Source organism: Rhodanobacter aciditrophus (assembly GCF_050026795.1).
Taxonomy (GTDB): Bacteria; Pseudomonadota; Gammaproteobacteria; order Xanthomonadales; family Rhodanobacteraceae; genus Rhodanobacter_A.
On sequence record NZ_JALBWP010000009.1, the window covers coordinates 111,567 to 168,875 of the forward strand.

The following is a 57,309-nucleotide window of genomic DNA, read 5'->3' on the forward strand; positions in this document are numbered from 1 at the left end:
TCGCGCCTGTACGCGAAACCGCTGGACGGCAAGGCGAAGGCGCTCACCGACAACCGCCGCTTCGAGGTGAGCATGCCGGCGCTCAGCCCCGATGGCCGCTGGTTCTACCTGCTGGCGAACAAGGTCGCGCCGTACAGCTACGACGTCTACCGCATGCCCGCCGGCGGCGGTTCGTTGACCCGGGTGACGCACTACGAAGGCGTGGACGGCTTCACGCTGTCGCCCGGCGGCAGCCGGCTCGCCGTGCTGCACTCCGCGCCCTACCTGCTCGACCAGCTCGCCGTGCAACCGGCCGCCGGCGGCACGCCGCGCGAACTCACCGACACCATGAAGAGCGCGTACACCGCGCATCACTGGATCCAGCCGCGGTTCGTCGAGGTGCCCTCCTCGCACGGCGCCGGCGTGGTCCATGCCAAGTACTACGGCCCCGCGGGCGAAACCGACGCGCCCGCCTCGCGCCCCGCGGTGATCTTCGTGCACGGCGCCGGCTACCTGCAGGACGTGTCGAAGCAGGAGACGTACTACGTCCGCGAACAGATGTTCCACAACCTGCTGGTGCAGCAGGGCTACGTGGTGCTGGACATGGACTATCGCGGCTCCGCCGGCTACGGCCGCGACTGGCGCGACGCGATCTACCGCGACATGGGCCATCCCGAACTGGAAGACCTGCTCGACGGCAAGGCCTGGCTGGTGAAGCACCACGGCGTCGACCCGAAGCGGGTGGGCATCTATGGCGGCAGCTACGGCGGCTTCATGACCGAGATGGCGCTGCTGCGCGCGCCGGGCCAGTTCGCGGCGGGCGCCGCGCTGCGTCCGCCGGCGGACTGGGCCACCTACAACCACGAATACACCTCGAACATCCTCAACGACCCGCAGCTCGACCCCGGGGCGTACACGACCAGCTCGCCGATCGAATACGCGGAGCACCTGCAGGACCCGCTGCTGATCGAGCACGGCCTGATCGACGACAACGTGATGGCCAGCGACTCGATCCGCCTGTACCAGCGCTTCGTCGAGCTGCACAAGAAGAACTTCTGGATCTCGCTGTACCCGCTGGAGCGCCACGACTTCAAGCACGCCGACGACTGGTACGACGAGTACCGCCGCGTCGACGAGCTGTTCGACACCTACGTGAAGCGGCGCGGGGAGTGACGCCTCAGCCGCGCGGCGGGCGACGCACGGCGCGCAGCCGGCCGCTGCGGCCGCCGCCGCAATAGAAGCGCTCGCCATCTGCATCGAGTCCCGACACGCCCATGCCCGGCGGCATCTCCACGGCCTCCAGCGGCGTGCCGGTGGCGGGATCGATCCGCAGCAGTTCGCTGCCGTCGTCTTCCCAGGTGCCGTGCCACAGCTCGCCGTCGATCCAGGCCACGCCGGTGACGAAGCGGTTGGACTCCAGCGTGCGCAGCACCGCGCCCGTAGCCGGATCGACCTGGTGGATCCTGCGTTCGCGGTACTGGCCCACCCACAGGCTGCCCTCGGCCCAGGCCAGCCCGGAATCACTGCCGCCGCCGGGTGCCGGCAGGGTGGCGAGGATCTCGCCGCTCAGCGGGTCGATCTTCTGGATGCGGTCCTCGGCGATCTGGAACAGGTGACGGCCATCGAACGCGGTGCCGGCATGCGCGGCTACCGCGAGCGACTGCTTCCTCTCGCCGCTGGACGGATCGATGGCGTCGAGGCGGTCGCCGCTGGCGATCCAGAGCTGTTCGCCATCGAAACACACGCCGCCCACGCGGTCGATGTCCGGGTAGGGACCGTATTCGTGGAGGATCTCGGCCTTGCTTCGTTTCATGCGCGCATCCTAGTCGCCCGGCAGCGGCGTGGGGAGTAACAGGGCGGTCGCGAATCCCGGCATCGGCGGCATCGTCCAGCGGCGGGCCCGGCCATGGCCGAGCGGCTGCACCTTGCCGTCCGCCGCCAGTGCGTCGAGTGCACGCTGCACGCTGCGCTGGCTGGTGCCGAGAACCAGCGCCAGTGCCGAGCTGGACCAGGACTCGCCGTCGGCGAGCAGCGCCAGCACCGCCGCATGCGCTTCCTCGACCGGTCGCGCCAGCACCACCACTGCGGCAGCATGGCGCGGCGACAACACGAACCCATGCCGGGTCGCGCGCAATCCGGCAATGTCGCGCAACAGCGCGCGCAGCCGCCCGATCTCGACGCGCAGCCGCGCGCGGTGCGTCTCGTCGGCGTATCGCGTACGGAAGGCGTGCCGGATCAGCACATCCCGCGGTACGTCGTGCGGCCAGGCTTCGCCCAGCCTGCGGGCCAGCGCGAACAGCACCGGCCGCGTGGCGAGCGGCACGGTCGCATCGCCCGCGTGCACGGCATGCCGGCAGGCGTCCACCACCAGCGCGCCGGAGCCCAGCAGGGCTTCCACGTCATGCAGCCGCAGCGGTTGCGCGACACCGTGCTCGATCCGCCGCGCCGCCGGCGCGGCCAGCGCGAGCGCGGCCTGCTCGACTTCCGCGATCAGAGCGGGAATGCCGGCGCGCCGTGCGGCATCCCGGGCGCGGCCGAGCGCCGCCTGGGCGATCCGTGCCTGCACGTGGCGCATGGCGATGCCCGCCTGCAGCAACGCATGGATGGCCTGCAGCGACGGCGGGCTGCGCGCGGGATCGAGCGCGGCGAGCGCGCGAGCGGCGGCGTCGATGCGCCCGAGCAGCAGCAGCCGACGGACGCCCAGGTAACGCGCATGGGCGGCGTTCGCGTGGTCGCCGTGCGCCTCGAGCGTGGCCTGCGCCGTTTCCAGCACGTGCGTCGGCGCACCGAGTTCGCGTGCGGCCAGCGCCACTTCGGCTTCGGCCACCACGCAGCGGGCGCGGGCCACGGCTTCGCTCGGACCGAAGGCACGCGCCGCGCGGCGCAGCAACGCCCTGGCAAGGGCGAAGTCGCCGAGCTGCGCCAGCGCGATGCCGCGCAACGCCAGCGCGGGCGGGTCGTCGCGCAGCGCGACGCGGTTCAGCGCACCCAGCGGATCGCCCGCCGCCAGTGCGCGGGCCGCGGCGGTGATCAGCGAATCCATCGGGACGGGCTCAATCCGCCGCGCCGTGCAGGCATGGAGCAGGCTTTCCGAATCCCGCCACGTTTGTCACTCCCACCCGTCGATGGCCCGGCGGCAGTCTATCCCACGGCCGCCAGGCGCCGGCGCCGGCGACGAACGGCGATGGCACGACACGAACACGAGGAGAAACGGGATGAAGAAGGTCGCTGTGTGGGGCTTCAGCTGGGTACCGCCCTTTGCCCAGGGGCTGGTGCGCGATCTGCGCGTGCGCTGGGCGCTGGAGGAGGCGGGGCTTGCCTACGAAAGCCGGTGGATCGACATCGACGAACGGAATTCCGAGGCCTACCGCAGCAGGCATCCCTTCGGCATGGTGCCCGCGCTCGAGACCGATGGCGGGACCCTGATCGAATCGGGCGCCATCGTCCATGGCATCGCCGAACAGTGCGAAGCGCTGATGCCGCCCAGCCTGCGTACCGAGACGCTGGCCTGGATGTTCGCCGCGCTCAACACCGTCGAGCCGCCGCTGTGGAACCTGTTCGTGCTCGACCAGCTGCACGGCGACGAGGCGTGGACGAAGCTGCGCCGTCCGGGCGCAGTCGAGGAGGCGAAGGCCCGCCTGGCCGCGCTGTCCGGGTGGCTCGACGGCCGCGAGTACCTGCTTGGCCGCTTCACCGCAGCCGACATCCTGATGGCGACCGTACTGCGCTTCATCCGCCACACGGACCTGGTGGCGGAGTTTCCGCCGCTCGACGCCTACCTCAAGCGCTGCGAGGCGCGGCCGGCCTGCCAGGCGGCCCTGCGCAACCAGGCGGACGGCTACCTGCGCAACGCGCCGGTCGCCGCCTGAACGGGTCGAGGATGGTCCACGGCGGTTCGAGGCGCCGGTGACGCCAGCAGGTCATCCAGGCCGGCGCCTGGTGCCGGACACCGCAAGGCATCGGGCGCCGGCCGCGCTTGCGCGGGGAAACCGGCGGCGTCGGGCGCGGCGGCGAGGCCGGACCACGGGGTTTCGCGGTGGTGGAAAACTCAAGCGGACCGCAGTTCGGCAAGCGACGCTCACGGATGCAGGTTGCGCACCAGCATGTACACCGCCACCACCGCGACGGCCAGCGCGAACACGCGGTTGAGCGCGCCCCGCGTGCGCGCCAGCCGCCACGCGAGGCGCGCGCCCAGCCAGCCGCCGCCCACGCCGCCGGCCACGAACAGCGCCGCGGCGCGCCAGTCGACCAGGCCCGAGGCGGCGTAGTTGATCGCGGTGGTGGTCGCGAACGCCCCCACCGCGACCAGCGAACTGCCGATCGCGGCGATGATCTCCATGCCGCTGGCGAACATCAGCCCCGGCACGATCAGGAAGCCGCCGCCGATGCCGAAGAAACCCGACAGCGCGCCGGCGCCGAACCCGGCGGCGCCCAATCGCGGATACAGCCGCGGCTTCGGATAGCGGCTCTCCACCCCGCCATGCCGGCCGCGCAGCATCAGCGCCGCCACCACCAGCATCAGCAACGCGAACAGCGCGAGCAGATGGTGGCCATCCACGCGCTTGCCCAGCGTGGAGCCGGCAAATGCGCCCAGCACGCCGGCCGCCGCGAACGCCAGCGCGGCGGGCCAGCGCACGTGACCGGCGCGCGCGTGCGGCACCAGGTTGGCGAATGCATTGGCGCCCACCGCCACGGCACTGGTGCCGATCGCCAGGTGCGGGTCGGGCAGGCCCACCACGTAGAGCAGCATCGGAACCGCGAGGATGGAGCCACCGCCGCCGATCAGCGCCAGCGAGAAACCCACCAGCGCACCACAGGCCAGCGCCAGCAGATCCGCAGCCGGCATCAGGATGCCCCGCGGCGGCGCAGGGCCGCGGCGTCGAGCGGGTAACCCGCGTCGGCGGCGAGGCGCACGATGCTCCCCGCCTCCAGCGAGTCCGCCATCGCCAGCGCCCACAGGTGGATCGAGCGCGTGCCGCTGCGGCAGAACGCCAGCAGCGGCGCGGGCAGCGTGCGCAGCGCCTCGGCGAACGCAGCCACGTCGGCGTCGCGCCATTGTCCGGAGACGACGGGCAGGTGGCGCCACGCGAGCCCGTGTGCCGCGGCGACCCGGGCGAGTTCGGCGCTGGCGGGTTGATCCGCCGCCTCGCCGTCGGGGCGGTTGCAGACCAGGCTGCGCCAGCCCTGCGCGGCCAGCGCGGCAATGTCGTCCGCCTGCAGCTGCGCGGCCACGCCGAATGCGGGAGTGACGCGGTGTACCGCCGCGCTCATTTCGCCGGCTCGCTGCCGAGCAGGTGGCCGTTCACCGTGGTGCCGTACAGCGACATCGGCGTGTCGTGGTACTTCGCGCGGGTGGCGGCGACGTCGCTGGCATAGCGGGGGTCCTGCGGGCGCTCGTGGGCATCCATGTACATCGCCACGTCCCAGGCGTCCTGGTCGCCGAGCGTACCGCCGCGGCTGAACGGCATGTTGGCCTTGATGAAGGCGGCGGCATTGTCGAGCTGGTGCATGCCTGCGCCCCAGTTGAAGGACTGCGCGCCCCACAGCGGCGGGAACACGTTGCGGCCGTCGACCTGCTGGCCCCGGCCGTCGGCACCGTGGCACAGCGCGCAGTTCTTCGCGTAGACCGCGGCGCCACGCGCGTAGTCGGGCGGCTGCGGCGGCTTGAAGCCCTGCTTGGGATAACCCGCGCCGGCCAGCTTCACGCCCGTCGGCGCGCCCTTCGACAGCCACCACGCGTAGGTTTCCAGCGCCACGATCACGTCGCTGTCCAGCGGCGGCGCCGTGCCGTTCATGCTGAAGCGGAAGCAGCCCTGCAGGCGCTCGCCGAAGCTGTTCACGCGGTTGTTCTTCTTGCGGTATTGCGGATACACGCCCCACGCGCCCCACAGCGGCGCGGAATTCGCCAGGCGGCCCGCGTCGAGGTGGCAGTTGCTGCAGTTCAGGCCGTTGCCCACGTAGGCGCGGGCGTGCCGCGGCGTATCGGTGAAGATCGCGCGGCCCAGCCGGATCTCGTCGCCCAGCGGACCGGCGGGGATCGCCGATTCGGGCGGCGGCGTGAACGCGGGTTCCGCGGCCGGCGTCGGCACGGCCTTGGCGGCTTGCGCCACGCTGGCCGCGGCAGCCGGCGGATTTCTCGTTGCGGCCGGCGCCCCGGGCGTCTGCGCCGAGCAGGCGGCGAGCGTCAGTGCGCCGAGCAGCGCGATGGTCGACGACTTCATGGCGCGCCCTTCCTGGCCGGCAAGGGTTGCGCGGCAAACCAGCCCGCCACGGCATCGACCTCTTGCGGTGTGAGTCGCTTGGCGACGTGCTGCATCAGTTGCAGCGGGTCGTTGCGGCGCGTGCCCTGCTGCCATGCCCGCAACTGCGACGCGATGTAGGCGGCGCCCTGGCCGGCCAGCGGCGGGAAGTTCACGCCCACGCCCACGCCACCGGGGCCGTGGCATTGCACGCAGGCGGGAAGGCCGCGGCTCCAGTCGCCGCTCGTCGCCAGCTTCGCGCCGTCGCCGTCGATGGGCGGCGCAACGGCAGCGTGCGCGGGCAGCGGCAGCGCGCCGTAATACTTCGCCAGGGCCGCGCGCTCGTCCTCGTCGAGCGCGCTCGCGTTCGGCTGCATCACCGGGTTCGCGCGCGTGCCGTTCGCGAAGTCGTCGAGCTGTCGCTGGATGTAGGCGGCATCGAGACCGGCGAGCCGGGGATAGCCGTTGACCGCCATGCCACCGCCAGCGACGCCGTGGCAGGCCATGCAGGGCGCGGCGCCCTTGCCGTTGCCCTGGCGCACGATGGTTGCCGCGTCGATGGCGCCCGCGACGGACGGTGCCACGGCCAGCGGCAGCAGTGCGATCGCGACGTGCAGCGGGCGCATCGTCAGGCGCTCACTTCGGCGGCTGGAAGCCGTACTTGCGGTAGATCGCCTGCGCGGCCGGGCTCTGCATGAAGGCGAGGAAGTCCTTCGCCGCCTGCGGATGGGGCGCGGCTTTCATGCGCGCGGCGGTGTACGTGGCGGTGACGTTCTGGCTGGCGGGAATCGCCACCGTCTCGACCGGGTGATGCAGGATCTGCTGCTGGAAGTAGGCCTCGGTGGACCACACCGGCGCTGCGTCCGACTCGCCCTGCAGCACGCGCAGCGGCGACTGCCGGTGGTGGATGTGGGTGAGGAAGGTGCTGCCGTCCTGCACCTTGCTCACCATGACCGCGTGGTCCAGCGCCTCGCCGCCCGCCTTGCGGTAGCCGGCCTCGATCTGCTTCGCGATGCCTTCCCACGCGGGGTTCGGCATGCTCACGCGCACGTCGGGGCGGCCGAGGTCGCGCAGCCCCTCGATGTGCTTCGGATTGCCCTTGGCCACCAGGATCGCCAGCGGATTGCGCGCGTAGTCGGCGGTGGCGGCGAACCAGCCGTGCTGCTTCTGCAGGCGTTCGATGGAACCCTTGCCCGCGGTGAAGATGTCCGGCTTCAGCGCCAGGCGCAGGTTGCCCATCACCAGCGTGCCGCCCTCGATCTGCTTCGCCAGGATGCCGGGCGGCAGCGTTTCCACGAACACGCGCCTGCACTCGGGGTGCGCCTGCTTGAAAGCGGCGACCAGGTCGTGCACCACCATGAACTGGTTGCCGGCGAAGAACACGGTGAGCTGCGGATCGACCACGTCGCCGTGCAGGTCGGCGATGGCGTCGAACGGCGGCACGCTGAACTGCATGCCTTCCGGCGGCGGGTTCCAGGGGGGCAGGTAGCCGGGTTTGGTCTGGGCGGCGACGTGGGCGGTGGCGCAGAGTGCGCCCAGCGCGATGGCGGCCAGCCACGGTTTTGTTTGCTTCATCGATGTTCCCCAGCGCAACAGCAAAAGCAGGGCAAGAGCGCTTGCCGGATGCTTGAAATGCGCGTCCTGCGCATTTCAAGTTCGCCGAATCCGGCTTGGCAGGACTCGGCTCCGTTCGACCAGGCGCGCGCCGCGCCTGGTCGACGTCGGGCCATCCATGGCCCGGCTGATGCCTCTTACAGGGGCATCAGCGCATAGCCCTGCTGCTGCAGTTCGGTGATCGTGGTGAGCGCGGACAGCGCCACCTGCACGTCCTTCGCCACCCAGGCGTTCTCGAAATGGTTCTCGACCACCGCCTGCCCGCACACCGCCACCGTGACGCCCGCCTTGTGCAGCTGCGCGATCGCGGCCAGGTTGGGATTCGCCACGCCGAACTTCGCACGGTAGTGCGCGTCATCCAGCACCAGCGCGGTGGCCGGGCCGTAGGCGATGGCGACGAACTTCAGGTGGTCGAGCGGCACGCCCGAGGCGGCGTACAGGTTCACCGTGCGCGCCACCCGCTCCAGCGCAGGGTTGACCTGATCGGGCTTGCCGCTGGGTTTGGTCATGGCGAAGACCACCTTGTAGGTGGCGTTGCGGTCGGGCAGGAACGTGGCGTGCGGCACCGGGTGGAACGCGCCGGTGGCGGTGATGACAGGCGCTTGGTTGTCGGCCGCCATCGCGGTGGCGGGCAGCAGGCCGAGCACGAGCAGACCGGAAAGCAGCGGACGGAACATGGCGACCTCGACTGGTGGCGGCGCGGATCGGCGTCGGCGCATGCTAGGCCCGCGCGCGGCGATAAGCCAAGACGTTTTTGATGATGGAGACGATAAACGCCGCTTATGCGCCGGCCAGCTCGGCCTCCGCTTCGCCGGGGCGCCGCAGGCGGTGCGCGATGCGCGCGAAGCTGGCCGCGGTCGCCGCGTCCTCCGGCACGAAGAAGAACGCGGTGGCGCCGCTGGCGGTGCCGTCGGCGTCGCGCAGCGGGAAACGATTGGAGTGCACGCGCACCTCGCCGAACTCCGGGTGGCGGAAATGCGCGATCCACGCCGTCAGCGGCGCGACGTGGTGGCGTTGCCACAGGGAGCGGAAAAGGGGGCTGGCCGCGGCAAGCGCGTCGATCAGCGCGTCGAAGCGCGGGTCGTCCGGGTGCGCCGCCTGGTTCACGCGGAAGATGCCGAGCAGGTTGAGCAGGCCCGGCTCGTAGCAGGGCTCGTACAGGCTCCGCCGCGCCGGGTTCATGAACGCGTTCCACAGGTGGTTGGCGGCGAAGCGGCCGCGAAATTCGCCGAACCGGTACAGCCGGTCGGCCATCGCGTTGTACGCCAGCAGGTCGAACACCGGGTCGAGCACGAAGGCCGGCGCCTGGTACAGGTCCAGCACGCCCTGCACCGTGGGCGGCAGCACGACGTGATTGCGCACCGGCTCCGCACGGGCCAGCCCCGCCAGCGCGAACAGGTAGGCCTCGTCGGTGGCATCCAGCCGCAGCGCCCGCGCGATGCGCGCCAGCGCCGCGGCGGAGACGTTGATCGCGCGCCCCTGCTCCAGCCACGTGTACCAGGTGACGCCCACCTCGGCCAGCGCGGCCACCTCCTCGCGGCGCAGGCCAGGGGTGAGCCGGCGCCCGCCGCGCGGCAACCCCACCGCCTCCGGTGCGAGCGCAGCGCGCCGGGCGCGCAGGAAAGCCTTCAACTCGTTGCGTTGCCGGGAATGCTGCATGCGTGCGATGTCGGGTGGTAGTGGGAATACCAGCAGCCGGAGCTGTCTCCCCATGGCGCCGGCCATGGCTTTATGGTGACGCTACCCCACAGATCCAACGGATGTCCCGGCCCGTCCGTCATGGACGGCCCCTGTCGGGCCGGGACATCCCGCGGCTGCGTGCAACGCGCAGCCCTGCCTCGCCCCCGTTCCCCGCAATTCCCGGATGGAAGCTCCGCGCGCCGCCGGTAACGTCGAGGCCACGTTCCACGTCCCTGCTGCTATGGAAGGAGATCGACATGTCCTTGCTGACCACCGACAGCGAAGCCGCCAGCCGCGAACTGGCGGAATCCGATGCGCTGACCGATTTCGTGGTCAACGCCCAACTGATGCTCGACCCGGCGACGCCCGAGCCGGTGCGGCGCGAGGCCGAGCCGCGGCTGCTCGCCGTGCTGCCCACGTTGCAGGCGCTGGGCGTGTTCGACCTGTTCGCCATCCGCGACCCGGCACTCGCCGCGATGGTGCGCGACGAACTGCTGGAGCGCCGCCGCTGAGCGAGCCGGGTTCAGGCGGAAGCCGGCGCGCGCTCGAAGTAGCGCGCCGGCGACTGGCCGCAGGCGCGGCGGAACATCGCGATGAACGCACTGGTACTGGCGTAGCCGGTGGCCTCGGCCACCTGCGCCACCGGCATGCCTTCGGCGAGGTGTTCCAGCGCCCGGCTCAGCCTTGCCTGCTGGCGCCACTGCGCGAAGCTCAGCGCGGTCTCGCTGCGGAACAGCCGGCTGAGGCTGCGCACCGACAGGCCGGCGTGCCCGGCCCAGTGCTCCAGGCCGCGGTTGTCGTGCGGCGCCTTCAGCACCGCGTGGGCGATGCGCAGCAGGCGACGGTCGACCGGCATCGGCAGGTGCAGCGGTTCCTGCGGGGCGCGGCGCAACTCGTCCAGCAGCACCGCGCACACGCGCTCCTGATCCGGCTGCAGGCATTCGGCGAGCGTCCACTCGCTGGCGCGACGCACCAGCGCGCGCAGCAGCTCGCTGACCCCGATCACGCACGGGCGCCCGGGCAGGCCCGCGCAGGCGGCCGGCGCGAGGAACAGGCCCCAGCCGCTCATCGGTCCGCTCAGGCTCACCGTATGCAGCTCGCCCGGCGGCATCCAGCCCGCACGGTGCGGCGGCAGCAGCCAGGAGCCGTAGCGGGTGCGCGCATGCACCAGGCCGCTCTCGATGCAGTACAGCTGGCCGCGCAGGTGGCGGTGCCAGTCGTGCGTGCGCGTTTCCCCGTCCTGTTCGCTCGCCGCCGAACCCTCGTCCCAATATGCGATGACGGGCGGACCATCGGCGCACTCGATGCGGCTCCACAACTGCTCGTGCCACGCCCCCATGTCCGGTTCTCGATATTTGTTGACCAAATGACGTTATCAGCTTGCCAGCCGGCATGCGTAAGCTGGCCCGCGTCCGGCAACGACTGCCGGATCGCGCCGCTGCCAGCGGCGGCTCCCTGTCTCCCCGTCCGCTGCCCCGGCGCCCCCACCGGAGAGCCCTCATGTCTTCGTCCAAGCTGTCCGTTGCCGCCCCGCTCCGCTCGCCGCTGGAAACCTTCATTGCCTGCGCCCGCGAGATGCTCGACCCGGCCACGCCCGAGGCGGCCCGTCGCCGCACCGAGCCCCGCCTGCTCGGCGCGTTGCCCGCGCTGCAGGCACTGGGCATGTTCGAGTTGTTCGCGATCCGCGACCCGGCCCTGGCGGCGCTGGTGCGGGACGAACTGGAGGCGGGCCGATCGCGCCGCGGCTGATCTTGCCAAATCAAAATTCGCCGTCTACATATTTGCATTGACAAATATTCTTTTGGCAATAGAATGCGCGGCCATGAACACCGAATCGATGGCCTTTTCCAGCTCCCGCGAAAGCCTCGGCGTCCTGCTGGGCCTGGTGCGCGCCGAGATCGTGCGCGCGATGGAGGCGGAGATCGCGGCGAAGGGCCTGGAGCTGAAATTCACCCAGTTCCTGATACTGAAGCGGCTGGCCCGGTTGGGTCCGATGTCGGCCACGGAGCTCGCCCGTTCGGTGGAGCTGGACGGCGGCGCGATGACCCGCCAGCTCGACCAGCTGGAGCGTCGCGGGTACCTGCGCCGTCGCCCGCACGCGCAGGACCGGCGCGCGCTGCGCATCGAGCTGACGGCCGAGGGCGACGCGCTGTGGCAGCAACTCACCGACTGCAACGACCGTGTGCTGGCCGCGGCGCAAGCCTCGCTGGACGCCGACGAGCGCGGCCGCCTGCACGACTATCTGGAGCGCGTACTGCACACGCTCCGCAGCAAAGACTGATTCCCCCACTCCTGCTTCGAGACTGAAAGCCCATGCGTCTGCATCTCCTTGCGGCAGCAGTCGGACTGACCTTCGCCCTGGCCGGTTGCGCCAGCAGCGGCGGCCTGCATCCGGACGGCACGCCGATCGATCCGTCCTCGCTGCAGGCCGCGCACAGCCTGGCGAACGTCCCGGCCAGCGCGGCCTGGCCCGCCGCCGACTGGTGGACCGGCCTCGGCGATCCCCAGCTCGACACGCTGATCGGCGAAGCGCTGGCCGACAATCCGACGCTCGCCGTGGCCGACGCCCGCGCGCGCCAGGCGCAGGCCGCCGCCGGCATCGCCGACGCGGCGCGGCAGCCCAGCCTCAACGTAGGCGGCAGCCTGGCCGAGGCGCGCATTCCCACCACCGTGCCCAGCCTGGGTCGCGGCCACGTGGCGCCGGCCAAGTACGTCTACGGCAGCTTCAGGTGGGACATCGATCTGTGGGGCGGCAAGCGCGCCGCCTGGGAGGCGGCGCTTGGCCAGGCCCGCGCCGCCGAGGTCGACGCCCGCGCCGCACGCATCGAACTGTCCGCCAACGTGGCGCGCGCCTACGTGCAGCTCGGTTACGCGTACACGCAGCAGGATCTGGCCAAGGCCGAGCTGCAGCGCGCCCAGACCGCGCGCGAGCTCACCGCGCAGCGCGTGGCCGCCGGCATCGACAACCAGCTGCAGCTGAAGCGCGGCGACGCCGAAGTCGCCAGCGCCGAGGAGCAGCTGGCGGTGGCCAGCCGCGCGATCGACGCCGCGCAGTCGGCACTGTCGGTGCTGCTGGGCAAGGGCCCCGACCGCGGCCGCGAGATCGGCCGTCCGCAGCTGCTGTCACCCGCCGAACTCGCCGTGCCGGACGACCTGCCGGTGGATCTGGTCGGCCATCGCGCCGACGTGGTCGCCGCGCGCTGGCACGTGAACGCCGCAGGCAAGGACATCAAGGCCGCGAAGACCGCATTCCTGCCCAACCTCAGCCTCGGCGTGATGGCGGGCCTGATCGCGGTGGGCGGCGAGAACCTATTCCAGCTGCCCGCGCGCTTCTACAGCGTGGCGCCGTCGGTGAGCCTGCCGATCTTCGACGGCGGCCGGCTGCGCGCGAACCTGTCCGGCAAGGACGCGCAGTACGACCTCGCGGTGGCGCAGTACAACCAGACGCTGGTGCGCGCGATCAACGAGGTCGCCGACGACGTCGACGCGCTGCAGTCGCTGCAGCAGCAGGCCGAAGCGCAGCAGCGCGCGCTGACCGCCGCGCAGGACGCCTGGAAGCTCGCCGAGCAGCGCTACCGAGCCGGCGTGGGCAGCTACCTCGAAGCGCTCAGCGTGCGCCAGCAGCTGCTGGTGGCCGAACAGCGCATGGCCGCGCTCAAGGCGCAGCAGTCCGACCAGTCGGTGCAGCTGATCCAGGCCCTGGGCGGTGGATACCGCCCCGGCGCCGGCCAGCAGCTGCCGGCGCCGACCGCATCCGTTTCCCCCGCATCCGCACACCATTCCTGAGGCAGCCCCATGTCCAGCCAGAATCCCACCGCGGCCGCCAATCCGGCCGTCCAGCCGCCGCAGAACAACAAGCGCCGCGGCTTCCTGTTGCGCGCGCTCGGCGCGGTCGTGGTGCTTGCCACGATCGCCTGGGCGCTGTGGTACTTCCTCGACGGCCGCTGGTACGAGGGCACCGACGACGCCTACGTGGGCGGCAACGTGGTGCAGCTCACGCCGCAGATCCCCGGCACCGTGGTCAGCATCGGCGCCGACGACGGCGACCTGGTGAAGCAGGGCGACGTGCTGGTGAAGCTGGACAAGTCCAACGCCGACGTGGCGCTGGCCGAGGCCAGGGCCAACCTTGCCGCCACCGTGCGCAAGGTGCGCGGCCTGTATTCCAGCGTCAGCGGCCAGCAGGCGATCGTGGCGGCGCGCCAGACCGCGGTGGCCAAGGCCAAGGCCGACTACGACCGCCGCGTGGGCCTGGCGAAGTCCGGCGCGATCTCCGCCGAGGAACTGTCGCACGCCCGCGACGAGCTGACCGCCGCGCAGAGCGCGCTGGTCACCGCCGAGCAGCAGTACCAGACCAGCAAGGTGCTGGTGGACGACACCGTGGTGGCCTCGCACCCCGATGTGCAGGCCGCCGCCGCGAAGTTCCGCGCGGCATACCTCGACGACGAGCGCACCACCCTGGTGGCGCCGGTCACCGGCTACGTGGCGATGCGTTCGGTGCAGCTCGGCCAGCGCGTGGCGCCGGGTGCGCCGCTGATGGCGGTGGTGCCGCTGCACCAGGTGTGGATCGACGCGAACTTCAAGGAGACCCAGCTCACCCACATGCGCATCGGCCAGCCGGTGACGATCGAATCCGACGTCTACGGCGGTGCGGTGAAGTACCAGGGCAAGGTGCAGAGCCTGGGCATCGGCACCGGCAGCGCGTTCTCGCTGCTGCCGGCGCAGAACGCCACCGGCAACTGGATCAAGATCGTGCAGCGCATCCCGGTGCGCGTGGTGTTCACCGACCCCGCCCAGCTCGACCGGCACCCGCTGCGCATCGGCATGTCGCTCGCGGTGGAGGTGAACCTGCACGACCAGAGCGGCCCGATGCTCGCACAGCAGCCGCCGACCCAGCCGGCCTTCAGCACCGACGTGTACGAGCGGCAGTCGGCCAAGGCCGACGCGCTGATCGCGCAGATCATCCACGCCAACATGGCGGGCAATTCCAGGTAGCACAACGCGGCACCCTCCCCTGCGCGCAGGGGAGGGTCGGGGTGGGGTGCTGCTGACCGCAGGGCTTCACCCCGCCAGCCTCCCCTTGCCCGCAGGGGGAGGGGTTAACCCATCGCATCGACCGACCCCATGAGCACCCACTTCCGTCCACCGAATCTCGCGCTGACCACGATCGGCCTGTCGCTGGCCACCTTCATGCAGGTGCTGGACACGACCATCGCGAACGTCTCGCTGCCGACCATCGCCGGCAACCTCGGCGTGAGCAACGACCAGAGCACCTGGGTGATCACCTCGTTCGCGGTGAGCATGGCGATCTCGCTGCCGCTGACCGGCTTCCTCACCCGCCGCTTCGGCGAGGTGAAGCTGTTCGTATGGTGCACGCTGCTGTTCTCGCTCACCTCGTTCATGTGCGGCGTGTCGCAGAGCATGGGCATGCTGCTGCTGTTCCGCGCGCTGCAGGGCGCGGTGGCCGGGCCGATGTATCCGGTGACGCAGAGCCTGCTGATCGGCACCTATCCGCCGGAAAAGCGCGGCATGGCGCTGGCCCTGCTGTCGATGGTGACGGTGGTGGCGCCGATCGCCGGCCCGATCCTCGGCGGCTGGATCACCGACAACTATTCCTGGCCGTGGATCTTCTTCATCAATGTGCCGATCGGCATCTTCGCCAGCGTGGTGGTGGCGAACCAGCTGCGCGCGAAGCTTGAACAGCTGGAACGGCCGCGCGTCGACTACGTGGGCCTGATCACCCTGATCATCGGCGTGGGCGCGCTGCAGATCGTGCTGGACAAGGGCAACGACGAGGACTGGTTCAACTCGCAGTTCATCATCATCGCCAGCATCGTCTCCGCGGTCGCACTGGCGGTGTTCCTGATCTGGGAGCTCACCGACAAGGATCCGATCGTCGATCTCAAGCTGTTCCGCCACCGCAACTTCACCACCGGCACGCTGGCGATGGTGCTCGGCTACGCGGCGTTCTTCTCCATCGCGCTGCTGGTGCCGCTGTGGCTGCAGCAGAACCTGGGCTACACCTCCACCTGGGCCGGCTTCGCCACCGCGCCGCTGGGCGTGATCCCGGTGCTGCTCACGTTCTTCGTGGGCAAATACGCCACGCGCATGGACCTGCGCCTGCTCGCCGCGGCGTCCTTCCTGGTGATGGGCGGCACCTGCTTCATGCGGGCGGATTTCTACCTGCAGATCGACTTCTACCACGTGGCGATGGTGCAGCTGTGGCAGGGCCTGGGCGTGGCGCTGTTCTTCATGCCGACGCTGACCATCCTGCTGTCCGACCTGCAGACCAACGAGATTGCCTCCGGCTCGGGCCTGGCCACCTTCCTGCGCACGCTGGGTGGCAGCTTCTCCGCCTCGATCACCACGCTGATGTGGACGCGCCGCGCGGTGACCCACCACGAGCAGCTGACCGAGCACATCACTCCCTACAACCCGGCCGCGCAGCATGCGCTCGAGCAGCTCAGCCACGGCAACCCGCAGCGTGGCGCCACCGTGCTCAACGGCATGATCACCCAGCAGAGCTTCCAGATCTCGTTCAACGAGGTGTTCCACGTGCTGGGCTGGATCTTCATCGCGCTGATCGTGGTGATCTTCCTCGCCAAGCCGCCGTTCACGCCCAAGGCCAGACCGGTGGGCGGCGGACACTGACTGGCGATGCCCCACACGACAACGGCCCCGCTCGGGGCCGTTGTCGTGTGGGGCGCGGCAGTCGACGATCGCCTACAGATCGAAGCCCATGCCCACCAGCGCCATCGTCTCGCCACGATTCGGCTCATGCAGCTTGCCGTTGGAAATGTGGCGGACCTGCAGGCTGAAATGGCGCCACTGCCAGCCCGCGGTGCTGACGAATTCGTAGGCGCTGCTGAGCGCCTGGGTGCGGCCGCTGTGCAGGGCAACCTGGAAGCTGTAGAAGAAGTGGTGGTACCAGTCGTCCGGGCCGCCCAGGTTGAGGCGCACGCCGCCGGCGGCCAGCCAGATCGCGTCGCGGGTGCCATAGCGGGCGTGGCGGTAGCGGCCGATGTCGCGGCCGTTGATCCAGCCCAGCGAGAGGTCGGGCGCCCAGTTGATGCCGGTGTTGCCGAGCGGGCGGGCGGCGAACACGCTTTCGACGAACACGGTATTGGCGGCGCGGTTGTCCATGTAGCTGCGGCCTGCCTGCAGCTCGACATGGGCGGCGGCGGCCGGCAGGGCGGCGAAGGCCAGCGCTGCGGCCGCGAGGGGGCGGAGGAGACGGGAGGAGGTGAGCATGGCGGATACCTGTGGGGAGCAGGAAATATTTGTGAACTATACCGCCCGGTATTGTAAATGAACTGTCGCCGAGCGATGTACGCGATGCCGGGAAACACTGTGTTGCGCTGGCGTCGACTATGCGACGCCGGCTCGTGCACGGCCCATGAAAAAACCCCGGCCTGGGCCGGGGTTTCGGATGCCGCGCGAAAATCCTTCAGTGTCTGGCGATCGCCGGTTGCAGGCTGGGACTGTCCAGGTCCAGCTGGCCGGCCTCCAGCAGTTCGGCCCTCGGCCAGTCCTTGCGCAGCGCGGGGGCGAACTGGGCGGCGTCGCCCACCACCACCACGCGGGCGTGCTTCGCATCGAGATGCCGGCGGGCATAGGCCTCGACCTGCTTGGGCGTGACCGCCTGCACCCTGGCGATGTACTGGCCGATGTCGCCCAGCGGCAGGCCATAGACCGCGAGCTCGGCCGCCTGCCCGGCGAGGCCTGCGGTGGTCTCCAGGCTGCGGCCATAGCTGCCGACCAGGGTGGCCTTGCGCGCGGCCAGTTCCGCTGCGGGCACCTCCTCCTTGCCGAGTCGGGCGAACTGCTGCCGCATCAGCGCCGCCACCTGCGGCGCGGAAGGATTCTTGGTCTGCGCCGCAGCCAGCCACAGGCCGGCGTTGGCCATCGGTTGCAGACGGCTGCTGGCACCGTAGGAGAGTCCGCGCTTGATGCGGATCTCCTCGTTGAGGCGCGCCGAGTACGAGCCGCCCAGCACCGCGTTCGCCACCACGCCCACGTAGTAGCCGGCATCGCTGCGCGATGGCGCGGCATGCGCGGCGACCACGCCGGCCTGCCCGGCGCCGTGCTGGTCGATCAGCAGCAGCGCGGGCAGCTCGCTGTCGGCGCTGCCCTTCGGCTTGGCCGGCAGCGGCACGGCGGGTTTCCGCCAGTCGCCGAAGCTGGCCTGCGCCAGCTGCAGCGCCTGCGCCGGCGCGATGTCGCCGGCCAGCACCAGGATCGCGTTGTCTGGCCGGTACAGCTCGGCGTGCAGGCGCTCGACGTCGGCGCGGGTGATCCGCGCGATCGAGGCCGGGGTGCCGGTGCGCGAATGGCCGTAGGCGCCGTCGCCGAACACCGCGCGGCCGGCGGCCAGCGACGCCAGCGCGGTCGGCCGGCTGAGCGTGAGGCGCAGGTCGTCCACCGCCTGCGCGCGCGCACGCTCGAGTTCCGCCGGCGCGAAATCGGGATGGCGCACCACCGTGGCCAGCAGGTCCAGCGCCGCAGGCAGCCTCGGCGTGGTGACGGTGATCCCCACCGCACTCTCGTCCCAGCCCGCGGCGGCCTGCAGCGAGCCGCCCAACGCCTCGGCGGCAGCGGCGATCTGCGGCGCGCTCCTGCCGCCGGCGCCCCTGGTCAGCAGGTTGGCGGTGAGATCGGCCAGGCCGGCTTCGTTGGCCGGGTCCATCTCGCCGCCGCTGCGCAGCACCAGCTGCGCGGTGACCAGCGGCAGCCCGGCGCGGCGCACGCTGACCACCTCCAGCCCGTTCGGCAGCGTCTGCGTGGCGGGCGTGGGTACGTCGAGTTGCGGCGCGGGGCCGGGCGCGGGTGGCGTGGCGGGGAAGTCGGCAGGCGCATCGGCGGCGGCGGCAGTCGCTGCGAGCAAGCCGAAGATGGCCGTAAAGACGGCCGGACGCAGGAAGCCGGGGAAACGCTGGCGGCGGATCATTTCGCATCTCCCTGTTTGCCGGCGGCCTGCGGCAGGTAATCGATGGTGACGTTGCGCGCGCCGGTGACGTAGTCGCGCAGCGCACGGTGCACGTCCGCGGCGGAAACGTTCTGCAAGGCGTCGAGATCGCTGTTGACACGGGCGGGACTGCCCTCGATGAGCGCGGCCTGGCCCAGCGCGAAGGCGACGCCCTGCGCGGTCTGGCGCTGCTTGAGCTCGCCGGTGAGCAACTGGGTCTTCACCTTGTCCAGTTCGGCCGCGGGAATCGGCTGGGTGGCGAGCCAGACGATCTCCTCGTGCAGCAGCTTCTCCGCCTCCGCGGCAGTGTGGCCGCTGGCGAGGATGGCGTACACCGTGAACAGCCCCGGCCCCATCCTGCCGTCGGCGTCCGCACCCACCTGCTGCGCCACCCGGTGGCGGTAGACCAGCGACTGGTACAGCCGCGAGGAATCACCCTGCGCCAGCAGCGCCGCGGCCACCTGCAGCGGGACCAGGTCCTTGCCGTCGGATGCCGGCGGGATCAGCCAGGTCAGCGCCACCGCGGGCAGCGGCGCGGTGGCGCTGGTGACGGTGTAGCGCTCGTCCTTCCTGCGCCTGGGCTCCTTCGCGGCCACCTGCGGGATGCGCGTGGCGGGCTTCTGGATCCAGCCGAAGTACTGGTCGACCCAGGCGTCCAGCTGCTTCGGATCGAAGTCGCCGGCCACGATCAGGGTGGCGTTGTCGGGGCGGTAGTAGGTGTCGTGGAAAGCGATCACGTCCCTGAGCGAGGCCGCCTCCAGGTCGGGGATGCTGCCGATCGTGGGCCGCCGGTACGGATGCACCTTGTACGAGTACTGGTCGATCGCGTTGAACAGCTTGCCGTAGGGCTGCGCCAGCACGCTCTGGCGGTATTCCTCCTCCACCACCGCGCGCTCGGACTTGAAATTGGCCTCGTCCACGTTGAGGCTGGAGAGGCGGTCGGCCTCGGCCCACAGCAGGGTCTGCAGGTGGTTGGCCGGCACCACCTCGTAGTAGTTGGTGATGTCGTCGCCGGTGGAGGCGTTGTTCGCGCCGCCCACGTCCTCGGTGAGCCGGTCCATCTCCTCGGCGCGCATGTGCCGGGTGCTCTTGAACATCAGGTGCTCGAACAGGTGCGCGAAGCCCGAGCGCCCCCTGGGGTCGTCCTTGGAGCCCACGTGGTACCACATCTGCACCGCCACGTCGGGGCTGGCATGGTCCTCCACGCTGAGCACCTGCAGGCCGTTCGGCAACGTGCGCTCGCGGTACTGGATCGGCGGGACGTCCAGCGTATCCGCAGCCGCGGCGGGCGGCGGCGCCAGCGTGGCCGCGAGGAGGGCGAGGGTGGCCAGCAAGGCGGCCGGGCGCAGGCGCATGGGCTTGGGTCCGTTCGGCGGAAAGTCCGAACCATAGCAAGCCCGGCTGAACCGTGCGCACCATCCGCGTGCGGCGCGGCCGCGGACGGGTGGGCGCCGCGACGGCGCGCTACTGCGGCAGTGCCGGCACCTGCCGGGCCAGCAGGCGCTGGCGGCGGATCTCCTCGCGCAGCGCCTTGCGTTTCGCCTTGCGCTCGCGGCGGTCGTGCTGCCACAGGTAGATCGCCGGCGTGCTGAGCAGGGTCAGCAGCTGCGATACGAACAGGCCGCCCAGGATCGCGATGCCCAGCGGCTGGCGCATCTCCGAACCCACGCCGAAGCCGATCGCCAGCGGCAGCGCCGCACCCATCGCCACCAGAGTGGTCATGGTGATCGGGCGGAAGCGCACCAGCGCCGCCTCGCGGATCGCCGCGGGCGCATCCATGCCGTGCTCGCGCTCGGCGACCAGCGCGAAGTCCACCATCAGGATCGCGTTCTTCTTCACGATGCCGATCAGCATCAGCACCGCGATCACGCTCATCACGGTGAGCTGGGTGTGGGTGATCAGCATCGCCAGGAACGCGCCCATGCCGGCGGCAGGCAGCGTGGAGATGATGGTGAGCGGATGCACCAGGCTCTCGTACAGGATGCCGAGCACCACGTACATCGCGCCGATCACCGCCACCAGCAACAGCAGCGAGTTGACCAGCGCGTCGAGCAGGTCCTTGTTCTGGCCGGTGTACTTCTTCTGCACGCCGGGCGGCAGGTGCGCGGCGAAGATCGCCTGGTCCACCAGCTTCAAGGCGTCGATCTGGGTCACGCCCTTGGCGAGGTTGTAGCTGACCGACGACGACTCGACCTGGTCGAAGTGGCGGATGGAGATCGGCGCGATGTGCGGGCGGATGCGCGCCACCGCCGACAGCGGGATCATCCGGCCCTGCGTGTTGCGCACGTAGGTGTTGAGCAGGGCGTCCGGGCTCAGCGTGTCGGCCTTGTTCGAGGTGAGGATCACCTTGTACTGGTTGATGTCCGAGTATATCGTCGACACCGGCGCCTGGCCGAACGCGTCGTTCAGCGCATCGTCGATCTGGCCCATGCCGAGGTGCAGCCGCGCGGCGGCGGCGCGGTCCACCTCCAGCAGCTGCTGCTTGCCGATGCTGTCGAAGCTGGTGGTGACGTCGCGGAACTGCTTCATGCCGCGCATCACCCGCGCCACGTCCAGCGTGGGCTGCTGCAGCGGCGCGCCGGTGGTGCTGGTGAGCTGGAACGAGAACATCGGGCCGCTGCTGCCGCCGCCACCGCCGCCGCCGAGGAACTGCACCGGGGTCAGCGATACCCTGAGGTCGGGCAGGTCCTTGAACCGCGCGGTCAGGCGCTCGACGACCTGCTGCGCGCTGTCGCGGCGGTCGCCCGGCTTGTTGCCGCGCTGCCTGAGGTCGATGAACAGGGTGGACTGGTTGCCGACGGCGCCGTTGTTGTTGTTGCCGCCCAGGATCGTGGTGATGTCGAACACGTCCGGGTCGGCCTGGATCGCCGCGGCGACGTCCTGGGTGCGCTTCGCCATCAGCGTGGGCGAGACGTTCGCCTCGGCAGTGATCTGCGCCGCCAGCAAGCCGATGTCCTCCTTCGGCATCAGGCCGCCGCCCGCGGTCTTGCCCACCAGCACCGCCAGCGCGACGGTCAGCACCAGCAGGATCGGCGGCTGCCAGCGCATCAGCCGGCGGTGGCGCATCGCCCAGTCCAGCGCCCGCTCGTAGATGCCGAGCATCCAGCGGTCGAAACCTTCCGCCCAGCGTTCCAGCCGTCCCGGCGGCCGCGCGGGCGCCGCATCGTCACGCGCCAGCCAGCTGCCGCACAGCGCCGGCGTCAGCGTCAGCGACACCAGCGCCGAGATCACGATGGTGGCGATCAGCGTCACCGAGAACTCGCGCATCAGCAGCGTGAACATGTTGTTGCCGAACACCATCGGGCCGAACACCGCGATCAGCGACAGCGTGATCGAGATCACCGTGAAGCCGATCTCGCGCACCCCCGTCAACGCGGCCTCCAGCGCCGGCTTGCCCTGCTCCATGTGCCGCACGATGTTCTCGATCACCACGATCGCGTCGTCCACCACGAAGCCCACGCACAGCACCAGCGCCACCAGCGACAGGATGTTGAGCGTGAAGCCCAGCGCCCACATCAGCACGAAGGCGCCGGCCAGCGAGAGCGGCACGCTGAACATCGCGATCACGGTGGGCCGCACGCGGCGCAGGAACACCAGCATCACCAGCGCCACCATCACCACGCCCATCAGCAGCGCCACCTCCACCTCGTGCAACGCCGAGCGGGTGGTGGTGGTGAGGTCGAACACCGGGTGGATCTGCACGTCGGCGGGCAGCAGCCCGCGCAGCTCGGGCAGGCGGGCGAGGATCGCCTGTACCGTGGCCACCGAATTGGCGTCCGCCCGCTTGTTGATCTGCATCAGCACCGCGCGCTGGCCGTTGAACCAGGCCGCGGCGTACTTGTCCTCCTGCCCGCCGCTGATGGTGGCCACGTCGACCAGCCGGATCGGCACGCCGTCGTGCACGGCGACGACCAGCCTGGCGAAGTCCCGCGCGGTGTGCAGCGCATCGTTCGCGGTCACCGTCATCTGCGTGGTGCCGTCGCCGATCGCGCCCTGCGGCGAGGTGACGTTGGCCGCGCGCAGCGCGTTCGCCACGTCGTTCGCGGTGATGCCGGCATGGGCCAGTGCCGCGCTGTTCAGCGCCACCCGCACCGCGTGCGGCGTGCCGCCGCCCACGCCCACCTGCGCCACGCCGGGGATCTGCGCCACCGCCGGTTTCAGCAGCGTGTCGGTGAGGTCGTAGAGCTTGTCCGGCGGCAGGCTGGTCGAGGTCAGCGTGACCAGCAGGATCGGGATCTGCGAGGTGTCGAACTTGAAATACTGCGGCGGCAGCATGCCGGTGGGCAGGTCGGGCTGTGCGGCGTTGATCGCCTGCTGCACGTCGCGGGCCGCCTGGTCCGCGCTGCGGCTCATGTCGAACATGATCTGGATCTGCACCGCGCCTTCGCTGGCATCGCCGAACATCATCTTGACGCCGGGGATGCGGCCGAGGTGGCGCTCCAGCGGCGACAGCACGGTATTGGCCATCACCTGCGCGCTGGCGCCGGGCACCTGCGCCACCACCCCCATGCCGGGGAACTCGATCGACGGCAACGCCGCCACGCCCAGCAGCAGGTAGGCGCAGAAGCCGGCGATGGCGAGACCGATCGCCAGCAGCGAGGTGCCGACGGGTCGGCGGATCATGGGGGCGAAGATGTTCACGTGTCCTCCGTGGCGCGCCAGCATAGCCGGACAACACGACGCGACCGGCGTCGGCATGCGGCGGTTCCCGACCATGCGCCCTTTATGCCCGGCGCGGCGCCGCCGCGTATGTGCCTGAAGGCGGCCCCTGCCGGAAGGCAGGGGGCTCGAACGGCAGCGCCGTGGCGTGGCGCGACGGCTACTTCGGCAGCGCCGGCACCTGCTGGGCCAGCAGGCGCCGGCGGCGGATCTCCTCGCGCAGCGCCTTGCGTTTCGCCTTGCGCTCGCGGCGGTCGTGCTGCCACAGGTAGATCGCCGGCGTGCTGAGCAGGGTCAGCAGCTGCGACACGAACAGGCCGCCCAGGATCGCGATGCCCAGCGGCTGGCGCATCTCCGAGCCCGCGCCGAAGCCCACCGCCAGCGGCAGCGCCGCACCCATCGCCACCAGCGTGGTCATGGTGATCGGGCGGAAACGCACCAGCGCCGCCTCGCGGATCGCCGCGACCGGGTCCAGCCCGTGCTCGCGCTCGGCGACCAGCGCGAAGTCCACCATCAGGATCGCGTTCTTCTTCACGATGCCGATCAGCATCAGCACCGCGATCACCGACATCGTGGTGAGCTGGGTGTGGGTGATGAGCATCGCCAGGAACGCGCCCATGCCGGCGGCAGGCAGCGTGGAGATGATGGTGAGCGGATGCACCAGGCTCTCGTACAGGATGCCGAGCACCACGTACATCGCGCCGATCACCGCGAGCAGGAGCAGCAGCGAGTTGCTGAGCGCGTCGAGCAGGTCCTGGTTCTCGCCGGTGTACTTCTTCTGCACGCCGGGCGGCAGGTGCGCGGCGAAGATCGCCTGGCTCACCGCCTGGATGCCCTCGGCCTGGGTCACGCCCTTGGCCAGGTTGTAGCTGACCGACGACGACTCCACCTGGTCGTAGTGCTCCACGCTGATCGGCGCGATGTGCGGGCGGATGCGCGCCACCGCCGACAGCGGGATCATCCGGCCCTGCGTGTTGCGCACGTAGGTGTTGAGCAGGGTGTCGGGACTCAGCGTGTCGGCGCGGTCGGAGGTGAGCACCACGTAGTACTGGTTGATGTCCGAGTAGATCGTCGACACCGGGGTCTGGCCGAAGGACTTGTTCAGCGCGTCGTCGATCTGGCCCATGCCGAGGTGCAGCCGCGCCGCGGCGGCGCGATCCACCTCCAGCATCTGCTGCTTGCCGATGCTGTCGAAGCTGGTGCTGACGTCGCGGAACTGCTTCATGCCGCGCATCGCCTTGGCCAGCTCCAGCGTGGGCTGCTGCAGTGGCGCGCCGCTGGTGCTGATCAGGTTGAACGTGTACTGGCCCTGGCCGCTGCCGCCGGAGCCCATGTTGATGAACTGCACCGTGGTCAGCGTCACATCCAGGTCGGCCAGCGGCTTGAAGCGCCTGTTCAGCCGGTCCACCACCTGCTGCGCGCTGTCGCGGCGCTCGCCCGGCCCGGTGCCGAGCGGCTTGAGGTCGATGAACATGCGCGACTCGTTGCCGGTCGCACCGTTGCCGCCGCTGCCGAAGAAGGCGGTCACGTCGAGCACGGCGGGGTCGGCGTGGATCTGCGCCACGATCTGCTGGGTGCGCTTCATCATCAGCGTGGGCGAGATGTTCGCGTCGGCGGTGATGTGCGCGCGGATCAGCCCGGTGTCTTCCTTCGGCATGATGCCGCCGCCGGCGGTCTTGCCCACCAGCACCGCCAGCGCGATCGTCAGCACCAGCAGGATCGCCGGCTGCCAGCGCATCAGCCGGCGGTGGCGCATCGCCCAGTCCAGCCCGCGCTCGTACAGCCGCAGGAAGCCGCGGTCGAAGCCCTCGGCCCAGCGTTCCAGCCGCCCCGGCGTGCGCGCGGCCGCCGCGTCGGCGTGCGCCAGCCAGCGGCCGCACAGCGCCGGCGTCAGCGTCAGCGACACCAGCGCCGAGATCACGATGGTGGCGATCAGCGTCACCGAGAACTCGCGCATCAGCAGCGTGAACATGTTGTTGCCGAACACCATCGGGCCGAACACCGCGATCAGCGACAGCGTGATCGAGATCACCGTGAAGCCGATCTCGCGCACCCCCGTCAGCGCGGCCTCCAGCGCCGGCTTGCCCTGCTCCATGTGCCGCACGATGTTCTCGATCACCACGATCGCGTCGTCCACCACGAAGCCCACGCACAGCACCAGCGCCACCAGCGAGAAGATGTTGAGCGTGAAGCCCAGCATCCACATCACCACCAGCGCACCGGCCAGCGACAGCGGCACGCTGAACATCGCGATCACGGTGGGCCGCGCCCGGCGCAGGAACACCAGCATCACCAGCGCCACCATCACCACGCCCATCAGCAGCGCCACCTCCACTTCGTGCAACGCCGACATCGTGGTGGGCGTGAGGTCGAAGATCGGGGCGATCCGCACATCGGCCGGCAACAGCCCGCGCAGCTCGGGCAGGCGCGCGCGGACTGCCGCCACCGTGGCCACCGCGTTGGCGTCGGCACGCTTGGTGATCCGCAGCACCACCGCGCGGTGGTTGTTGAACCAGGCCGCGGTGTACTGGTTCTGCTGGCCGTTGCTGATGGTGGCCACGTCGGCCAGCCGGATCGGCACGCCGCCGTGGCTGGCGATCACCAGGTTGGCGAAGTCCTGCGCGGTGTGCAGCGCGTCGTTCGCGGTCACCGTGAGCTGGGTGGCGTCGTTGCCGATCACGCCCTGCGGCGAGGTGACGTTGGCCGCGCGCAGCGCGTTCGCCACGTCGTTCGCGGTGATGCCGGCATGGGCCAGCGCGGCCGTGTTCAGCGCCACCCGCACCGCGTGTGGCGTGCCGCCGCCCACGCTCACCTCGGCCACGCCGGGGATCTGCGCCACCGCCGGTTTCAGCACCGTGTCGATGAGGTCGTAGAGCTTGTCCGGCGGCAGGCTGGTCGAAGTCAATGCCACCAGCAGGATCGGGATCTGCGAACTGTTGGCCTTGAAGTAGCTCGGCGGGCTGGGCATGCCGGGCGGCAGGTCCGGGATCGCCGCATTGATCGCCGCCTGCACGTCGTGCGCAACCTGGTCGGGATTGCGGCCGAAGTCCAGCTCCAGGCCAATCTGCGCCCCGCCTTCGGTGGCGGTCGAGCTGATGTGCTGCACGCCCGGGATGCGGCCCAGGTGGCGCTCCAGCGGCGCCACCACGGTGGCGGCCATCACCTGCGCGCTGGCGCCGGGCAGCTGCGCGTTCACCCCCATGAACGGGAATTCCATCGCCGGGAACGCGGCCACGCCCAGCAGCAGGTAGGACCACGCGCCGGCCAGCGCCAGCCCGAAAGCCAGCAGCACGGTGCCGACGGGTCGGCGGATCATGGGGGCGAAGATGTTCACGTGTCCTCCGTGGCGCGCCAGCATAGCGGGGGAACGCGCGCGACAGGCGGCGACTTGGGCATGCTCCCGGTCATGCACCCTTTATGCCCGGCGCGGCACCGCCGCGTATGTGCCTGAAGGCGGCCCCTGCCGGAAGGCAGGGGTGGACGTCCCTGTCCGCGCCTGCTCCCGCGTCCCTGCACGACGCCGGCCGCATGCGCCGTTCCGCGGCTCAGCGCGTGGCGGGGCTGTAGCGCAGCGTCAGCGACCAGGTGCGGCCGGGCTGGTTGTAGTACCAGACCGTCTCGTAGCGGTGGTCGAGCGCGTTGGCGAGGCGCCCCTCGACCTGCCAGTCCGGCGCGAACCGCCAGCTCGCGCGCAGCGCCAGCGTGCCGTAGCCGCCCAGCGGATGCAGGTTGGCCACGTCGTCGTAGCTGCGGCCGGCCACGTACCAGGTGCTGCCCACGCCGAATGCGCCGAAGCGACGGTCGAGATCGATGCGCGCGGTGCGCTCGGGCCGGCGCGGCAGCACGTTGCCGTTGGCGGCGCCGCCGTCGTCGTTCTTCGGCTGCTGCAGGGTGAGGTAGCCCTGCAGCTGCCAGCCCGCCAGCGTGGTGCCGAGCTGGCCTTCCACGCCGCGGATGCGCGCGCGGCTGAGGTTGAACGGCACGTAGTTGCGCGCCGGGTCGAGCACGATCATCTGGTTGATGCGCGTCTCGTAGGCGTTCACCGCCCAGCGCCAGTCGTCGCGCTGCTGCTGCAGGCCCAGTTCGGTGCTGTGCGAGGTCTCCGGCCTGAGCTGCGGGTTGGCCGACGGCGTGCCGAAGAACGGCGGGAAGTACAGGTCGTTGAAGGTCGGCGCGTGGAACGCGGTGCCGTAGCTGGCGCTGACGCGCAGGCCGTGGTCGAACGCGTAGCCCCAGGCCAGCGCGCCGGTGTCGTGGTTGCCGAACTGGCTGTTGTGGTCGCGCCGCGCCGACGCCTGCAGCTCGTTGCGGCCGAACGTGCCCTGGTACTGCGCGAAGCCGCCGGTGTCGGTGCGGCGGGTGGCGAGGTAGGCGGTGCTGCTGTCCACGTGCTCCTGCTGCCAGTCCACGCCCACGGTGAGCAGCTGGTCCGCGGCCAGCGCGATGTCGTTCTGCCACGAAGCCTGGTTGCGGCGCGAATCCGCATGGCCGGTCTGCTGCAGCGGGTAGTACGCACCGTAGTAGCTGCCCTGGTAATACGTGGTGGAAAGATCCCTGCTCTGGCCCGCGGTCAGCGTGAGCTTCCATGCTTCCAGCGGCGAGAAGCTCAGCCGCGCGCCGGCCACGCGCTGTTCGTCGACCGCGCGATTGCTGCCGTAGGGGCTGCCCGCGTATTCCACGAAGCTCTTGCTGCGCAGCCAGTCGCCCGCCAGCTCGGTGCCGTTGTCCCAGCGGTAGCCGGCATTGAACGCGCCGTTCCAGTCGCGGAAGGCGTCGTCGCGCGGATCGTCCGCGAAGCAGCCGGCCATCGCCTCGGCCGCGCCCATCCGGCAGGCGGGGAAACCGCTGGTGTACTGGCCGCCGACGCTGAGGTTGTACCAGGCGTGCGCGTCGCCGCCGGACAGCCCCGCGCTGGCGCCGGCAAGGCCATGGCTGCCCGCGGTGAGGCTGAGCGAGGGCGCGATGCCGCCGTTCGGCTGCCCGTGCCGGGTGAAGATCTGGATCACGCCGCCGATGGCGTCGGCGCCGTACAGGCTGGAACGCGGGCCGCGCACGATCTCGATGCGCTCGATCTGCTCCACCGGGATCTGCTCCAGCCGCGCGAAGCCGGCGGTGGCCGAGCCGACGCGGATGCCGTCCACCAGCACCAGGGTGTGGGTGGAGTTGGTGCCGCGCAGGAACAGCGTGGTGAGCTGGCCAAGGCCGCCGCTCTGGGCGAAGCTGACACCCGGCAGGCCGGTGAGCAGGTCCTGCACCGAGAGCGGCTGCAGGCGCTCGATGTCGGCGCGGGTGATCACGCTGACCGAGGACAGCGCATCGTCGGCGGTGATCGGCGTGCGGGTGGCGGTGACGACCACCGGATTCAGCGTGCTCGCGTCGTTCTGGTCGGCAGCATGGGCCGTGGGCAGGCAGCACAGCAGGGTCGCGGCCAGCAGGGTCTTCTTCACGTCTCGGTCCTCGGCCGCGCATCCGCGCGGCGCCTAGTGTCCAACGGACCGGCCAGCGGGAGCGGGAGCACGGAAACAGGCAGGTACGGCGGCGCCGGACGCGTCTGTCCGGCCTCGCCCACCGCGAGCCAGCAGTCATGTCCGGGCCGGTCTCCGGGCTTGCGAGTGACGCTGCATGCGTCGGTGGCGGCGCCTTCCCGTGCCATCGGGCACAGTGGCGACAGGCCGCACCTTGACTCGCTTACCGTTGCGGGGGCAGCGCCGGCCTTGCGGTGTGGAACACCACGCACCGGCTTCCCGTTTCATCCCTCGGGCGACGGCCGTCGGGACACCTGAACGGCGCGCAGTCTAGCAGGTTGTCCGAACGGACCGCCGGCCCTGCGGCAATCGGCGGCGATTCGACTGAAGGCCCGCGTCAGCCGGCCCTGCCGCCGATCCAGCTGCACCGCACGCGGCAGTCGGCATCCATCGCCACCAGGTCGGCGCGGCACCCCACCGCGATGCGGCCGTGGCTGGCACCCAGGCCGAGGAAGTCGGCGGGGTAGCTGCTGGCCATGCGCACGGCTTCGTCCAGCGGCAGGCCGAGCATCGCCACGCTGTTGCGCACCGCGCTCGCCATGTCCAGCGCGGAGCCGGCGAGCACGCCGTCCGCGGTCTGGCAGATGCCGTCCTTCGCGACGATGGTTTCGCCGTTCAGCACGTACTCGGGCGAATCCGCGCCCACCGGCGGCATCGCGTCGGTGACCAGCAGCATCCTGCCGCGCGGCTTCGCCGCGATCGCCGCGCGCAGGCTGGCCGGGTGCACGTGGTGGCCGTCGACGATGAGGCCGCACCAGCTGCCGGGATCGTCCAGCGCCGCACCCACCACGCCGGGCTCGCGGCTGCCGAGCGGCGTCATCGCGTTGAACAGGTGGGTGAAGCCGCGCACGCCCGCGGCCAGCGCGGCGCGGACGGTGGCGTGGTCGGCGGCGGTGTGGCCCGCGTTGACGAGCACGCCCGCCGCGGCAAGCCGCGCGATCATCGCATGCGGCACGCGCTCGGGCGCCAGCGTCACCAGCCGCACGCCGCGGTGCGGCGCGCACAGCAGGGCGAGCTCTTCCTCGCCCGGCACGTGGAACCACTTCGGATCGTGCACGCCCTTGCGCTCGGTCGCGAGGTAGGGGCCTTCGAGGTGGATGCCGAGCAGGCCCGGCACGCCCTCGTCGAACGCCTGCTCCACCGCGGCCAACGCGGCGCGCATGGTGTCCACACTGTCGCTGATCAGCGTGGGCAGGAAGCCGGTGGTGCCGAACTTGCGGTGCGCGGCGCCGATCGTGCGGATCGTCGCCACCGTGGGCGCGGCGTTGAACAGCGCGCCGCCGCCGCCGTTCACCTGCGTGTCGATGAAGCCCGGCACCAGCAGCGCGCCATCGAGATCCTCGGCCGACGCCGCGCGCACGGCGGCGTGGTCGTGCGGCAGCAGCGCGGCGACGCGTTCGCCCTCGACCAGCACGGCGAGATCGTCGCGCCAGCCGTGGGCGGTGAGGACACGGGCGTGGGTGAGGGCGATGGTCATGGCCGTCACACCGTTTCCGTGACCTTGTTGAGATGCGGCGGCACGTCGGGGTTGTAGCCGCGGCGCAGCGCCAGCGCGCTGGCGGCACGGTAGAAACTCTGGATGGTCAGCAGCGGCGTGCACAGCGCCGGCAGGCCGCCGGCGAGCGGCAGGAAGCCTTCGCCCGTCCGGCCCGGCGCGGCCACCAGCACCCTGGCGCCGCGGCCGCGGAAATCCCTGGCCACCGCCAGCGTGCTTTCCAGCGTGTCGTCGTCCTGGGCGAAGCACAGCACCGGGAAGTGCGGGCCGACCAGCGCCATCGGGCCGTGCTTCACCTCGGCGGCGCTGAACGCCTCAGCATGCAGGCCGCAGGTTTCCTTGAACTTCAGCGCCGCCTCCAGCGCCGCGGCGAAGCCGAAGCCGCGCCCCACCACGAACAGGTTGTGCGCATCGGCGAGGCCGTCGACCAGCGCCGACCAGTCCGCATCCCAACCCTGGCGCAGCGCACCGGGCAGCGCTTCCAGCGCGGCGCCCAGCGTCGCGTCGCCGTGCCAGCGTGCGCACAGGTGCAGCACCGCGGCCAGCGCGGCGAGGTAGCTCTTGGTGGCGGCCACGCTGCGCTCGGGGCCGGCGTGCAGCGGGATCACCGTGTCGGCGACCGCCGCCAGCGGCGAATCCTCCACGTTGACCATCGCCACCACGCGCGCGCCGGCGGTCCTGGCGGCCTGCGCGTTGCGCACCAGGTCGGGGCTCTTGCCCGACTGCGAGATCGCGATGAACAGCGCGCCTGCCCACTGCTGCGGCGCCGCATACACCGAGGTGACCGAGGGCGAGGCCGAGGCGGTGGCGATGCCGAGCTGGGTCTCGAACACGTACTTGGCGTAGGCGGCGGCGTGGTCGGAGCTGCCGCGCGCACAGGTGACGATGAAGCGCGGCGGCTGCGCGCGCAGCACCGCGGCGAGCTCGCCCACCACGCGCTCGTTGGCGGCGAACTGGCGCGCCACCACCTCGGCGGACTCGTGCGCTTCGCGGTACATCAGGGTGTCGCTGGCGTGCATGGCTTCCTCGTGTCGGGGAAAACGTCGCGCCGTGCGCGACGGGGGATCAGTCGGCGTGCAGCTCGGCCACGAAGTCGTAGATGTCGCCGCGGTACCAGGAGCAGGTGAACTCGACCACCCGGCCGTCGTCGAGGAAGCTGCGCCGCTCGATGTTGAGCCCCGCGCTGCCCGCGGCCACGTGCAGCAGTCGCGCATGCTGGGCGCCCAGCGACACCGCGCGCAGGCGCTGCAGCGCACGCTTCGGGCGGCAGCCCAGCGACTCCAGCACCTCGTACAGCGAGTCGTGTACCAGCGTCGGGTCGGGCAGCACGCTGGCCGGCACCACGCTGCGCTCGATCGCCAGCGGCTCGTCCTGGCCGTAGCGCACGCGGTGCAGGCGCGCCACCAGCGAGCCGGGCGACAGGTTCATCGCCATCGCCTCCTCCGGCGTCACCTCGCCCACGCTGCGCTCGAAGAACTCCGAGCGCGGATGCAGGCCACGGTCGCGCAGGTCCTCGGTGAAGCTGGACAGCCGCGACATCGGCTTGACGATGCGCTCGGCGATGAAGGTGCCGGCGCCGTGGCGCTGGGTGAGCAGGCCCTCCTCGACCAGGCCGGCGATCGCCTTGCGCACGGTGACGCGCGACAGCTTCAGCGCCTGCGACAGGTCGCGCTCGCTGGGCAGTGCCTGGCCCGGCTCGATCGCGCGCCGCTCGACCACGTTGCGGATCGCGCTGCGCAGGCGCAGGTAGGCCAGCGGCTGGTGGCTGGCCGGGTCGCGGCAGATGCGGCGGTATTCGCGGGCCAATGCGGTTTCCATACGCAGAAGATACCAATAGCAAACCATTGACCGCAAGCCGTCTGGCCATCCATTTCGCCCGCCCCGGTGAAAACCCGCTCCGATGGCGGCGTGCCGAGCCGCGATGAATTCGTATGCATGAGCGTACTTGCTCTGGTATTCCACTGGTACTATCGTCACCGCCTGGGCCGAAACCCCTCCGGCCCACCCGTCCCCCGTATCGAGGTGATTGCGTGACGGCTACTTTCCAGAAGGTCGACAGCTTCGACCTGGTGATCTTCGGCGGCACCGGCGACCTCGCCCTGCGCAAGCTGCTGCCCGCGCTGTTCCACCGCTATGCCGACGACCAGATCCCGGCCGGCAGCCGCATCGTCGGCGTGGCCCGCGAGCCGCTGGACGACGCCGGCTACCGCGCCCAGCTGCGCGAGTCGCTGGCCGGCAAGGGCGCCGATGCCGCCAGGGTCGACGCGTTCCTGCAGCAGGTGTTCTATCGCCCGCTGGACGCGCGCAAGGACGAGGGCTGGGAAGCGTTCGCCGCGCTGATCGGCGAACAGCCCGAACACATCCGCGTGTTCTACCTCTCCACCTCGCCCGAGCTGTTCGAGGACATCTGCCGCCGGCTCGGCCAGTGCGGCCTGAACGGCGAGCGTTCGCGCGTGGTGCTGGAAAAACCCATCGGCCGCGACCTCGCCAGCGCCGACCGCATCAACGACGCGGTGGGCAAGGTGTTCGCCGAGTCGCAGACCTATCGCATCGACCATTACCTCGGCAAGGAAACGGTGCAGAACCTGCTGGCGCTGCGCTTCGGCAACGCGCTGTTCGAGCCGCTGTGGAACGCCAGCCACGTCGACCACGTGCAGATCACCGTGGCCGAGACACTGGGCCTGGGCCGCCGTGCCGGCTACTACGACCGCGCCGGCGCGCTGCGCGACATGGTGCAGAACCACCTGCTGCAGCTGCTGTGCATGGTGGCGATGGAACCGCCCTCCTCGCTGACACCCGACGCGGTGCGCGACGAGAAGCTCAAGGTGCTGCGCTCGCTCAAGCCCATCGATGCCGGCAACGCGGCGCAGCTCACCGTACGCGGCCAGTACCGCGCGGGCGTGGCCGAGGGCCAGGCGGTGCCGGGCTACCTCGACGAGCTGGAAGGCGCGAAGTCGGACACCGAGACCTTCGTGGCGATCAAGGCCGAGATCGAGAACTGGCGCTGGGCCGGCGTGCCGTTCTACCTGCGCACCGGCAAGCGCCTGCCCGAGCGCGTGTCCGAGATCGTGGTGGCGTTCAAGCCGGTGCCGCATTCGATCTTCGGCGCCGGCGCGGGCACGCTGGCGCAGAACCGCCTGGTGCTGCGCCTGCAGCCCGACGAAGGCGTGAAGCTGTGGCTCACCATCAAGGATCCCGGCCCCGGCGGCCTGCGCCTGCGCTACGTGTCGCTGGACATGAGCTTCGCCGAAGCCTTCGGCGTGGCGCAGCCCGACGCCTACGAACGCCTGCTGCTCGACGTGGTGCGCGGCAACCCCACCCTGTTCATGCGCCGCGACGAGGTAGAGGCGGCGTGGCGCTGGGCCGACCCCATCCTCGCGGCATGGGCCGAAGGCAACGAGGCGCCGCGCCCCTACGCCGCCGGCAGCTGGGGCCCCAGCGCCGCGGTGGCGCTGATCGAGCGCGACGGCCGCACCTGGCACGAAGACAGCGAATGAACGGATAAGCGGAACGACGCGATGTCGAACGTCACCACGCACAGCTTCACGAATTGCGGCGCCCAGGCCGTGGCGCTGGCCGAACGCGTCGCCGCGCAGCTGCGCGAGGCGATCGCGGCGCGCGGCCAGGCCGTGATCGCGGTCTCCGGCGGCAGCACGCCGAAGGATTTCTTCGCGCGGCTGTCGCGCGAGGCGCTGGACTGGGCGGCCGTCACCGTCACCCTGGTCGACGAACGCTGGGTGCCGGACAGCGACCCGCGTTCCAACGCGCGGCTGGTGGAAGCCACCCTGCTGCAGGGCGCCGCCTGCGCTGCCCGCTTCGTGCCGCTGTACACCGGCGCACCCACGCCGGAAGCGGGGCTCGCCGAGGCCGCGGCGCGCATCGCCGCGCTGCCCGCGCCGTTCGACGTGGCGGTGCTGGGCATGGGCGAGGACGGCCACACCGCCTCGTTCTTCCCCGGCGGCGACCGCCTGGCCGAGGCACTGGATCCACACGGCACGGCGAGGGTGCTGCCGATGCGGGCGCCGGGCGCCGGCGAGCCGCGCATCACGCTCACCCTGCCCGTGCTGCTCGCCGCCCGCGCGCTGTACCTGCTGGTGAGCGGCGAGAAGAAGCGCGACCTGCTGGCGGACGTACGGCTGGGCCTGGCCGATGCAAAGAATTACCCGGTGCGTTCGGTGGTGCAGCAGGATCGCGTGCCGCTGGCCGTTTACTGGTGCCCTTGAACGGAGCCACCGCGGCCCAGGGATGGGCCACACGTCGGGCAACGGCTTCATCGTTGCCCGACGGAGGCCAGACCGGCGCAGCCGGGCTGGCCGGGCCTTTCGAGTGCAGGATGGCACTCGCAAGGCATAGGTAAAGGTTTTTGCGTTTTCGCAGGCATTGGCGTCAGAGCCAGAGCGCCGTGCCTGGTGGTCAAAAAAGGGCTCCTGCCCTTTTTTGACTCGCCGGTACCGGGCGCAGCCCGGCACCGGCTCCGCCGAAGCAGGCGCTGTGCGCCTGCTTCGCGGCGGGCCGTCCATGGCCCGCTGCTCCGCTCCGCTTGTTGATTCCCGGAACCGTGTCATGAACCTGCACCCCATCCTCGCCGAAGTCACCGCCCGCATCGCTGCGCGCAGCCGCGCCAGCCGCACCGCCTACCTCGCACGGATCGATGCCGCGCGTGGCGAGGGCCCGCATCGCCGCCAGCTGTCCTGCGGCAACCTCGCGCACGGCTTCGCCGCCTGCGGCACGGATGACAAGGCGATGCTGCGCGCCGGCGCCGTGCCCAATCTCGGCGTCGTCACCGCGTACAACGACATGCTCTCGGCGCACCAGCCCTACGAGCGCTATCCCGAGCTGATCCGCCGCGCGGCACGCGAGGCCGGCGTCACCGCGCAGGTGGCAGGCGGCGTGCCGGCGATGTGCGACGGCATCACGCAGGGGCGCGCCGGCATGGAGCTCTCGCTGTTCTCGCGCGAGGTGATCGCGATGGCCACCGCGGTGGCGCTGTCGCACGACATGTTCGACGCCGCGCTGTTCCTCGGCATCTGCGACAAGATCGTGCCAGGCCTGATGATCGGCGCGCTGAGCTTCGGCCACCTGCCCGCGGTGTTCGTGCCGGCCGGGCCGATGCCCAGTGGCATCAGCAACGACGCGAAGACCGCGGTGCGCCAACGCCATGCCGAGGGCAAGGCCACGCGCGAGGAACTGCTGGAGGCCGAGGCGGCCTCCTACCACGCGCCCGGCACCTGCACCTTCTACGGCACCGCCAACTCCAACCAGATGCTGATGGAGATCATGGGCCTGCACCTGCCGGGCGCCAGCTTCGTCAACCCGAACACGCCGCTGCGCGACGCGCTCACCGAAGCCGCGGTGCGCCGCGCCGCGGAGCTCACCGCGCTGGGCGACGACTACACCCCGCTGGGCCGCATGTTCGACGAGCGCAGCGTGGTCAACGGCGTGATCGGCCTGCACGCCACCGGCGGCTCCACCAACCACCTGCTGCACCTGGTGGCGATGGCGCACGCCGCCGGCATCGTGCTGACGCTGGAGGATTTCGACGCGCTGTCCGGCGTGGTGCCGCTGATGGCGCGCGTGTACCCGAACGGTTCCGCCGACGTGAACCACTTCCACCAGGCCGGCGGCATGCCGTTCCTGATCGGCTCGCTGATCGACGCGGGCCTGCTGCACGGCGACGCGCACACGGTGTGGGGCAAGGGCCTCGACGCCTACCGCAGGATGCCGGCGCTGGACGCGAATGGCCAGCTGGCGTGGCACGAGGTGACCGCCAGCGGCAACCTCGACGTGCTGCGCCCGGCCACGGAGCCGTTCCGCGCCGACGGCGGCCTGCGGGTGCTCAAGGGCAACCTCGGCCGCGCCGTGATCAAGGCATCCTCGGTGCCGGGCGACCGCCTGGTGATCGAGGCGCCGGCGGTGATCTTCCACGACCAGGACGAGGTGAAGCAGGCCTTCGACCGCGGCGAGCTCAACCGCGATTTCGTCGCCGTGGTGCGTTTCCAGGGACCGAAGGCGATCGGCATGCCCGAGCTGCACAAGCTCACCCCCACGCTGGGCGTGCTGCAGGCGCGCGGGCACCGCGTGGCGCTGGTCACCGACGGGCGCATGTCCGGCGCTTCCGGCAAGATCCCGGCGGCGATACACGTCACCCCCGAGGCGATCGACGCGGGCCCGCTGGGCAAGCTGCGCGACGGCGACCTCGTCCGACTCGACGTCATCGCCGGCACGCTGGAGGCGAAAGTGGACGCCGCCGAGTGGGCCGCGCGCGAACAGGTGCACGCCGACCTTTCCGCGCACCACGTCGGCATGGGCCGCGAGCTGTTCGCGTCCCTGCGCAACGCGGTGGGCGCGGCCGACGCCGGCGCCACCATCTTCGCCAGGCGCGACCGCCACCACGCCGCCGACGCCTGAATCATCCCCTAGGAGCGCCTCAGCCGCGACCAGCCACGGAATCGCGGCTGAAGCCGCTCCTACCGCGCCAAACCCTTTCCCGCGAGCCTCCCATGACCCCACAAGACCACAAGCAGACCGTCCTCGCCGAGATCCTCGCCCTCGCCCCGGTGGTGCCGGTGGTGATCATCGACGAGCTGGCCCACGCGGTGCCGATGGCGCGCGCGCTGGTCGCCGGCGGCATCCGCAGCATCGAGGTGACGCTGCGCACGCCGGTGGCGCTGGAGGCGATCCGCGCCATCGCCGCCGAGGTGGAAGGCGCCGTGGTGGGCGTGGGCACCGTGCTCGACGGCGAGCAGCTTGAAGCGGCCCGCCAGGCCGGCGCGCGCTTCGCGGTGTCGCCGGGCGTCTCGCCGAAGCTGCTCGAGGCCGCCGACGCCAGTGCGCTGCCGCTGCTGCCCGGCGTGGCCACCGCGGGCGAGGCGATGACCCTGCTCGAACGCGGCTACCGGCACCTCAAACTGTTCCCCGCCGTGCCCGTGGGCGGCGCCAAGCTGCTCGGCGCCTGGGCCAGCCCGCTGCCGCAGATCCGCTTCTGCCCCACCGGCGGCATCAGCCTCGCCAGCGCGCCGGACTTCCTCGCCCTGCCCAACGTGGCCTGCGTGGGCGGCTCCTGGCTCACGCCGAAGGACAAGCTGCAGGCCGGCGACTGGGCCGGCATCGAGCAGCTGGCGCGCGAGGCGGCGGCGCTGCCACGGCGCCACGGCTGATTCAGTCCGCGGCCAGCGGCAGGACGTAGCGGCGCTTGCGCCGCTCGATCGCGCCGAGTCGGCGATAGAAACGCGCAGCATCCACGTTCCACGCCGGCGTCTGCCATTGCATCGTCGCGCAGCCCTGCCGCTCGCCGTAATCGCGGGCGGCCTGCCACAGCCGCAGGCCCACGCCCTGGCCGCGCCAGGCCTCGCGCACGTAGAGGCAATCCAGGTGCAGGAAGTGCGCCGCATCCAGCGTGGCGAAGTCCAGCGTGGCGGTGGCGTAACCCACGGCCTGCGCGCCGGCCTCGGCCACCCAGGCATGCAGTTTCGGCGGCACCGCATCCAGCGCCGCGACCAGCGTGTCACCCCGTCCGGGTGCGGCGCAGGGCAGGCGTTCGAAATCGGCATGCTCCACGCACAGCGGCAGCAGCAGGGCGAGATCCGCGCCGGCGGCGCGGCGCACGCGAAGGGGCGGTGTCATGGCCGGCGCTCAGCCGCGCTCCAGGCCGAAGCCCTCGTCGATCCAGCCGGTCAGGCCGCCGATCATCTCCTTCACCGGGCGATTCAGCCTGGCCAGCTTCACCGCGGCCTTGTTGGCGCCGTTGCAGTGCGGGCCGGCGCAATAGACCACGAACAAGGTGTCGGCCGGATAGTCGGCCAGGCGCTGCTCGGCGATCGTGCGCACCGGCATGTTGATCGCGCCGGGCACGTGGCCGGCGGCGTAGAGGGTCGGCGTGCGCACGTCGAGCAGCACGAAGTCCCTGGCCTCGTGCTGGCTGGCGTACCACACGTCGGCGCAGTCGGTCTCGAAGCCCAGGCGGGCCTGGAAGTGCGCCAGCGCCTCGGTGCTGGCAGCGGCGGGGGTATGGCTGACGACGCTCATCGCTCGACTCCTGGTGGGGTGGAAGACCGGACCAGTGTCCCGTTTTGCGAACGGCGCCGACATTGGCGAGAATGCCACTTACCATGAAAAAGCCGCCAAGCAGCGCCGCGCGCACCGAAGGGCCATCCAACCGCAGGGTGGCGGTGCTGGTCTACGACGGCCTGTGCAGCTTCGAGTTCGGCGTCGCGGTGGAGATGTTCGGCCTGGCGCGGCCGGAACTGCCGGCGTGGTATGGCTTCGAGCTGTGCGCGGTCGAGCGCGGCCCGCTGCGTGCGACGGGCGGGCTGCAGGTGCGCGCGGAGCAGGGGCTGGAAGCACTGGCCCGGGCCGGCACGGTGATCGTGCCGGGCTGGCGCGGCGTGGACGCGCCGGTGCCGCCGGCGCTGGTCGACGCCCTGCACCGGGCGCATGCGCGCGGGGCGCGGCTGGTGTCGTTCTGTTCGGGCGTGTTCGTGCTGGCGGCCACCGGACTGCTCGACGGCCGCCGCGCCACCACGCACTGGCGCTATGCCGGGGCGCTCGCCGCGCGGCACCCGCGCATCCGGGTGGAGCCGGACGTGCTGTACGTGGACGAGGGTTCCCTGCTCACCTCGGCCGGCAGCGCGGCGGCGCTGGATCTCTCCCTGCACCTGATCCGCCGCGACTGGGGCCCGCACGCGGCCAATCGCGTGGCGCAGCGTGCCGTGGTGCCGGCGCACCGCGATGGCGGCCAGGCGCAGTTCATCCCCTCGCCGCTGCCCGCACACGGCGAGCCGTTCGGCAAGCTGCTGGAGTGGATGCGTCGCCATCTGGACCGGCCGCTGCCGCTGGCCGAACTGGCCGCGCGCGCCAAGGCCAGCGAGCGCACGCTGCTGCGCCGCTTTGCCGAGGCCACCGGCAGCACGCCCCGCCAATGGCTGATCGAGGAACGACTGGGCCGCGCCCGCGAGCTGCTCGAGGGCAGTTCGCTGTCGGTGGAGCAGATCGCCGACCGCTGCGGCTACGCCAGCGCCGATACGCTCCGCCACCATTTCCGGCGTGCGCTGAAGCTCAGCCCGGCGCGCTATCGCGAACGCTTCAGCCGCCAACAGGCGGGTTGAGCGTGCCCCGACCGCGGCCGGCACGCGCAGCGACGAGGCGGCGTCGCGCGGCACCCGTCGCGCTCAGGAGCAGCGGAAGCGGCCCTCGACCACCGTGACGCAAGCGCCGCCGATCCAGATGCGGCCGTCGCTGTCGTGCTCGATCGCCACGCGGCCGTCGCGCTGCAGCGCCGTGCCCTGGCGCACCGTGTAGCCCGCCGCGGGACGTTTTCCCTGCGCCTCCAGCAGGCCGGCCAGCGCGGCATTGGCGCTGCCGGTGACCGGATCCTCGCCGAAGCCGAAGTCGCCGCCGGTCATCAGGCAGCGCATCTCGAAGTCGGCCGGGCCATCGGCGCCGTGCGGCCCGTAGATGGCCACGCCGCCGGTTCCCGCCGCGCGGGTCACCGCGGCCAGCGCGGCATCGTCGGGCCGCACGGCGAGGCAGTCGGCGGCCGTCTTCATGCGCACCAGCAACCACGGGGCGCCGTTGTCGACCGTGCACGGGGCGGTATCGTGGTCGATGGCGCCGCTGCCCAGCGCACGCCCCAGCAAGCCCCGCTGTTCCGCCGGCAGCGGCACGATGCGCGCCGGCGGCGCGGCAAAAGCCCAGCGACCGGGCGCGCGCTCGGTCAGCTCCACCAGGCCTACGCCGCATTGCTGGATCAGCCGTCCTGGCCGGCGCGGCCGGTAGCCGCTTTCGCGCAGGGCATGCGCGGTGCCCAGGGTCGGGTGCCCGGCAAACGGCAATTCGCCGGCGGTGGTGAAGATGCGCACGCGGTAGTCCGCGTCCGGATGGTCCGGCGCCAGCAGGAAGGTGGTCTCGGACAGGTTGGTCCAGCGCGCGATGGCCTGCATCTGTGCGGTGTCGAGGCCGTCGGCATCGAACACCACCGCCAGCGGGTTGCCCTTGAACGGTGCGGCGCTGAACACGTCGACCTGACGGAAGCGGACGGTGTGCATGGCATTCATCGGGCGGTGGGTCTCCTGGAACGCGTGTCTGCGGCACGGGGCCGGCTGCATGCTCGCACGAATCCGGCACCCGTCCCGTTGCAGTCAGCCTTCGGCCGGCGCGCGCAGCGGCGTGCCGATGCTGCGCAGCGCCGGGCTGACCATGCAGCCCAGCGCGACCGTCGTCAACGCCAGCCCCGCGCCCGCGAACAGCGCCGGCAGCGGGATCAGCTTCAGCAGGCTGCCGGCCACCGCCGCCGACAGCGGCCCCAGCCCCATGAAGGTGAACATCAGCAGGCTCATCGTGCGCCCCATCATCTCCGGCGCCACGCGATGCTGGATCCAGCTGACGACGGTGACTTGCGCGATGCCGCCCAGCAGGCCGGTGGTGGCGAGCAGCACGGCGCCGCCGAGCGTGGAGTGGTCGAAAGCCAGCGCCGCCAGCGCGAGGCCGGCGAGGCCGTCGATGCCCAGCACCATCGGGCCCAGCCGGTTGCGCACCAGTTTCGCGGCGAGGCCGGACAGCAGGCTGCCCACCAGCATGCCGCCGCCATTCGCGGTCATCAGGATGCCGAGCGAAGCGGCGCCGAGATCCAGCCGCGTGTCGGCCAGCACCGGCAGGCCGACCTGGATCGGGCCGCCCACGAACACCGAGACCACCGCTGCGTACATCACGAACGCACGCAACGGCAGGTCGGCCCACGCCGCACGGATGCCCGCACCGACGTTGGCCAGCACGCCGCCACCGGGCACGCACGGATGGCGATCGCCGTGGATGCGGATCAGCGCCAGCGAGGCCAGGGAGAACGCGAAGCTCAGCGCGTCGACCGCGAAGGCCAAGCCGAGCCCGGTGGCGTCGGCCATGCCCCGGTTACCGCCGTGCGCGCCCACGCTGATCAGCAGGCCGGCCAACGCCGGCCCCACCAGCATGCTCAGCTGGCGCATCGCCATGAACAGCGCGTTGGCCGCGCGCAGCTGCGGCGGCGCCACCAGCTGCGGCAGGATCGCCGACGCGGCCGGGTAGGCGAACGCGGTGGCGAGGCCGATGCCCAGCGCCAGCGCGTACACCAACCCCATGTGGATGGCGCCGCCCAGCACCAGCGCCGCCAGCAGGCTCACCAGCAGTGCGTTCACCGCGCGCGCCGCCAGCAGCACGCGGCGCGGCGACAGGCGGTCCACCACCGCGCCGCCGATCAGCATGAAGGCGGCGCGCGGCAGCGCCATCGTCGCCAGCACCAGGCCCAGTGCGGCAGGGCTGCCGGTGAGCTTGAGCACCAGCCAGGGCAGAGCGACCAGGGTGAACTGGTCGCCGATCGCGGACACGGTGCTGCCGCCGAACAGCAGGCGGAAATCGCGCCGCGCGAGCGACGAGGTGCCGGGAGCGGAAGGCATGGGAAATTCCTTTTGCAGATGGGGTCCGTGTCGTGCGGGTGCGCCGGCTCAGCCGGCTTCGGCCTGGGCGTCGCGGGCGATCGCGGCAAGGCGGCGGGCATGCTCGCGCACGTCCTTCGGCCAGCCGCGGGTGTGGCGGTTGAAGGCGTCGCGGTCGCCGCGCCACAGTGCGCGCGACGCCTCCTCGTAACCCGCGAGGTCGCCTCCGACCACGCGCATGAAGCGGTCGGCCGCCTCGCCGGCGAGCCGCGCGCGGTCCTTCGCGCTGCCGTTGCGGCGTGCGTCCTCCACCAGCTTGCGCAGCGTGGCCGAGGCGCCGCCCGGCTGGCTGTTCAGCCAGTACCAGTGGCGCGGCAGCAGGGTCACCTCGCGCGCCACCACGCCCAGCCGGGGACGCCCCGCCCCGCGCGGTGCGTCCCCGCCGGCGGCCGGCTGCAGGCGGGCCAGCACCTCGTCGGCGCGGCCGCGGAAATCCACCTCCATCATCTGGCCGGTGGCGTCGTCGAGGATCAGCGGCGTGTGCGTGGGGTGCCGGTCGAGCACGCGCTTCACCGCCAGCACCACCTCGGCAAGCGTGCCGGAGGCGATCAGCACGTGGCCGTCGAAGGCGGTGCAACTGGGGCTGTCGTGCGGGGTCATGGTTTGATCCGGGCCAAATGTTCTGGCTATTTTGCCCGGATCAAATTTGTTGTCAATAATACCCGGGCGAAATGACTGCCCACGGCCGGCATCGCGCGCGCCGCCCGACGCCATCGTTCCGCCGCGCAGGCCTGTCCGGCGCTTCCGCCTGGCCCGCGCCGGCCTGGCCGCCACGCGATGGCGGCGCGGGCGGCATGCGGATGCCGAACGGGCGTTCAGTGCGCGCCGACGTCCCGCCGCTGGCGGTAGAAGTTGTACATCGCGGCGCCCGGTTTCAGCGGGTCGGGACAGCCGTCACGCGCAGCCGTGGCGGCCCCCGGCTCGGCGTCGACGTGCCGCGCGATGCGCTCCCGCGTCGTCATCCCGCCCCTGCGATCGAGCTCGAGGCAGTGCGGATCGATGGCGCCGGTGCCCCTGCCGACGACCCGCATCACGCCGGCCAGGCCCTGCAGGCGCGGATCGGCCATGCGGAACACCGGCATGCCGCGTACCGGAGCGCCGCTGCCCGGCACGCGGACGTTCTGCCGCCCGTAGTCCGCGCCGGACAGTCGCCCGCCACCGGCGACATAGCCCGGCGGCGAGGTGGCGATCAGGCCGTCGATGGCATGCGCCGGGGCCGGCGGCGCCGCCGGGGTCGCCGGCCGGGTGGACAGCGCCACGGGTGGCGGCCGTCGCGCCGGCGGTGCGGCGTGCACCCGGCGCAGCGGCCGCGGTCGCGGTGCCGCGAGCGGCCTGGGCCGTGCCGGCAGCAGGCGGACGAGCAACGCGTGCGGCAATGCGGGGAGCGCTTGCGGAACCGGCGAATGCCATCGCGGCGGCGCGAGCAGGAAGGCGAGGAGGCCTACATGGATCAACAGCACTGCCGCCATCGTGGCGACGCGCGCCCAGCGCAGGCGTGTGCGAAGGTCATCCGGATTGCGCGTTGCCGTTGCCTTCCGTCCGCTCACGCTGCAAGTTCCATCCGGATCGTGTGGCGCCGCACGGCGCGCAGTCCCGGGAAGGACCGGCCTCGCGCCGGTTGGTTCCACTTCGGTGGCGGCGGCGCATCGGCAGCGCATCGGGAGGAATCCCGCGTGCGCGATCAGCGCCGTGTCGCGGGAGCTCCGCGCAGTCGCGACAGAACGTGCACTCACGGGAACAGGTCATCGCCGCGGTCGACTCCGGCGGCAGGGGCCGGTCACGGCGTTCGCGGGCGGGGCGCCGCTCGAACGTGCGGATACCGCCGGCGGAGCGTCAGTCGTCGAGGCGCAGCCACAGGTGTTCCTCGTCGTGGAACTCCCCGTCGATCCGCAGCGCCCGCGGCTGCACGCCCCAGCTCACGAAGCCCGCCGAGCGGTAGAGCGCCTTCGCCGCCACGTTCGACGCGCCGACACCGAGCCCGAGCTGGCGCACGCCCTCGATGGCGCGTGCATGCGCGATCGCCGCCTGCAGCAGGGCGCCGCCGAAGCCGCGGCGACGCTGCACCGGCGCCACGTACATGCCCGCCAGCTCGGCGCCGTGGCGCAGCTTCGGCCGTTGCGGATGGATCACCGCCACGAAACCGGCCAGCACGCCGCCGTCGAACACGCCGAGCATGCGCACGGAGCCGTCCGCGGCCGGCACGATGCGCGCCGCCACTTCGTCGAGGCTGCGGCCCGCCTCGTCCTCGGGGCTGGCGCTGAATGCGTGCGGGCTGTCGCGCAGCGCCTGCAAGCGCAGCGCCTGGTAGGCGGGGGCATCGTGGCGGTCGAGCAGCCGGATTTCCATGGAAGTCGCCTGCCGTTGCGTGGCGGAAAGTGGCGGACGGCCATGCTTTCATGCCGCGCGGCGCGCGGCAATCGACGGCACTGGCGTTAAGCTCGCCGTCCCTCCGGACCGGGAACCTCTCGATGATCTACGTACTGGCCAGCGCCGTCTGCAGCGTGCTGGTGTCGGTGTTGCTGAAGCTGGCGCGCCGCGTCGGGCTGGACATCGGCCAGGCGGTGGCATGGAACTACGTGGCGGCGCTCGCGCTCGCCGCGCTGCTGCTGCACCCGTCGATGCAGCCATGGCGACAGCCGGGCGCACCGTGGTTCGCGCTGGCCGGGCTGGGCGTGCTGCTGCCCACGATCTTCCTGGCGCTGGGCGCCTCGGTGCGGCATGCGGGCATCGTGCGCTCGGACGCGGCGCAGCGGCTGTCGCTGCTGCTCTCGCTGCTGGCGGCGTTCGTGCTGTTCGGCGAGAAGCTGGACGCCGCCAAGGCACTCGGCTGCGCACTGGGCCTCGTCGCGTTGTTCGGCATGGTGTGGCGGACCGGGCAGGGCCGCGGCGAAGGCGGTGCGGCGTCGTGGTGCTGGCCGCTGCTGGTGTTCGCCGGCTTCGGCACGATCGACGTGCTGTTCAAGCGCGTGGCCGCGGCGGGCGTGCCGCTGGGGACCTCGCTTGCGGCGATGTTCGCGCTGGCGTTGCCGGTGGCGTTCGCGCTGGCGGCCTGGCGTGCCGCGCGCGGCGGCACGCGCTTCACCCTGCGCAGCGCCTTGGGTGGCCTGCTGCTCGGTCTCTGCAACTTCGGCAACATCCTGTTCTACCTGCACGCACACCGCGCCCTGCCACGGCATCCGGCGCTGGTGTTCGCCAGCATGAACCTCGGCGTGGTGGTGCTGGGGGCGCTCACCGGCGTGCTGCTGTTCCACGAGCGGCTGAGCCGCATCAACCTCGCCGCCCTGCTGCTTGCGCTGCCGGCGGTCGCCCTGCTGGCCTGGGCCTGAGGCGAAAACAGGCTGGTGCGGGAGGGCAGTGACTTCCGGGGCATGCGGCGGCACGAGGGCGGTTCCTATGCTGCCTGCTTCCCGGGGCGCCGCGCGCCCCTGCCACATCGAGGATCCCGCCCATGCGCAAACTGCCCCTTGCCGCGGCCGTTGCCGCCCTGCTGCTCAGCACGGCCGTCGCCGCCGACACCGGTGGAAAGCACGAGAAGGAACAACCGGCAGATGCGCCCGACGCGGCCCTGGCGAAGCCGCAGTCGTCCACCAGCGAGGGCTCGGTGTCGGTGGAAGGCCACAGCATCAGCTACAAGGCGGTGGCGGGCACCCTGGTGCTGCACGGCACGGGCGACAAGGAACACGAGCCCACGGTGAGCATGTTCTACACCGCCTATTTCAAGAAGGGCGTGCCGGCGAAGCAGCGCCCGGTCACCTTCATCTACAACGGCGGCCCCGGCTCGGCCACGGTGTGGCTGCACATGGGCGCATTCGGGCCGAAGCGCGTGGTGACCGCCGACGACACCCATACGCCGGCCGCGCCGTACCAGCTGGTGAACAACGACTACAGCCTGCTCGACGCCTCCGACCTGGTGTTCATCGACGCGCCGGGCGCGGGCTTCAGCCGGCTGATCGCCGACGACAAGGATCCGGCCAAGCGTGCCAAGCAGATGAAGGAGCGCGAGAAGGCGATCTACGGCGTGGACGGCGACGGCCACGCGTTCGCCCAGTTCATCACCCAGTTCCTGTCGAAGTACGGCCGCTGGAATTCGCCGAAATACCTGTTCGGCGAGAGCTACGGCACCACCCGCTCGGCGGTGGTGGCCAACATCCTCACCAACGAGGACAGCGTGGACCTCAACGGCGTGATCCTGCTGTCGCAGATCCTCAGCTTCGACAACAGCATCGACGGCCCGGACACCAACCCCGGCGTGGACCAGCCCTACGAGCTGGCGCTGCCCACCTACGCAGCCACCGCGTGGTACCACCACCGTCTGCCCGCGCCACCGGCCGATCTGCAGACCCTGCTGGGCGAGGTGGAGCAGTTCGCCACCGGCGAATACGCACAGGCGTTGATGGCCGGCGACACGCTGGACGCCGCGCGCAAGCAGGCGGTCGCCGGGAAGCTGCACCAGTACACCGGCCTGCCGACGGCCTACTGGATCAAGGCCGACCTGCGCGTCTCGGGCGGCATGTTCGAGCACGAACTGCAGGCGAACGACGACACCACCACTGGCCGCCTCGACACCCGCTTCTCCGGTCCCTCGCTGGACCCGCTGGGCAAGGAATCGGAATACGACCCGCAGTCCTCGGCGATCAGCTCGGCCTACATCGCCGCGTTCAACGACTACGTGCGCAAGGACCTGAAGTTCGGCGACGGCCAGCGCTACCGCGAATACGCCGACATCCACCACTGGGACATGTCGCACAAGGCGCCGGGCAGCCACGAGGCGCTGCAGCAGTCCACCAACGTGATGCCGGACCTCGCGATGGCGATGAAGACCGATCCTAACCTCAAGGTCTTCCTCAACGGCGGCTACTACGACCTCGCCACGCCGTTCTACGCGGCGATCTACGAGATGAATCACCTGCCGATCCCGGATTCGCTGCGCAAGAACATCTCCTACGCGTGGTATCCCTCGGGCCACATGGTCTACGCGCACGAACCCTCGCTGAAGCAACTGCACGACAACGTGGCGCGCTTCATCGAGGGCACCGACAACGTCAGGCAATGAGGCTGACAGGTTCGGCCGGTGCGTGCTGAAATGCACGCCCCGCCAGCCGGATTCACCCCATGCGCGCCCTGGTCGACCGCTATATCGATGCCTACAACCGCATGGACGTAGCCGCCATGCTGGCAACGATGCAGGACGAGGTGGTGTTCGAGAACTACACCGCCGGCGTGCTCAGCATGCGCACGCTCGGCATCGCGGAGCTGCGCCACCTCGCCGAAAGCTCGCGCCACCTGTTCGCCATGCGCCGGCAGACCATCACCGCCTGGCGCGAGGACGGCGACCACGCCTATGCGGGTATCCATTTCGAGGGCGTCTTCGCGGTCGACCTGCCGAACGGCGTGCGCGCGGGGCAGTCGATCGCGCTGGAGGGGCGCAGCGAGTTTCGCCAGCATGACGGAAGGCTGATCTATATCGCTGACTACAGCGAGTGAGGGTGGGCGCGCACTTTCTCCCTCTCCCCACTTGGGCACGCGGGGAGGCGCCATGGATGGCGCCGGCTCTGAGGAGCGAGGAGAGGGTTAGGAGGGGTGGGTGCTCGCGCTGGACTGCCTATCTTGCTTTTCCCGCAAGCAACAAAGCAGTTTCGAGCGCCTGCCGGCGCCCGAGTTACTTCTCCTTTGCTTGTCCAAAGGAGAAGTAACCAAGAGGAAACGACACCCCGATGGCGCGCCCTCCAGGCATCCTGCCTTGCGGGTGCGCGGGTGGGCTGCGGGGTTTTTCGACGGCACTTCCTGTGCCGGCGAAAAACTGGCCGGCATCCCTGCCGGCCATCCTGCGGACTTTCCTCCACCCACCCGCCGCGCCATAGGGGCCCCGGGTAAAGCAGCGCGCTCCATGCGCGCACTCGGACGCAGCCGGTGTGCGGCTGCGAAAGCAGGAAGATTAATTGCCCCCGTCCCATTTACGTCGCTGGAGCGCAGGGTTAGGTCTTGGCCTGCCCATATTGCTTGCCCATTGCTGCCTCGAATCTCTTGCTGTGCGCGACCAGTTGGTCGAAGTGCTCTTGAGCCCCGAAAAGTTTCGCTGCGAATGCGTGCGAGCAGAGGCCGCGGTACATATAGTTCCAGAGGTCGTTCGCGTATTCAGTGATGCGCGGCGTGTTTAGCATCCCGCGCGTGTGGAAGTGCAGTGGCATTCCGCCGTACGTTTCCATGATGTGCGCAGAAGCACCGTGGATGAAACCCGAATAGGTCTGGCTAAGAACCTTCGTGACCTGTACCGCTCTGCTCGGGTCTAGGTCTTTGCCCTCAATCTTTGCGAGATAAGCGCGAATTTTCTGACGAGGGACCATATCTCGGCTTTGATGCGTGCCGGTGGGGTCGTTCGCGTCTCCAAACTCCTCGGCCCAAAAAGCGTCGAGATACCGCTGGTGTAACGGAGTAACTGTGTCGTGTGTCACCGCGTACACCAAAAAGAGGATGTCCTCGTTCGCTTCATCAATGACGCGCTGAAGCATCGCTTGCTGAGGGGTGTGGCCGTGTTCTAGGAGGACTAGCGCTGCGCGAAGCGTGCTTTGAACAAGCGCCAATTTGAGGACGACTGCATGGTGGATGTCCCGATCCTTGAAGCGGAACACCCAGCCGGGACCGTGTTTCACTCGAACCGGTTTCGGTAGGGCCGCAGCGAAATCTTGAAATGCTGCGTCCATGACCTCCAACATCTCGACGTACAACTGGTACATGCCAAGACCTAACTACATGTAGACCCCGGAATCGGGGTGTTGCACGTCATGCTGCGATGGGGCATCTACGGCGTCAAGCCGTTTTCTTTGTTGCTTCAAATGCCCGTGTCACAGAGTGGCCTGTGACTGGGCCGCACTTGCCGCGCTACACCCCGCAAATGAGTGCGTAACCGGTTACCGGGATGAATGTGAGGGCGTAACGGGTAGTCGTGCGGCGAACGCGCATGGGTTTGCAGAGGCGCCGTCGGGTGCAGTGGGCCATGCTCTTGATCCGGCTCTTCGAGCAGTGCGCGCAGGATGCGCGCCGCTTTTCCGGGGCCCCTGGGCGGCGGTGAGGCGGGGACGACCAGGCCGCGCAGCGGGCATCGCCAAGGATGGCGATGCCTTTTCGACCGGGCAGGAGCCCGGCCGAAAAGCCCGGCACCGGCTCACGGACTTTCCGTCCATGGATGGACGGAAAGCGCCAACCGGGGTGGCCTTCTCTTTTGGTTACTTTTCTCTTGGCCACGCAAGAGAAAAGTAACTCGGGCGCCGGCAGGCGCACGAAACTGCTTTGAAACTGGTGAATACGCGAGAGCAAAAGCCCCTCTCCCCACCCCTCTCCCACAAGTGGGAGAGGGGAAAAACAGCGAGCGTGTCAGCGCTTCGCCGGCGCGCCGCGCAGCGGCGCCGTGGAACCGCGCACCACCAGTTCCGGGCTGAAGCCTTCGTTGCCTTCCAGCGGCGGCTCGCCGTTGGCTGCGCGCTGCAGGTTGCCGATCAGCCGCTGCGCGGCGTGGCGGGCGATCTCCTCGGTGGCTTGGCGCGCGGTGGTGAGCGCGGGCCAGGACTGCTTGGAGAACGGGCTGTCCTCGAAACCGGCGATGGAGAGCTCCCACGGCACGCTGATGCCGCTGGAATGCGCGGCGGCGAGCACGCCGGCGGCGATCTCGTCGTTGGAGCCGAAGATCGCGGTAGGCCGGTCCTTCAGCGCCAGCAGCTTACGTGCGCCGCGGAAACCGTCGTCGAAGGAGTAGTCGCCGGGCAGGATCAGCTTGCGGTCCAGCGGTATGCCGTAGTCCTTCAGCGCATCCTCGTAACCCTGGTAGCGCTCGGGACTGGAACGGTGGTCGCGACCGCCCCACAGGAAACCGATGCGGGTGTGGCCGAGCTGGATCAGGTGTTCGGTGATCGCGTACGCGGCGTCGCGGTCGTCCACGTAGACGCAGGGGTAACCGTCCTGCGGGTCCTGTCGCGCGGAGATGATGCGCATGAACGGGACTTTCGCCGCCGCCAGCTTGCGGATCAGTTCCGGCTGCTCGGACATCGGCGGCGCCAGCACCAGGCCAGCCAGCCGCGCATGCGCGGCCAGCGCGACCAGCTCCTCGGCCAGTCGCGGCGAGGTGGAGTCGCAGGGATGGATCTGCAGGCCGTAACCGTTGGCGCGGCACGCCGCCAGCACACCGCTCTGCATGCTGATGATGTAGTGCGGGTTGGGGTTGTCGTAGACCAGCCCCACCGCGTAGGCGCGCGTGCTGCGCAGGCTGCGCGCGGAAGGGTCGGGCCGGTAGCCCAGCGCATCGATCGCCCGCTGCACCTTCTCCCGCGTGCGCGCATGCACCGAGGGTTCGTTGTTGATGACCCGCGAGACCGTCTTCAGCGAGACGCCGGCCTGCTCGGCTACATCCTTGATGGTGGCGCTGCGCAAGCTGTGGAACCTCGGATTCCGATGGATGGGGCGGCGGCGGGCCACCGTGGCGTGCAGTCTAGCCGACGCCGCCGCGATGGCCGCATGGCGTTCAGCCCGCCACGTGCTGGCCTACGCGGTGGCCGCGCAAGCCGTAGTAGAGGATGTACAGGTAGCACGGCACCATCAGCAGCACGAAGGCGAGCTGGAAGTCGATGACCTCTTTCAGGTGCACGAAGGCCTGCGGCACCAGCGCGCCGCCCACGATGCCCATGATCAGGTAGGCCGAGCCCACCTCGGTGTGGCTGCCCAGGCCCTTGATCGCCAGCGGGAAGATCGCCGGCCACATCATCGCGTTGGCGAAGCCGAGCGCCGCGACGAACGTCACCGACGCATAGCCGGTGGTCGCGTAGGCACCGATCGCGAACAGCACGCCGAGCATCGCCGACACCGCGAGATAGCGCTGCTGCGAGACGAAGCGCGGGATCAGCACCAGGCCCACCAGGTAGCCGGTCAGCATCGCGAACATGGTGTACGCCGTGAAGTGCTTGGTGGCGTCCAGCGGCAGGCCCAGGCCCTGGCCGTAGATGCCGATCGCGTCGCCCGCCATCACCTCCACGCCCACGTACAGGAACAGGCACAGCACGCCCAGCCACAGGTGCGGAAAGCTGAAGACGCTGCGGCCGGTATGGCCGATCGCGTGCTCGTCGTTCGCCCCGGCGGGCTTGATCTCCGGCAGCGAGGAACGCACCACCCACACCGCCAGAAGCACCAGCAGCGCGGCCATGGTCAGGTACGGCCAGTACACCCGGGCCGCGAAGCTGTTGAGCAGGGCATCGTGCGCCGCCTGGCTGGGTGCCGCCTTCACCTGCTGCGCGAAGGTGTCGAGGCCGCTGAGCACCAGCCAGCCGAACACGAACGGCGCCGCCGCGCCCGCCAGCTTGTTGCAGATGCCCATGGCGGCGATGCGCTGCGCCGCGCTTTCGATTGGCCCCAGGATGCTGATGTAGGGATTCGACGCCGTCTGCAGCAGCGACAGTCCCGCGCCGATCACGAACAGGCCCACCAGCGCGCCGGGATAGACGCGCAGGTCGATGAACTCGGCGAACAGCACCGCGCCGATGGCCATCACGAACAGGCCCAGCCCCATGCCGCGCTTCATGCCGGTGCGCTTGAGGATCGCCGCCGAAGGCAGCGCCAGCACGAAGTAGGACAGGTAGAACGCTACCGGGATCAGGAATGCGCTGACATCGTCGAGCTTGAAGGCGAGCTTCACGAAGATCGTCAGCGGCCCGTTGAGCCACGTGAAGAAACCCATGATGAAGAACAACACGCCGATGGTGATCATCGGCCCGATGTAGGAACGTTCGGACGGCGCCGCCGCCACAGTGCTTGCCATGAAGACTCTCCCCGGGTGACGCCGCAGACGACCGCGAGCATAGCGGCACGGGCGGCCGCCGAAGCACCTTTATTGGCCGCAAAGTACAACGTTGTCAACCAGGAATCGCGCCAACTCCGCCTGAAGCCACCGGCCGGCCCTCGGGACCACCCCACGTGCCCCGGGATTTTGGCCCCGGTCCAGGCGCGGGACAGGCCCGCCGGCGTAGCTATTCCGCGCACGTTTTCCCTTCCCCGTGCCGGCTGCAAGGCCAACCTGCCGGACATCGCGCGCCGGCGGACCTTTGAATCGATCCAGTGCCGAGGCCCCTGCCAACGGTCATGTTGCCAGGCTTCGCGTCCCTTGGTGAAAATTCCGGGACAGTCACTTGACAACGTTGTCATGACGCTTACAGACTCCACCGCCATCGCCTGCCGGCAACTGCGCGCGGACCGCGCCAGCCACCGGCTGACCGCAGCGGACAAGGGGAAAATCCACGTGGGAGAGTTCGCCAGCCAGCGTCATGCCGCCCAGCCGTCGCCGCGTCCCTCGGCACCGGACGGCGCGTTCGGCCCGGGCGAGCCCTTCCTCGCCGCCGACGTCGGCGGCACCCACGCGCGCGTCGCCCTGGTACTCGGCACACCCGACCGCCAGCGGCCGGTCAGCGTGCTCCATTACCACCGTTACGCCTGCGCCGACTGGCCCGATCTCGGCAGCCTGCTGCGCGACTTCGTGGCACAGCTGGCGCCGGCCGGCCATGCGCCGCTGCGGGGGCGCATTCATCGCTGCGTGGTGGCCAGCGCCGGCGTGGTGCTGGACGACGCCATCGTCAACGAGAACCTGCCCTGGTCGGTATCGATCGGCGCGCTGCGCGAGCAGCTCGGGCTGAGCCAGTTGGAGGTGATCAACGATTTCGAGGCGGTGGCCTGGGCCACACAGTTCCTGGGCGTGGACGAGACACTGCCGGTGATCGAGACCGCGCAGCCGGCGCCGCGCGGCCCGGTGCTGGTGATGGGGCCGGGCACCGGCCTGGGCTCGGCGGTGCTGTTGCCGCGTGCCGGCCACGCCCAGGTACTGCCCACCGAGGCCGGCCAGATCTCGCTGGCGCCCGGCAACGAACGCGAGATCGAGATCCTGCGCGTGCTGGCGCGCGGCCGCAGCCATGTCTCGTATGAGGAGGCGCTGTCCGGCCCCGGCCTGCTCAATCTCTACCATGCGCTGTGCGAACTGCGCGGCTGCGCGGTGACGCTGATGACGCCGGCGGAAATCACCGGCACGGCGCTGGCCGGCCACGACGACACCGCGCTGGAAGCGCTGCAGGTGTTCTGCGGCCTGCTCGGCAGCTTCGCGGGCGACCTGGCGATGCTCTACGGCGCGAGCGGCGGCGTGTTCCTCGCCGGCGGGATCCTGCCGCAGGTCCACGGCTTCCTGCGCGCCAGCAGCTTCGCCCGGCGCTTTCTCGACAAGGGCGTGATGCGCGCCTTCCTGCAAAAGATTCCCGTACGACTGATCGAGCACGGCCAGCTGGGTGTCATCGGCGCCGCTGGCTGGTTCCTGGATGAGCGGCAGGGAGATCGCGCCATGCCACTGCTTTAGCGACGCGGCGCCGAACGGCGTCAACCAAGCACCACCACCACGGTCCCAGACCGATCCAGCCTCTGAGGGGAGGACATCATGAACCACCGCAAGACACTGCTTGCCGCGAGCATCGTCGCCGGCCTGTGCCTTTCCGTCGGCGCGTACGCGCAGGACGGCGGCCAGAATCCGCAAAGCACCCAGGACAGCAGCGCTCCAAGCAAGAAGGAGGCGAAAACGCTTTCGACGGTGACCGTCACCGGTATCCGCGGTTCCACCGAGAAGGCGCTCGACATCAAGCGCGACGCGAACTCCAACGTGGAAGTGGTCACCGCCGAAGACGTGGGCAAGCTGCCGGCGCACAACGTGGCCGACACCCTGCGCAATCTGCCCGGTGTGGACATCCAGTCCTCCAGCGCCCAGGAAGGCGGCTTCGACGAAGCCGACCGCGTCAGCCTGCGCGGCACCAGCCCGAGCCTCACCCAGACGCTCATCAACGGCCACGGCGTAGGCTCCGCCGACTGGTTCGTGCTGAGCCAGGGCAACACCGTCGGCCGCAGCGTGAGCTACACCCTGCTGCCGTCCGAGATCGTCAGCCGCGTGGAAGTGCACAAATCCTCCGAAGCCCGCTTCCAGGACGGCGGCACCACCGGCAACGTCGACATCATCACCCGCAAGCCGCTGGACTTCGACAAGCAGGTCACCGCGGACGCCAGCATCGGCGGCGTGTATTCCAGCACGGCTTCCAAGACAGACGGCCAGTTCTCCGGCCTGTTCAACTGGAAGAACGCCGACAGCACGTTCGGCATCCTGGCCCAGGTGTTCGACGAGAAGCGCCATCTGGAGCGTGAAGCCCAGGAACTCCCCGGTGGTTTCCAGCAGATCGCCGCGACCGATCCGGTGGCTGCCACGAACCCGGATCTCGTCGGCGTGTACATCCCTTCGCTGCTCGGCTCCACCCTGTTCACGCAGACCCGCACCCGCAAGGGTGGCCTGCTCGAGGCGCAGTTCCGCCCGAACAACGACCTGACCCTGGGCCTCAGCGGCTTCTACTCCAAGCTCGACGCCGACAACTACAACCGCAACTACATGTTGTGGGGTGGCCACTTCGCCACCACGCAGGCGCCGAACCCGGGCTACACCGTGCAGAACGGCGTGCTCACCAACGCCACCTACGCGGGTCAGCCGGGCATGGACTACACCGTGTACGACATGATCTACCGCAAGGCCTCGGCGAAGACCTACTACTACACCGCGGATGCCGACTGGAACGTGTCGGACAACGTGACGGCCACGTTCCAAGCCGGCACCACCAAGGGCACCGGCACCACGCCGAAGCAGTTCATCGCGGAAGTCACCGGCAACAATGGTGGCGGCGCCAGCTGGGCGACGCATGGCAACGGTTCGCCGGTGGACTGGAGCGTTGGCGGCAACAGCGGCCCGTCCGGCGTAACCAGCTTCGGCACCTGGGGCAACCAGCTCGTCGAGGCCACCGACAAGGAGAACTGGTTCACGGCCGATTTCACCCAGTACTTCAACGCCGGCGTGCTGAGCTCGTTCAACTACGGCATCCGCTACGCCAAGCACGACCGCGCCGCGCTGTCCCCGGAAGGCGCTTCGCCGGGGAACATCTGGGCCGCGCTGCAGAACGGTGCCACTGCCAACTACCCGGGCAACTTCGCCGAAGGCATCGGCGGCCAGTTCCCGCGTGATGTGTGGTACTTCACCCCGGCGGCGCTGCAGAGCGCGATCAACGCCAACTCCACCTGGCTCGCCAACAACGACGGCCCGACCGGTCGCCACAATTACGGCGCCGAGTGGCGCGTGGACGAGAAGAACGCCGCGGCGTACTTCCAGGCCAACTTCCAGGGCGACAACTGGAGCGGCAACGCCGGCCTGCGCTACGTCAACATCAACCAAGGCATCGATACCTATGCCGCCACCACGGTCAATCCGGACGTGAGCAGCCTGTTCGGCATGTGGGATCGCAAGCACTACAGCAACCACTACGGCCGCTTCCTGCCGAGCTTCAACCTGAAGTTCAACATGGCCGAGGATCTGATTGCCCGCTTCGCGGTGTCGCAGACCCAGACCCTGCCGGACTACTCCGCGCTGGGCGCGTCCTCGTGGGGTTCGGACCTGGACAAGACCGGCGGCGGCGGCAACCCGCGCCTGAAGCCGGTGCTGTCGACCAACTTCGACGCCGGCCTGGAGTGGTACTTCATGCCGCGCGGCCTGCTGTCGGCGACCGCGTTCTCCATGAACATGAAGAACTACGTGGCCTTCGGCACCGAGAATCAGCAGCTCTTCAGCGAACTGACTCACCAGCTGGAGACCTACAAGGTCGCCGTGCCGCTGAATGCCGATGCCCGCCTGTCTGGCCTGGAGCTGACCTACAACCAGCCGATCGGCGAGTTCTTCGGCGTCAATGCCAACTACACCTACGTCGATGGCTCCTCGTCCTTCACTTGGGCGGACGGCACGCACAACCTGCTCGGTACGTCGAAGAACACCTACAACCTGGGGGCCTACTTCGAAAACGACAGGTTCGGCGCACGCGTCGGCTACAGCTGGCGCTCGGCGTTCCTGATCGGCCTGCAGGGTGCGGTGCCGTACTACCAGGACAACTACGGCACGCTCAATGCGTCCTTCAGCTACAAGGCAACGGATTGGCTGAGCTTCAGCCTGGATGCGCTGAACCTCAACAACCCGACCACCAAGTACTACCAGAGCACGTACATCCCGACTGCTTTCTACGAGAACGGGCGCCAGTACTACCTCAATGCACACCTGAAGTTCTGATCCACCGCTTCACCGCGACACCCGCGGGCCACGGACGGCCCGCACTCTCCCCGAGCGGGCCCGGCATCGGTTTGCGGGCCCGTCTTTTTGTCTGGAATGGCCACGGAGATGGCATGCTGGGCCATCCGCGCAGGAGATGCCGATGATTCGTCTTGCCTTGCTGTCCCGCTGCGGCTGCCTGCTGCTCGCGCTCGCGCTGCTGCCGCCGGCCGCGGCCCGCGCCGCTGGCGCGCCACCGCCTTCCCTGATTCCGCAGCCGGCGCAGCTCCGGCTGCAGCACGGCAGCTTCACGGTGGACGCGCACACCCCCGTGGTGCTCGCCAGCGACGACGCCGCGACGAGACAGACCGCGGACTATCTGGTCGGCCTCGTCGCGCGCACGCGCGGCCTGCACCTTCGTGTCGCCGCCGGCACGCACGCGCATGCGATCGAGCTGCGGCGCGATCCGCAGGCGCCGGTGGCGCAGGCCGAGGGCTACGCGCTGGACGTCACGCCCGACGGCATCCGCGTCACGGCGCGCGACGATGCCGGCCTGTTCCACGGCGCGGTGACGCTGTGGCAGCTGCTCACGCCCGATGCGCGGCAGGGCGCCGTGGACGTGCCTGCGCTTGCCATCCGCGACTGGCCGCGCTTCGCCTGGCGCGGGCTGATGCTGGATTCCGCGCGCCACTTCCAGAGCGTGGCCGACGTCGAGAAGCTGATCGACCAGATGGCCCAGCACAAGCTCGACGTGCTGCACTGGCACCTCACCGACGACCAGGGCTGGCGCATCGAGATCAAGCGCTATCCCGAACTCACCCGGATCGGTGCGTGGCGCACGCCGCCCGACGCCGGCCGCGACGGCGAGCCGCAGCGCTACGGCGGCTACTACACGCAGGCGCAGATCCGCGCCGTGGTGGCCTACGCCGCAGCGCGCCACGTCACCATCGTGCCGGAGCTGGACATGCCCGGCCACGCGCAGGCTGCGGTGGCCTCGTACCCGCGGATCGGCGTCACCGGCAAGCGTCCGGCCGTCTCTGCCGACTGGGGCGTGAATCCCTGGCTCTACAACGTCGACGACGGCAGCTTCGCCTTCATCGACCACGTGCTCGACGAAGTGATGGCGCTGTTCCCCTCGAAGTACATCCACGTCGGCGGCGACGAGGCGATCAAGGACCAGTGGAAGGCCTCGCCCGCCGTGCAGGCAAAGATGCGCGCGCTGGGCATCACCAGCGAAGACGCCTTGCAGGGCTGGTTCATCGGCCGCATCGGCCAGTACCTCGACAGGCACGGCCGCAAGCTGATCGGCTGGGACGAGATCCTCGAAGGCGACAACCTGCCCGCCGACGCTACCGTGATGTCGTGGCGCGGCATCGACGGAGCGATCAAGGCGGCGCTCACCGGCCACGACGTGGTGATGTCGCCCGCGCCCGATCTCTACTTCGACCATGTGCAGGGCGATCGCGCCGACGAATATGCCGGTCGCCTCGGCGTGGAGTCGCTCAAGGCCGTCTACGGCTTCCACGCCGTGCCTGACGTGCTCAACGCCACGCAGGCGAA

At 70.3% G+C, this 57,309-nt stretch carries 49 protein-coding genes and 1 riboswitch (2 of these 50 running past the window's edge); of the genes, 19 read left to right on the forward strand and 30 right to left on the reverse strand.

Annotated features, from left to right (window positions below; translation table 11 throughout):
• Positions 1–1,152 carry the final stretch of a S9 family peptidase gene (locus ACQGNW_RS03630; protein WP_426661734.1) on the forward strand. 1,269 nt of this gene lie to the left of the window's left edge, so the window shows 1,152 of its 2,421 coding nt (coding positions 1,270–2,421); the start codon falls outside the window, past its left edge; the stop codon is at positions 1,150–1,152.
• Positions 1,153–1,156: 4 nt separating this feature from the next.
• Here ACQGNW_RS03630 and ACQGNW_RS03635 read toward each other — a convergent pair whose 3' ends face one another.
• Both ACQGNW_RS03635 and ACQGNW_RS03640 read right to left on the reverse strand, forming a co-directional pair.
• Positions 1,157–1,792 carry an NHL repeat-containing protein gene (locus ACQGNW_RS03635; protein WP_426661735.1) on the reverse strand — a complete coding sequence of 212 codons (636 nt, stop codon included), beginning with the start codon at positions 1,790–1,792 and terminating at the stop codon, positions 1,157–1,159.
• A gap of 9 nt (positions 1,793–1,801) precedes the next feature.
• On the reverse strand, positions 1,802–3,022 hold the full coding sequence (locus ACQGNW_RS03640) for a helix-turn-helix domain-containing protein (RefSeq protein ID WP_426661736.1): 1,221 nt from the start codon (positions 3,020–3,022) through the stop codon (positions 1,802–1,804).
• 172 nt (positions 3,023–3,194) lie between these two features.
• On the opposite strand from ACQGNW_RS03640, the gene ACQGNW_RS03645 reads away from it, so the two are divergent.
• Positions 3,195–3,848 (forward strand): glutathione S-transferase family protein, encoded by a 654-nt coding sequence (locus ACQGNW_RS03645; RefSeq protein ID WP_426661738.1) that lies wholly within the window; start codon positions 3,195–3,197, stop codon positions 3,846–3,848.
• A 209-nt stretch (positions 3,849–4,057) separates the two neighbouring features.
• Here ACQGNW_RS03645 and ACQGNW_RS03650 read toward each other — a convergent pair whose 3' ends face one another.
• The 7 genes from ACQGNW_RS03650 to ACQGNW_RS03680 form a co-directional block, all read right to left on the reverse strand.
• Entirely contained in the window at positions 4,058–4,810 is a 753-nt protein-coding gene (locus ACQGNW_RS03650) for a sulfite exporter TauE/SafE family protein (protein WP_426662022.1), read from the reverse strand.
• 14 nt (positions 4,811–4,824) lie between these two features.
• Positions 4,825–5,250, reverse strand: coding sequence for a protein tyrosine phosphatase family protein (locus ACQGNW_RS03655; RefSeq protein WP_426661739.1), 426 nt, complete (start codon positions 5,248–5,250; stop codon positions 4,825–4,827).
• Positions 5,247–6,200 carry a c-type cytochrome gene (locus ACQGNW_RS03660; protein WP_426661741.1) on the reverse strand — a complete coding sequence of 318 codons (954 nt, stop codon included), beginning with the start codon at positions 6,198–6,200 and terminating at the stop codon, positions 5,247–5,249. Before ACQGNW_RS03660 ends, ACQGNW_RS03655 begins: the two co-directional genes overlap by 4 nt.
• Positions 6,197–6,844 (reverse strand): c-type cytochrome, encoded by a 648-nt coding sequence (locus ACQGNW_RS03665; protein ID WP_426661742.1) that lies wholly within the window; start codon positions 6,842–6,844, stop codon positions 6,197–6,199. The genes ACQGNW_RS03660 and ACQGNW_RS03665 overlap by 4 nt, the downstream gene beginning before the upstream one ends.
• A gap of 10 nt (positions 6,845–6,854) precedes the next feature.
• Positions 6,855–7,793, reverse strand: a complete 939-nt coding sequence (locus tag ACQGNW_RS03670; RefSeq protein WP_426661743.1) for a molybdate ABC transporter substrate-binding protein — start codon at positions 7,791–7,793, stop codon at positions 6,855–6,857.
• 176 nt (positions 7,794–7,969) lie between these two features.
• Positions 7,970–8,509 (reverse strand): DsrE family protein, encoded by a 540-nt coding sequence (locus ACQGNW_RS03675; RefSeq protein ID WP_426661745.1) that lies wholly within the window; start codon positions 8,507–8,509, stop codon positions 7,970–7,972.
• Positions 8,510–8,612: 103 nt separating this feature from the next.
• Positions 8,613–9,491, reverse strand: coding sequence for a helix-turn-helix transcriptional regulator (locus ACQGNW_RS03680; protein WP_426661747.1), 879 nt, complete (start codon positions 9,489–9,491; stop codon positions 8,613–8,615).
• Positions 9,492–9,769: 278 nt separating this feature from the next.
• On the opposite strand from ACQGNW_RS03680, the gene ACQGNW_RS03685 reads away from it, so the two are divergent.
• Positions 9,770–10,024, forward strand: coding sequence for a hypothetical protein (locus ACQGNW_RS03685; RefSeq protein ID WP_426661749.1), 255 nt, complete (start codon positions 9,770–9,772; stop codon positions 10,022–10,024).
• A gap of 11 nt (positions 10,025–10,035) precedes the next feature.
• Here the strand turns inward: ACQGNW_RS03685 and ACQGNW_RS03690 are convergent, their stop codons facing one another.
• The gene (locus tag ACQGNW_RS03690; RefSeq protein ID WP_426661751.1) at positions 10,036–10,851 is read right to left on the reverse strand and encodes an AraC family transcriptional regulator; all 816 of its coding nucleotides are present in this window, start codon (positions 10,849–10,851) and stop codon (positions 10,036–10,038) included.
• Between the two features lie 161 nt (positions 10,852–11,012).
• Between ACQGNW_RS03690 and ACQGNW_RS03695 the strand changes: the two genes are divergently transcribed.
• The 5 genes from ACQGNW_RS03695 (at position 11,013) to ACQGNW_RS03715 (ending at position 16,160) form a co-directional block, all read left to right on the forward strand.
• Positions 11,013–11,261: a hypothetical protein gene (locus ACQGNW_RS03695; protein ID WP_426661753.1), complete on the forward strand. Its 249-nt coding sequence runs from the start codon at positions 11,013–11,015 to the stop codon at positions 11,259–11,261.
• A gap of 73 nt (positions 11,262–11,334) precedes the next feature.
• Entirely contained in the window at positions 11,335–11,793 is a 459-nt protein-coding gene (locus tag ACQGNW_RS03700) for a MarR family winged helix-turn-helix transcriptional regulator (RefSeq protein ID WP_426661754.1), read from the forward strand.
• A 32-nt stretch (positions 11,794–11,825) separates the two neighbouring features.
• On the forward strand, positions 11,826–13,298 hold the full coding sequence (locus ACQGNW_RS03705; RefSeq protein WP_426661756.1) for an efflux transporter outer membrane subunit: 1,473 nt from the start codon (positions 11,826–11,828) through the stop codon (positions 13,296–13,298).
• 9 nt (positions 13,299–13,307) lie between these two features.
• Positions 13,308–14,504 (forward strand): HlyD family secretion protein, encoded by a 1,197-nt coding sequence (locus tag ACQGNW_RS03710; RefSeq protein WP_426661757.1) that lies wholly within the window; start codon positions 13,308–13,310, stop codon positions 14,502–14,504.
• 129 nt (positions 14,505–14,633) lie between these two features.
• Positions 14,634–16,160, forward strand: coding sequence for a DHA2 family efflux MFS transporter permease subunit (locus ACQGNW_RS03715; RefSeq protein ID WP_426661759.1), 1,527 nt, complete (start codon positions 14,634–14,636; stop codon positions 16,158–16,160).
• Positions 16,161–16,232: 72 nt separating this feature from the next.
• Here the strand turns inward: ACQGNW_RS03715 and ACQGNW_RS03720 are convergent, their stop codons facing one another.
• From ACQGNW_RS03720 to ACQGNW_RS03760, 9 genes are all read right to left on the reverse strand, one after another.
• Positions 16,233–16,760 carry an acyloxyacyl hydrolase gene (locus ACQGNW_RS03720; RefSeq protein WP_426661761.1) on the reverse strand — a complete coding sequence of 176 codons (528 nt, stop codon included), beginning with the start codon at positions 16,758–16,760 and terminating at the stop codon, positions 16,233–16,235.
• A gap of 196 nt (positions 16,761–16,956) precedes the next feature.
• A complete protein-coding gene (locus tag ACQGNW_RS03725; RefSeq protein WP_426661762.1) occupies positions 16,957–18,456 on the reverse strand; it encodes a M16 family metallopeptidase in 1,500 nt (499 codons plus the stop codon).
• Positions 18,453–19,829 (reverse strand): M16 family metallopeptidase, encoded by a 1,377-nt coding sequence (locus ACQGNW_RS03730; protein WP_426661764.1) that lies wholly within the window; start codon positions 19,827–19,829, stop codon positions 18,453–18,455. Before ACQGNW_RS03730 ends, ACQGNW_RS03725 begins: the two co-directional genes overlap by 4 nt.
• Positions 19,830–19,938: 109 nt before the next feature.
• Positions 19,939–23,115, reverse strand: coding sequence for an efflux RND transporter permease subunit (locus ACQGNW_RS03735; RefSeq protein ID WP_426661765.1), 3,177 nt, complete (start codon positions 23,113–23,115; stop codon positions 19,939–19,941).
• A 178-nt stretch (positions 23,116–23,293) separates the two neighbouring features.
• Positions 23,294–26,467 carry an efflux RND transporter permease subunit gene (locus tag ACQGNW_RS03740; protein WP_426661767.1) on the reverse strand — a complete coding sequence of 1,058 codons (3,174 nt, stop codon included), beginning with the start codon at positions 26,465–26,467 and terminating at the stop codon, positions 23,294–23,296.
• 211 nt (positions 26,468–26,678) lie between these two features.
• A complete protein-coding gene (btuB, locus tag ACQGNW_RS03745; RefSeq protein WP_426661769.1) occupies positions 26,679–28,580 on the reverse strand; it encodes a TonB-dependent vitamin B12 receptor in 1,902 nt (633 codons plus the stop codon).
• 127 nt (positions 28,581–28,707) lie between these two features.
• A riboswitch (cobalamin riboswitch) is annotated at positions 28,708–28,931 on the reverse strand.
• 64 nt (positions 28,932–28,995) lie between these two features.
• The gene (nagA, locus tag ACQGNW_RS03750; protein WP_426661771.1) at positions 28,996–30,135 is read right to left on the reverse strand and encodes an N-acetylglucosamine-6-phosphate deacetylase; all 1,140 of its coding nucleotides are present in this window, start codon (positions 30,133–30,135) and stop codon (positions 28,996–28,998) included.
• A 5-nt stretch (positions 30,136–30,140) separates the two neighbouring features.
• The gene (locus ACQGNW_RS03755) at positions 30,141–31,172 is read right to left on the reverse strand and encodes an SIS domain-containing protein (protein ID WP_426661772.1); all 1,032 of its coding nucleotides are present in this window, start codon (positions 31,170–31,172) and stop codon (positions 30,141–30,143) included.
• 46 nt (positions 31,173–31,218) lie between these two features.
• Positions 31,219–31,971: a GntR family transcriptional regulator gene (locus ACQGNW_RS03760; protein ID WP_426661774.1), complete on the reverse strand. Its 753-nt coding sequence runs from the start codon at positions 31,969–31,971 to the stop codon at positions 31,219–31,221.
• A 212-nt stretch (positions 31,972–32,183) separates the two neighbouring features.
• Between ACQGNW_RS03760 and zwf the strand changes: the two genes are divergently transcribed.
• From zwf to ACQGNW_RS03780, 4 genes are all read left to right on the forward strand, one after another.
• Positions 32,184–33,650 (forward strand): glucose-6-phosphate dehydrogenase, encoded by a 1,467-nt coding sequence (gene zwf / locus ACQGNW_RS03765; protein WP_426661776.1) that lies wholly within the window; start codon positions 32,184–32,186, stop codon positions 33,648–33,650.
• A 21-nt stretch (positions 33,651–33,671) separates the two neighbouring features.
• Positions 33,672–34,376, forward strand: a complete 705-nt coding sequence (gene pgl / locus ACQGNW_RS03770; protein ID WP_426661777.1) for a 6-phosphogluconolactonase — start codon at positions 33,672–33,674, stop codon at positions 34,374–34,376.
• Between the two features lie 340 nt (positions 34,377–34,716).
• Complete coding sequence (gene edd / locus ACQGNW_RS03775) at positions 34,717–36,561, forward strand: phosphogluconate dehydratase (protein ID WP_426661779.1); 1,845 nt, start codon at positions 34,717–34,719, stop codon at positions 36,559–36,561.
• 92 nt (positions 36,562–36,653) lie between these two features.
• The gene (locus ACQGNW_RS03780) at positions 36,654–37,310 is read left to right on the forward strand and encodes a bifunctional 4-hydroxy-2-oxoglutarate aldolase/2-dehydro-3-deoxy-phosphogluconate aldolase (RefSeq protein ID WP_426661781.1); all 657 of its coding nucleotides are present in this window, start codon (positions 36,654–36,656) and stop codon (positions 37,308–37,310) included.
• A gap of 1 nt (position 37,311) precedes the next feature.
• Here the strand turns inward: ACQGNW_RS03780 and ACQGNW_RS03785 are convergent, their stop codons facing one another.
• Positions 37,312–37,776: a GNAT family N-acetyltransferase gene (locus ACQGNW_RS03785; RefSeq protein WP_426661782.1), complete on the reverse strand. Its 465-nt coding sequence runs from the start codon at positions 37,774–37,776 to the stop codon at positions 37,312–37,314.
• A gap of 9 nt (positions 37,777–37,785) precedes the next feature.
• The gene (locus tag ACQGNW_RS03790; protein ID WP_426661784.1) at positions 37,786–38,178 is read right to left on the reverse strand and encodes a rhodanese-like domain-containing protein; all 393 of its coding nucleotides are present in this window, start codon (positions 38,176–38,178) and stop codon (positions 37,786–37,788) included.
• An 83-nt stretch (positions 38,179–38,261) separates the two neighbouring features.
• On the opposite strand from ACQGNW_RS03790, the gene ftrA reads away from it, so the two are divergent.
• Complete coding sequence (gene ftrA / locus ACQGNW_RS03795; protein WP_426661786.1) at positions 38,262–39,257, forward strand: transcriptional regulator FtrA; 996 nt, start codon at positions 38,262–38,264, stop codon at positions 39,255–39,257.
• A 63-nt stretch (positions 39,258–39,320) separates the two neighbouring features.
• Here the strand turns inward: ftrA and ACQGNW_RS03800 are convergent, their stop codons facing one another.
• From ACQGNW_RS03800 to ACQGNW_RS03825, 6 genes are all read right to left on the reverse strand, one after another.
• Entirely contained in the window at positions 39,321–40,196 is an 876-nt protein-coding gene (locus ACQGNW_RS03800; RefSeq protein WP_426661788.1) for a PhzF family phenazine biosynthesis protein, read from the reverse strand.
• 93 nt (positions 40,197–40,289) lie between these two features.
• The gene (locus ACQGNW_RS03805) at positions 40,290–41,576 is read right to left on the reverse strand and encodes an MFS transporter (RefSeq protein WP_426661789.1); all 1,287 of its coding nucleotides are present in this window, start codon (positions 41,574–41,576) and stop codon (positions 40,290–40,292) included.
• Between the two features lie 48 nt (positions 41,577–41,624).
• Positions 41,625–42,215, reverse strand: a complete 591-nt coding sequence (locus tag ACQGNW_RS03810) for a DUF2239 family protein (RefSeq protein ID WP_426661791.1) — start codon at positions 42,213–42,215, stop codon at positions 41,625–41,627.
• Between the two features lie 215 nt (positions 42,216–42,430).
• Positions 42,431–42,874 (reverse strand): hypothetical protein, encoded by a 444-nt coding sequence (locus ACQGNW_RS03815; protein WP_426661792.1) that lies wholly within the window; start codon positions 42,872–42,874, stop codon positions 42,431–42,433.
• Positions 42,875–43,121: 247 nt separating this feature from the next.
• Entirely contained in the window at positions 43,122–43,433 is a 312-nt protein-coding gene (locus ACQGNW_RS03820) for a DUF1272 domain-containing protein (protein ID WP_426662023.1), read from the reverse strand.
• 15 nt (positions 43,434–43,448) lie between these two features.
• Positions 43,449–43,961: a GNAT family N-acetyltransferase gene (locus tag ACQGNW_RS03825; RefSeq protein WP_426661793.1), complete on the reverse strand. Its 513-nt coding sequence runs from the start codon at positions 43,959–43,961 to the stop codon at positions 43,449–43,451.
• A 122-nt stretch (positions 43,962–44,083) separates the two neighbouring features.
• On the opposite strand from ACQGNW_RS03825, the gene ACQGNW_RS03830 reads away from it, so the two are divergent.
• From ACQGNW_RS03830 to ACQGNW_RS03840, 3 genes are all read left to right on the forward strand, one after another.
• Complete coding sequence (locus ACQGNW_RS03830) at positions 44,084–44,941, forward strand: EamA family transporter (protein WP_426661794.1); 858 nt, start codon at positions 44,084–44,086, stop codon at positions 44,939–44,941.
• 122 nt (positions 44,942–45,063) lie between these two features.
• Positions 45,064–46,668, forward strand: coding sequence for a S10 family peptidase (locus ACQGNW_RS03835; protein WP_426661795.1), 1,605 nt, complete (start codon positions 45,064–45,066; stop codon positions 46,666–46,668).
• Between the two features lie 59 nt (positions 46,669–46,727).
• Positions 46,728–47,099, forward strand: a complete 372-nt coding sequence (locus ACQGNW_RS03840; protein ID WP_426661796.1) for a nuclear transport factor 2 family protein — start codon at positions 46,728–46,730, stop codon at positions 47,097–47,099.
• 491 nt (positions 47,100–47,590) lie between these two features.
• Here the strand turns inward: ACQGNW_RS03840 and ACQGNW_RS03845 are convergent, their stop codons facing one another.
• From ACQGNW_RS03845 to ACQGNW_RS03855, 3 genes are all read right to left on the reverse strand, one after another.
• Entirely contained in the window at positions 47,591–48,349 is a 759-nt protein-coding gene (locus tag ACQGNW_RS03845; protein ID WP_426661797.1) for a hypothetical protein, read from the reverse strand.
• 637 nt (positions 48,350–48,986) lie between these two features.
• A complete protein-coding gene (locus ACQGNW_RS03850; RefSeq protein ID WP_426661798.1) occupies positions 48,987–50,036 on the reverse strand; it encodes a LacI family DNA-binding transcriptional regulator in 1,050 nt (349 codons plus the stop codon).
• Between the two features lie 91 nt (positions 50,037–50,127).
• The gene (locus tag ACQGNW_RS03855) at positions 50,128–51,414 is read right to left on the reverse strand and encodes a sugar MFS transporter (RefSeq protein ID WP_426661799.1); all 1,287 of its coding nucleotides are present in this window, start codon (positions 51,412–51,414) and stop codon (positions 50,128–50,130) included.
• Positions 51,415–51,891: 477 nt separating this feature from the next.
• Here ACQGNW_RS03855 and glk point away from each other — a divergent pair, with 477 nt between their 5' ends.
• The 3 genes from glk to ACQGNW_RS03870 all read left to right on the forward strand — a co-directional run.
• Positions 51,892–52,989, forward strand: a complete 1,098-nt coding sequence (gene glk / locus ACQGNW_RS03860) for a glucokinase (protein WP_426662024.1) — start codon at positions 51,892–51,894, stop codon at positions 52,987–52,989.
• A gap of 78 nt (positions 52,990–53,067) precedes the next feature.
• The gene (locus tag ACQGNW_RS03865; protein WP_426661800.1) at positions 53,068–55,770 is read left to right on the forward strand and encodes a TonB-dependent receptor; all 2,703 of its coding nucleotides are present in this window, start codon (positions 53,068–53,070) and stop codon (positions 55,768–55,770) included.
• Positions 55,771–55,912: 142 nt separating this feature from the next.
• A protein-coding gene (locus ACQGNW_RS03870) for a beta-N-acetylhexosaminidase (protein ID WP_426661801.1) crosses the window boundary here: on the forward strand, positions 55,913–57,309 show its 5' portion. It continues 922 nt past the right edge of the window; the window shows 1,397 of its 2,319 coding nt (coding positions 1–1,397); the start codon lies at positions 55,913–55,915; its stop codon lies off the right edge, out of view.

Coding starts and splice junctions, on each gene's coding strand:
- ACQGNW_RS03635 (WP_426661735.1), bottom strand. CDS start 1,792: ATGAAACGAAGCAAGGCCGAGATCCTCCACGAATACGGTCCCTACCCG.
- ACQGNW_RS03640 (WP_426661736.1), bottom strand. CDS start 3,022: ATGGATTCGCTGATCACCGCCGCGGCCCGCGCACTGGCGGCGGGCGAT.
- ACQGNW_RS03645 (WP_426661738.1), top strand. CDS start 3,195: ATGAAGAAGGTCGCTGTGTGGGGCTTCAGCTGGGTACCGCCCTTTGCC.
- ACQGNW_RS03655 (WP_426661739.1), bottom strand. CDS start 5,250: ATGAGCGCGGCGGTACACCGCGTCACTCCCGCATTCGGCGTGGCCGCG.
- ACQGNW_RS03660 (WP_426661741.1), bottom strand. CDS start 6,200: ATGAAGTCGTCGACCATCGCGCTGCTCGGCGCACTGACGCTCGCCGCC.
- ACQGNW_RS03665 (WP_426661742.1), bottom strand. CDS start 6,844: ATGCGCCCGCTGCACGTCGCGATCGCACTGCTGCCGCTGGCCGTGGCA.
- ACQGNW_RS03670 (WP_426661743.1), bottom strand. CDS start 7,793: ATGAAGCAAACAAAACCGTGGCTGGCCGCCATCGCGCTGGGCGCACTC.
- ACQGNW_RS03675 (WP_426661745.1), bottom strand. CDS start 8,509: ATGTTCCGTCCGCTGCTTTCCGGTCTGCTCGTGCTCGGCCTGCTGCCC.
- ACQGNW_RS03680 (WP_426661747.1), bottom strand. CDS start 9,491: ATGCAGCATTCCCGGCAACGCAACGAGTTGAAGGCTTTCCTGCGCGCC.
- ACQGNW_RS03685 (WP_426661749.1), top strand. CDS start 9,770: ATGTCCTTGCTGACCACCGACAGCGAAGCCGCCAGCCGCGAACTGGCG.
- ACQGNW_RS03690 (WP_426661751.1), bottom strand. CDS start 10,851: ATGGGGGCGTGGCACGAGCAGTTGTGGAGCCGCATCGAGTGCGCCGAT.
- ACQGNW_RS03695 (WP_426661753.1), top strand. CDS start 11,013: ATGTCTTCGTCCAAGCTGTCCGTTGCCGCCCCGCTCCGCTCGCCGCTG.
- ACQGNW_RS03700 (WP_426661754.1), top strand. CDS start 11,335: ATGAACACCGAATCGATGGCCTTTTCCAGCTCCCGCGAAAGCCTCGGC.
- ACQGNW_RS03705 (WP_426661756.1), top strand. CDS start 11,826: ATGCGTCTGCATCTCCTTGCGGCAGCAGTCGGACTGACCTTCGCCCTG.
- ACQGNW_RS03710 (WP_426661757.1), top strand. CDS start 13,308: ATGTCCAGCCAGAATCCCACCGCGGCCGCCAATCCGGCCGTCCAGCCG.
- ACQGNW_RS03715 (WP_426661759.1), top strand. CDS start 14,634: ATGAGCACCCACTTCCGTCCACCGAATCTCGCGCTGACCACGATCGGC.
- ACQGNW_RS03720 (WP_426661761.1), bottom strand. CDS start 16,760: ATGCTCACCTCCTCCCGTCTCCTCCGCCCCCTCGCGGCCGCAGCGCTG.
- ACQGNW_RS03725 (WP_426661762.1), bottom strand. CDS start 18,456: ATGATCCGCCGCCAGCGTTTCCCCGGCTTCCTGCGTCCGGCCGTCTTT.
- ACQGNW_RS03730 (WP_426661764.1), bottom strand. CDS start 19,829: ATGCGCCTGCGCCCGGCCGCCTTGCTGGCCACCCTCGCCCTCCTCGCG.
- nagA (WP_426661771.1), bottom strand. CDS start 30,135: ATGACCATCGCCCTCACCCACGCCCGTGTCCTCACCGCCCACGGCTGG.
- ACQGNW_RS03755 (WP_426661772.1), bottom strand. CDS start 31,172: ATGCACGCCAGCGACACCCTGATGTACCGCGAAGCGCACGAGTCCGCC.
- ACQGNW_RS03760 (WP_426661774.1), bottom strand. CDS start 31,971: ATGGAAACCGCATTGGCCCGCGAATACCGCCGCATCTGCCGCGACCCG.
- pgl (WP_426661777.1), top strand. CDS start 33,672: ATGTCGAACGTCACCACGCACAGCTTCACGAATTGCGGCGCCCAGGCC.
- edd (WP_426661779.1), top strand. CDS start 34,717: ATGAACCTGCACCCCATCCTCGCCGAAGTCACCGCCCGCATCGCTGCG.
- ACQGNW_RS03780 (WP_426661781.1), top strand. CDS start 36,654: ATGACCCCACAAGACCACAAGCAGACCGTCCTCGCCGAGATCCTCGCC.
- ACQGNW_RS03785 (WP_426661782.1), bottom strand. CDS start 37,776: ATGACACCGCCCCTTCGCGTGCGCCGCGCCGCCGGCGCGGATCTCGCC.
- ACQGNW_RS03790 (WP_426661784.1), bottom strand. CDS start 38,178: ATGAGCGTCGTCAGCCATACCCCCGCCGCTGCCAGCACCGAGGCGCTG.
- ftrA (WP_426661786.1), top strand. CDS start 38,262: ATGAAAAAGCCGCCAAGCAGCGCCGCGCGCACCGAAGGGCCATCCAAC.
- ACQGNW_RS03800 (WP_426661788.1), bottom strand. CDS start 40,196: ATGCACACCGTCCGCTTCCGTCAGGTCGACGTGTTCAGCGCCGCACCG.
- ACQGNW_RS03805 (WP_426661789.1), bottom strand. CDS start 41,576: ATGCCTTCCGCTCCCGGCACCTCGTCGCTCGCGCGGCGCGATTTCCGC.
- ACQGNW_RS03810 (WP_426661791.1), bottom strand. CDS start 42,215: ATGACCCCGCACGACAGCCCCAGTTGCACCGCCTTCGACGGCCACGTG.
- ACQGNW_RS03825 (WP_426661793.1), bottom strand. CDS start 43,961: ATGGAAATCCGGCTGCTCGACCGCCACGATGCCCCCGCCTACCAGGCG.
- ACQGNW_RS03830 (WP_426661794.1), top strand. CDS start 44,084: ATGATCTACGTACTGGCCAGCGCCGTCTGCAGCGTGCTGGTGTCGGTG.
- ACQGNW_RS03835 (WP_426661795.1), top strand. CDS start 45,064: ATGCGCAAACTGCCCCTTGCCGCGGCCGTTGCCGCCCTGCTGCTCAGC.
- ACQGNW_RS03840 (WP_426661796.1), top strand. CDS start 46,728: ATGCGCGCCCTGGTCGACCGCTATATCGATGCCTACAACCGCATGGAC.
- ACQGNW_RS03845 (WP_426661797.1), bottom strand. CDS start 48,349: ATGTACCAGTTGTACGTCGAGATGTTGGAGGTCATGGACGCAGCATTT.
- ACQGNW_RS03855 (WP_426661799.1), bottom strand. CDS start 51,414: ATGGCAAGCACTGTGGCGGCGGCGCCGTCCGAACGTTCCTACATCGGG.
- ACQGNW_RS03865 (WP_426661800.1), top strand. CDS start 53,068: ATGAACCACCGCAAGACACTGCTTGCCGCGAGCATCGTCGCCGGCCTG.